At 44.1% G+C, this 57671-nt stretch carries 41 protein-coding genes and 1 riboswitch (1 of these 42 running past the window's edge); of the genes, 35 read left to right on the forward strand and 6 right to left on the reverse strand.

Annotated elements, in window-relative coordinates:
* Positions 1-581 precede the first annotated feature (581 nt).
* From G587_RS0116680 to G587_RS23260, 4 genes are all read left to right on the forward strand, one after another.
* The gene (locus tag G587_RS0116680) at positions 582-1178 is read left to right on the forward strand and encodes a hypothetical protein (protein ID WP_196812602.1); all 597 of its coding nucleotides are present in this window, start codon (positions 582-584) and stop codon (positions 1176-1178) included.
* Positions 1179-1348: 170 nt separating this feature from the next.
* A complete protein-coding gene (locus G587_RS0116685; protein ID WP_026493165.1) occupies positions 1349-2527 on the forward strand; it encodes a MerR family transcriptional regulator in 1179 nt (392 codons plus the stop codon).
* A 678-nt stretch (positions 2528-3205) separates the two neighbouring features.
* Positions 3206-4489, forward strand: a complete 1284-nt coding sequence (gene ltrA / locus G587_RS0116690) for a group II intron reverse transcriptase/maturase (protein WP_026493166.1) — start codon at positions 3206-3208, stop codon at positions 4487-4489.
* Between the two features lie 216 nt (positions 4490-4705).
* A complete protein-coding gene (locus tag G587_RS23260; RefSeq protein ID WP_035787104.1) occupies positions 4706-6130 on the forward strand; it encodes a tyrosine-protein phosphatase in 1425 nt (474 codons plus the stop codon).
* A gap of 160 nt (positions 6131-6290) precedes the next feature.
* Here G587_RS23260 and G587_RS0116700 read toward each other — a convergent pair whose 3' ends face one another.
* Positions 6291-7607, reverse strand: coding sequence for a GGDEF domain-containing response regulator (locus tag G587_RS0116700; RefSeq protein WP_026493167.1), 1317 nt, complete (start codon positions 7605-7607; stop codon positions 6291-6293).
* 153 nt (positions 7608-7760) lie between these two features.
* Between G587_RS0116700 and G587_RS0116705 the strand changes: the two genes are divergently transcribed.
* Entirely contained in the window at positions 7761-8090 is a 330-nt protein-coding gene (locus tag G587_RS0116705; RefSeq protein ID WP_026493168.1) for an Hpt domain-containing protein, read from the forward strand.
* A gap of 33 nt (positions 8091-8123) precedes the next feature.
* Entirely contained in the window at positions 8124-11030 is a 2907-nt protein-coding gene (locus G587_RS24695; RefSeq protein ID WP_051201106.1) for an amino acid permease, read from the forward strand.
* Between the two features lie 219 nt (positions 11031-11249).
* Here G587_RS24695 and G587_RS23275 read toward each other — a convergent pair whose 3' ends face one another.
* Positions 11250-13280 (reverse strand): methyl-accepting chemotaxis protein, encoded by a 2031-nt coding sequence (locus tag G587_RS23275; protein WP_051201107.1) that lies wholly within the window; start codon positions 13278-13280, stop codon positions 11250-11252.
* A 177-nt stretch (positions 13281-13457) separates the two neighbouring features.
* Between G587_RS23275 and G587_RS0116725 the strand changes: the two genes are divergently transcribed.
* Both G587_RS0116725 and G587_RS0116730 read left to right on the forward strand, forming a co-directional pair.
* Positions 13458-14630 (forward strand): iron-containing alcohol dehydrogenase, encoded by a 1173-nt coding sequence (locus tag G587_RS0116725; RefSeq protein ID WP_026493169.1) that lies wholly within the window; start codon positions 13458-13460, stop codon positions 14628-14630.
* 94 nt (positions 14631-14724) lie between these two features.
* Positions 14725-16626, forward strand: a complete 1902-nt coding sequence (locus tag G587_RS0116730; protein WP_026493170.1) for an EAL domain-containing protein — start codon at positions 14725-14727, stop codon at positions 16624-16626.
* Positions 16627-16693: 67 nt separating this feature from the next.
* On the opposite strand, the gene surE is transcribed toward G587_RS0116730, so the two are convergent.
* Positions 16694-17410 carry a 5'/3'-nucleotidase SurE gene (surE, locus tag G587_RS0116735; RefSeq protein WP_026493171.1) on the reverse strand — a complete coding sequence of 239 codons (717 nt, stop codon included), beginning with the start codon at positions 17408-17410 and terminating at the stop codon, positions 16694-16696.
* Positions 17411-17561: 151 nt separating this feature from the next.
* Here surE and G587_RS0116740 point away from each other — a divergent pair, with 151 nt between their 5' ends.
* The 10 genes from G587_RS0116740 (at position 17562) to G587_RS0116785 (ending at position 31231) form a co-directional block, all read left to right on the forward strand.
* A complete protein-coding gene (locus G587_RS0116740) occupies positions 17562-18701 on the forward strand; it encodes a glycosyl hydrolase family 8 (RefSeq protein WP_026493172.1) in 1140 nt (379 codons plus the stop codon).
* A gap of 79 nt (positions 18702-18780) precedes the next feature.
* Positions 18781-19968, forward strand: coding sequence for an acyltransferase family protein (locus tag G587_RS0116745; protein ID WP_026493173.1), 1188 nt, complete (start codon positions 18781-18783; stop codon positions 19966-19968).
* A gap of 159 nt (positions 19969-20127) precedes the next feature.
* The gene (locus G587_RS0116750; protein WP_026493174.1) at positions 20128-20997 is read left to right on the forward strand and encodes a transporter substrate-binding domain-containing protein; all 870 of its coding nucleotides are present in this window, start codon (positions 20128-20130) and stop codon (positions 20995-20997) included.
* A 21-nt stretch (positions 20998-21018) separates the two neighbouring features.
* Complete coding sequence (locus G587_RS23280) at positions 21019-22122, forward strand: BMP family ABC transporter substrate-binding protein (protein ID WP_081679492.1); 1104 nt, start codon at positions 21019-21021, stop codon at positions 22120-22122.
* A gap of 118 nt (positions 22123-22240) precedes the next feature.
* Complete coding sequence (locus G587_RS23285) at positions 22241-24667, forward strand: ATP-binding protein (RefSeq protein ID WP_196812603.1); 2427 nt, start codon at positions 22241-22243, stop codon at positions 24665-24667.
* A gap of 12 nt (positions 24668-24679) precedes the next feature.
* On the forward strand, positions 24680-25996 hold the full coding sequence (locus tag G587_RS24700) for a GGDEF domain-containing response regulator (protein ID WP_051201110.1): 1317 nt from the start codon (positions 24680-24682) through the stop codon (positions 25994-25996).
* 146 nt (positions 25997-26142) lie between these two features.
* Complete coding sequence (locus G587_RS0116770; RefSeq protein WP_026493175.1) at positions 26143-28599, forward strand: ABC transporter substrate-binding protein; 2457 nt, start codon at positions 26143-26145, stop codon at positions 28597-28599.
* A 149-nt stretch (positions 28600-28748) separates the two neighbouring features.
* A complete protein-coding gene (locus G587_RS0116775) occupies positions 28749-29129 on the forward strand; it encodes a diacylglycerol kinase family protein (RefSeq protein ID WP_026493176.1) in 381 nt (126 codons plus the stop codon).
* Between the two features lie 72 nt (positions 29130-29201).
* On the forward strand, positions 29202-29495 hold the full coding sequence (locus G587_RS0116780) for a phasin family protein (RefSeq protein WP_026493177.1): 294 nt from the start codon (positions 29202-29204) through the stop codon (positions 29493-29495).
* A 26-nt stretch (positions 29496-29521) separates the two neighbouring features.
* Positions 29522-31231 carry an ABC1 kinase family protein gene (locus tag G587_RS0116785; RefSeq protein WP_081679507.1) on the forward strand — a complete coding sequence of 570 codons (1710 nt, stop codon included), beginning with the start codon at positions 29522-29524 and terminating at the stop codon, positions 31229-31231.
* A 115-nt stretch (positions 31232-31346) separates the two neighbouring features.
* Here the strand turns inward: G587_RS0116785 and G587_RS23295 are convergent, their stop codons facing one another.
* Complete coding sequence (locus G587_RS23295; RefSeq protein ID WP_051201111.1) at positions 31347-32207, reverse strand: DegV family protein; 861 nt, start codon at positions 32205-32207, stop codon at positions 31347-31349.
* 155 nt (positions 32208-32362) lie between these two features.
* Here G587_RS23295 and G587_RS23300 point away from each other — a divergent pair, with 155 nt between their 5' ends.
* From G587_RS23300 to G587_RS0116820, 6 genes are all read left to right on the forward strand, one after another.
* Positions 32363-33862 carry a glycosyltransferase gene (locus tag G587_RS23300; RefSeq protein ID WP_051201112.1) on the forward strand — a complete coding sequence of 500 codons (1500 nt, stop codon included), beginning with the start codon at positions 32363-32365 and terminating at the stop codon, positions 33860-33862.
* 60 nt (positions 33863-33922) lie between these two features.
* The gene (locus G587_RS23305) at positions 33923-35017 is read left to right on the forward strand and encodes a DUF6688 domain-containing protein (RefSeq protein ID WP_330364522.1); all 1095 of its coding nucleotides are present in this window, start codon (positions 33923-33925) and stop codon (positions 35015-35017) included.
* 6 nt (positions 35018-35023) lie between these two features.
* Positions 35024-36802, forward strand: a complete 1779-nt coding sequence (locus G587_RS23310) for an alpha-glucosidase (protein WP_081679494.1) — start codon at positions 35024-35026, stop codon at positions 36800-36802.
* 69 nt (positions 36803-36871) lie between these two features.
* Positions 36872-37747, forward strand: a complete 876-nt coding sequence (locus tag G587_RS0116810; RefSeq protein ID WP_026493179.1) for a hypothetical protein — start codon at positions 36872-36874, stop codon at positions 37745-37747.
* A gap of 859 nt (positions 37748-38606) precedes the next feature.
* Complete coding sequence (locus G587_RS0116815; RefSeq protein WP_026493180.1) at positions 38607-39488, forward strand: nucleoside hydrolase; 882 nt, start codon at positions 38607-38609, stop codon at positions 39486-39488.
* Between the two features lie 190 nt (positions 39489-39678).
* Positions 39679-40842, forward strand: coding sequence for a leucine-rich repeat protein (locus tag G587_RS0116820; RefSeq protein WP_026493181.1), 1164 nt, complete (start codon positions 39679-39681; stop codon positions 40840-40842).
* 40 nt (positions 40843-40882) lie between these two features.
* Here G587_RS0116820 and G587_RS0116825 read toward each other — a convergent pair whose 3' ends face one another.
* Entirely contained in the window at positions 40883-41866 is a 984-nt protein-coding gene (locus G587_RS0116825; protein WP_026493182.1) for an AEC family transporter, read from the reverse strand.
* Positions 41867-42045: 179 nt separating this feature from the next.
* Between G587_RS0116825 and G587_RS0116830 the strand changes: the two genes are divergently transcribed.
* Positions 42046-43041 (forward strand): hypothetical protein, encoded by a 996-nt coding sequence (locus G587_RS0116830; RefSeq protein WP_026493183.1) that lies wholly within the window; start codon positions 42046-42048, stop codon positions 43039-43041.
* Between the two features lie 62 nt (positions 43042-43103).
* On the opposite strand, the gene G587_RS0116835 is transcribed toward G587_RS0116830, so the two are convergent.
* Positions 43104-45032 carry a M3 family metallopeptidase gene (locus G587_RS0116835; protein ID WP_026493184.1) on the reverse strand — a complete coding sequence of 643 codons (1929 nt, stop codon included), beginning with the start codon at positions 45030-45032 and terminating at the stop codon, positions 43104-43106.
* 255 nt (positions 45033-45287) lie between these two features.
* Here G587_RS0116835 and G587_RS0116840 point away from each other — a divergent pair, with 255 nt between their 5' ends.
* From G587_RS0116840 to G587_RS0116885, 10 genes are all read left to right on the forward strand, one after another.
* On the forward strand, positions 45288-45992 hold the full coding sequence (locus G587_RS0116840) for a response regulator transcription factor (protein WP_026493185.1): 705 nt from the start codon (positions 45288-45290) through the stop codon (positions 45990-45992).
* Between the two features lie 49 nt (positions 45993-46041).
* Positions 46042-47040: a sensor histidine kinase gene (locus tag G587_RS0116845; RefSeq protein WP_026493186.1), complete on the forward strand. Its 999-nt coding sequence runs from the start codon at positions 46042-46044 to the stop codon at positions 47038-47040.
* A gap of 94 nt (positions 47041-47134) precedes the next feature.
* Positions 47135-47830, forward strand: coding sequence for an ABC transporter ATP-binding protein (locus G587_RS0116850; RefSeq protein WP_026493187.1), 696 nt, complete (start codon positions 47135-47137; stop codon positions 47828-47830).
* Positions 47827-50406, forward strand: coding sequence for an ABC transporter permease (locus tag G587_RS0116855; protein ID WP_026493188.1), 2580 nt, complete (start codon positions 47827-47829; stop codon positions 50404-50406). The genes G587_RS0116850 and G587_RS0116855 overlap by 4 nt, the downstream gene beginning before the upstream one ends.
* A 34-nt stretch (positions 50407-50440) precedes the next feature.
* A complete protein-coding gene (locus G587_RS0116860) occupies positions 50441-52063 on the forward strand; it encodes a lysozyme inhibitor LprI family protein (RefSeq protein WP_196812604.1) in 1623 nt (540 codons plus the stop codon).
* Positions 52064-52160: 97 nt separating this feature from the next.
* Positions 52161-52265, forward strand: a riboswitch (TPP riboswitch).
* Between the two features lie 118 nt (positions 52266-52383).
* Positions 52384-52929, forward strand: a complete 546-nt coding sequence (gene thiW, locus G587_RS0116865) for an energy coupling factor transporter S component ThiW (RefSeq protein WP_026493190.1) — start codon at positions 52384-52386, stop codon at positions 52927-52929.
* Positions 52930-53703 carry a hydroxyethylthiazole kinase gene (gene thiM, locus G587_RS23315; RefSeq protein ID WP_051201115.1) on the forward strand — a complete coding sequence of 258 codons (774 nt, stop codon included), beginning with the start codon at positions 52930-52932 and terminating at the stop codon, positions 53701-53703. It begins immediately after the preceding gene.
* Positions 53685-55205 carry a bifunctional hydroxymethylpyrimidine kinase/phosphomethylpyrimidine kinase gene (gene thiD / locus G587_RS26670; RefSeq protein WP_026493191.1) on the forward strand — a complete coding sequence of 507 codons (1521 nt, stop codon included), beginning with the start codon at positions 53685-53687 and terminating at the stop codon, positions 55203-55205. Before thiM ends, thiD begins: the two co-directional genes overlap by 19 nt.
* Before the next feature lie 23 nt (positions 55206-55228).
* Positions 55229-56533 (forward strand): phosphomethylpyrimidine synthase ThiC, encoded by a 1305-nt coding sequence (gene thiC, locus G587_RS0116880; protein ID WP_026493192.1) that lies wholly within the window; start codon positions 55229-55231, stop codon positions 56531-56533.
* A 243-nt stretch (positions 56534-56776) separates the two neighbouring features.
* Positions 56777-57671 carry the 5' portion of a PPC domain-containing protein gene (locus G587_RS0116885; RefSeq protein ID WP_026493193.1) on the forward strand. Its footprint extends 179 nt past the window's final position, so 895 of the gene's 1074 nt are visible here — the first part of the coding sequence; its start codon is at positions 56777-56779; the stop codon falls past the right edge of the window.

Consider the following 57671-nt stretch of genomic DNA (forward strand, 5'->3'; position numbering starts at 1 on the left):
TTGTTATTCTTTTTGAGAATCGCTTGTGAATAGCGGAGAGGGTTCAACCAACTTACCCTATTTTGATGATGTTGGTTTACTTCTTTCTTTGGGGGCCAACCAGTTGGCTTTTCTTGGATATATAGACGTAATTTTGTTTGGAGGTTTTGGGAGGCGTTCAACCAACTTGCTTTGATTTTAATATTCTGGTCTACCACTACGTTTCAAAAGTTGACGTAATAACGTTTGTGGTAGACCAGTTATCATTATTGGTAAGCTATAGACTGAGAAAATCAAGCACAAGGGACATTCTCACAATTCATATCACTCCATGAGCCGCAGAAAATTCAACCAATTTACTTAAACAAGATTATCTTGGCGTAATGGACCTCCAAAAAGCAGTCAGTTAATCGTAAAGCGTTACGCCGGTGAAAGACATATCAGGGATTCCGGTTGAACAGCGTGCGGAATTTCAAGAAATGGGATACTATATTAAAGAAATATAATTGCCAAGAGCTAATCAAGAAGTGTAGCTTCAAAATAGAACTACACTAAAAGGAGTAAACATGAAAAAAGTACTTATCGCAATAATTTTATTAACTATGGGAATTAGCTTAGCAGGCTGCTCAGCAAAGAAGGATAACATAGAGGTGACTGAAGGTGCAGATGGACCGACAGCTTACTTCGAGGCTACAAAAATAGATGAGAACGAAGCAGAAACTACAGAGGACAATCAGGAAACTTCTGAATCTGAGTCAACAGACGATCAAAAGACTCAGGACGAGAATTCCACAGGAGCAGATAAGACCTCCGAAGAAGATAAATCAGAAGAAACAAAAACAACAGAAGACAACTCATCCACAGAAGCTACCACAACAGAAGCTACCACAACAGAAGCTACCACATCCTCCCGGCTTACTGACGACCAGGCGCTTGAAGCAGTCAGAAACTACTGCATCGCAAGCAATCCTGATCTTGAAGGAATGACAGAGTCCGATGATTACACTATCTATTGGGTTATAGATTCAAGTGATGACAACCAGGTAGTGGTTCTGTACAGATCATATACAGCAGCACAGGTTCGCTACTACATTGACAGAGCTACAGGTGAGACTTATGTTACAGAGTTCGTTCCGGGAATAACTGAAGAAGAGGAACGCACTGATGAAACCTTCAATATAAACGACTATGTGAAATAACTTCGGAAAAATCAATAACAAACAACACTAGCCAATAGCTTGCAACAAAACCAACCAAAAGAAATAACAAAAACTTTCCAAAACTTTCCAAACTTTCCAAAAACGTATTGACCTTAACGTAGCGTAAAGGCTTAAACTCAGAAAAAACAAGATAAGAGGAGGCACTACATATGAGGTATACCGCTGGGGAATTGGCCAAGAAGCTTGGGGTTTCTGCACGCACTGTGAGATTTTACGATGAGAAGAAATTACTGCATCCATGCGAATATTCGGAGTCGGGGTACAGGCTCTACGATGAGGACAGCGTGGTACGCTTGCAGAAAATACTTATGCTGAAGTACATGGATTTCTCATTGGAGCAGATCGCGAACATGATGCAAAATGACAGTTCGGATCTGCAGAAATCCTTAAAGGAACAGGAAGAACTTCTCCTTGATAAAAGAGAGCACATCACAAGACTGATTGCTGCCATAAGAAAAACCAAGGATTCCGCGGAAGAGGAATTCTGGCCGAACCTGCGACACGTCATCGAGCTGACAAGGGACAGGGAGGAAGTCATAACTCAGTACAAAAATGATGATAACCTGAACAAGAGAATCTCAATCCACGAGTACAGCACTGCTGAGGTTGAGTGGTTTCATTGGCTTTTGGAAAAGGAGAACATCTCTGAGGGAATGAAGATTCTGGACATAGGCTGCGGTAACGGACTTCTGTGGAAGCGTTTGGCAGGCCTGCTGCCTGATAATCTTGAGATTCACATGGTGGATTATTCAGACGGTATGCTGGCCAGTGCAAGGGAGACGGTGGCTGAGATTCTTGCAAAATATCCGGAGAAGAACTTTAGCTTCGTGATTGATAAAAGAGATGCCACGGACTTTTCATATCCCACAGCGGGCTTCGACCTTATCATGGTTAACCATGTGCTGTTCTACTTAGAGAAGGAGAGCAGAATCAAGCTGTATAAACAGATAAAGAGTCTTCTTGCGAAGAACGGAAGATTCACCTGTACTCTGCTTGGAGAAAAGCACATGCAGGAAATTCATAATCTTGTGACGGACAATTACCCGGGAATGAAATTCCCCTTCCTGAATTTCGATTTCTTCCTGGATAATTGTAAAAACGAATTGCAGAATTACTTCCGGGTTCTGGATGTCGAGGAACATAAAAACGACCTGATGGTTCCGGATGATGAGATGATATTCAACTACATATCTTCCTTCTCGGAGGAGTGCAAGGCAGCAGTCACCAGAGACAGGGAAGAGTTCATGGAAAAAATTCATGAGCAGATGGACTACGAAGGATACATGTATATTCACAAATCTACCGGCGTAGCGATTTGCGCCGCATAAAAAAATGGGTGTCGCTTTAGATGTTTAAATGCATCAAGGCGATGCCCTTTTTCATGATATAGGAAATTTCTCCGAAATTCCTATATCATGAAAAGCGCTCCGCTATGGATGCGCACTCGCGCGATAGGAATATGTTGCCTTCAGCAACCGCGCTCTGCGCGAGAATGTCGCAAGCGACATTCTTTCTTGGTTTGCGCGCCATGGGCGCGCTCTAACGGGTGCAAGTCCCGAACACGCCCAGATAGTGGGAAGTGTATAGCCGAACAGCAAGGGTGTCCATCGTGAGGTGGAATCTGAAGGAAGCTGTAAGCAAATCTCTGGTCCGACGGACAGAAATCACATATAAGGCTAGGCTACGAGAGATAAGTTGGCCAAGAGCAACGAAGTCTAATAACTATCACTTTTGTAGTAGCAGAGTAAATGTGGCGGATATATGGAGAGAAAGAGCGTGCACCTTAAGCGTGGAGGTCTCACAGAGGTTGCATTAGCCTAGTAACAACGAACTGTGAGAAGTCAGCCGAACCCATAGTAGCGAAGAAGTCTCTGTAATGGAGATGGAGTGAAGGGGTGAACAATCAATAAGTTTGAGTATGTCTCGTGTTGCAGAGATGACAACATCTGCCGTAACCAATCGGGATAAAGATGGTCAAATCAAGCGAGGCGGAAAGGAAAGAACGCATGGACACAAGTAGTCTAATGGAGCAGATACTATCTAGTGATAACCTCAATAGAGCATATCTGCAAGTCGTACGAAACAAAGGTGCGGAGGGAGTGGACGGAATGAAGTACACAGAACTCAAAGAACATCTTGAAAAGAACGGCGATGTCATCAAGGAACAGTTGAGGACAAGAAAGTATAAACCTCAGCCAGTACGAAGAGTGGAGATACCAAAGCCTGATGGCGGTGTCAGAAATCTAGGAGTACCAACAGTAACAGACAGATTCATACAACAAGCCATTGCCCAGGTTTTAACACCAATCTATGAGGAACAATTCCATGACCACAGTTACGGATTCAGACCTAATAGATGTGCACAGCAAGCAATCCTAACAGCGCTTGATATGATGAATGACGGTAATGATTGGATTGTAGATATTGACTTGGAAAAGTTCTTTGACACAGTGAACCATGACAAACTCATGACTATCATAGGTAGAACTATAAAAGATGGAGATGTTATTTCTATCGTTAGAAAATACCTAGTCAGTGGAATCATGATTGATGATGAATACGAGGACTCTATTGTGGGAACACCGCAAGGAGGAAACCTCTCGCCATTATTGGCAAACATCATGCTGAATGAACTCGATAAGGAAATGGAAAAGCGAGGGCTTAACTTTGTAAGATACGCAGATGATTGTATCATCATGGTTGGTAGTGAAATGTCTGCTAATAGAGTTATGAGAAATATCTCTCGATTCATTGAGGAGAAATTGGGGCTCAAGGTAAACATAACCAAGAGTAAAGTTGATAAACCACAAGGACTTAAATACCTTGGATTCGGATTTTACTTTGATTCTAGGGCGCATCAGTTTAAGGCAAAACCACATGCGAAATCAGTAGCGAAGTTTAAGAAGAGGATGAAAGAACTTACTTGCCGGAGTTGGGGCGTCAGCAACAGCTATAAAGTGGAGAAACTTAATCAGCTCATCAGAGGATGGATTAACTACTTCAAAATAGGGAGAATGAAAACCCTCTGTACAGAACTTGATAGAAATATCAGGTATCGACTTCGCATGTGCATTTGGAAACACTGGAAAACTCCACAGAACAGAGCGAAGAACTTGGTAAAGCTAGGAATACCCAAATGGGCGGCATATAGAACCGCCTATAACGGAAAAGCGATTGCAAGCGTATGCTCAAAGACAGATGTGCAGAGAGCAATAAGCCCGAAAAGGCTTAAGCAATTTGGACTTATCTCAATGTTAGATTACTACACCGAGAGGTGTGTCACTTGTTAAGTTGATTGAACCGCCGTGTACGGAACCGTACGCACGGTGGTGTGAGAGGTCGAAAATGTCTCTATAATGAGACATTTTCTCCTACTCGATTGACATGCTTTCTGTACATCTGCAAGGATACGATTGTTAAACAAAATTTCATCTTTTTTTAATATCTATGGCAGTCCACTTAACATAGAATATTTTTATAGAGCATCTTACAAAAAGGAGGCAAAAATGAATAAAAAATATTTATCATTCTTGATGGCATTTTTGATTGCCACAACTCTTTTTGTACCCACCAAAATTACTACTCTTGCTGAAACAACTAAAGAAGCAGAAACAGCAAAGGCTGATACCTCTGAGGTCGCAGAACTGTCAGCCACCGCTGAATTAGACAAAATCCAGAAGTATGGAAATGTCGTTCTGTCTATGGAATGCAAAGAAATACTGGATGCAGGGTACGAATATGGTGATGTCGTTAATGTATCCTTCCTGGATCAGACTATGGAATTGCCGTTCTGCAGCAATTTCTCGGATGTAGATTCAGGAGTGCCGGTGATTCTGGCCCGCGAAGAAGATACAAATGTAGTGGTAGCCATAAATATGGGTGATTTTGCAACTACCTATGGACTAGCAATAAAAGAAACAGCCGAAGATAAAACAGTCACCTGGACAGCTGCTGATGGTGTGGAATTCCCGATCACCTTCACAATTTCTATGAATACCCCCAAAGGCTATTATGATGAATACCAGCTTCGCCAGATGTCATATACAACAGAGAGATCTGATTATCCGGATCTGACAGATGAGCAGTTTGCAAACTTCAGGGCTGTCACAACGACCGGAATGGGAGAAGGAAAGCTATACAGATCTGCATCTCCCATAAATACAAGATATAACAGAAATTCTTATGCGGATGCTGCCATAAAAAAAGCAGGCGTAACTGTTATCATGAACATGGCGGATGATGAAGCGACTGCAAAATCCTTCGAAGGATATGATGATACCTATTACTCAAAACAAAAGGTTATTTTCCTTAATATGGGCCTTGATCTTAAAGCACAGGATTTCAAGGATAAGCTTGCCCAGGGTCTGAAGTTTTTTGCTAAAAATCCCGGCGTATATGAAATTCATTGCACAGAAGGAAAAGACCGCGCAGGATATGCATGTGCTCTCCTTGAATGTTTTATGGGAGCAAGCTATGACGAAGTGGTCGAGGACTATGCAACCACTTACTATAACTATTATGGTATTAAAAAAGGTGATGAAAAATATACCTTCATCGTTAATAACGTTACCAAAAACCTTGAGAATGCATTTGGAATAACTGATGTGAAAAATGCAGACCTCGCAGCAGAAGCTGATAAGTTCTTCACAGCTATCGGACTTACAGATGCGGAGAAGGACGCCCTGAGAGCTAATCTTGGCACAGGAGATAGTAGTGCAGCTGAAGAAGTAACTGAAGCTACAGAAGAAACTGAAAAAGCAGATGAATCTCCCGCTGCAACATACATTGTTCAGCCCGGTGATTACCTCATAAAGATTGCAAAAGAGCAGCTTGGTGACGCCAATAAATGGACCGAGATTTACAAGCTTAACAAAGATATCATCAAGGATCCCAGCCTGATCTATGTAGGCCAGGAGCTCAAACTCAAATAATACATGCAGGCCGGGAGCTCAAACTCAAATAATATATGCAGGCCAGGAGCTCAAACTTAAATAATATATGCAGGCCGGGAACTCAAATAATAATTGAATCTGACAACAGAGAAGGGAGCTGACACTCAAAAGCCAGCTCCCTTAATATTTTCCCTTATTATTATCCCTTAAGCTCATCCATCTCCAGCGAAATCTTACAAACATCACTGAAATCCTTGGCTTCCCAGTTCATCTCGATTCTCTCCGTCACGATCTCAATCTCGGAGGGCAGCGTCTCCAGGAGAAGCACCATAACCTGATTATTGCCGTGCCTTGTTATGACATCACTCTGCCTAAGGGACATCTGTACGATGGACATGAACTCGCTCATGGCAGCTTCCATATCCACGCCCTGTCCATTTGGGGTGATCGTATAGATCATCACATGGATGTGCTTGTGGTAGTTGTTGACAACCCTCGCAAGGAACTGATACACAGTCTTGAAGTTGTCAGTGTTTAGTGAAAAGGCGCCGTTTCCGGGGCTTCTTTCAGCCATAAGCATCATGGCAGCCTTAAGAGCGGTTGCCTCACCAGGCTGACTGTCAGATACATTTTTATTTTCATGGAAAATCTTATAGCCGTGCTTTCCATTTTGCTTAACATCATATAAAGCTTTATCAGCCTTTTTGAAAAGTGTGAGGAAATCCTTACCTTCATCAGGAGCAAAGGCGCAGCCAATGGAAGCTCCAAGGGGAATTGTCATATCGGGACCCATGAGCTCCTTTGCGGATAAAACTATCTGCTCATTGATGTAGGCGGCCTTCTCGGCGATAACCTCCTCATCGAGGATATTCTTGCAGAACAGGATAAATTCATCGCCGCCCATACGACCTGCAAGGTCAGTGGAGCGGATTGCAGTGCGCAGAATCTCTGAAAAGCGGATAAGAACATTATCACCCATGGCATGGCCATAGATGTCGTTTACGGGCTTGAAGCTGTCAAGATCTACCATCAGAAGGGCACCGGAGCCTACTTTAGCCAGGGCGTCAATCTCCTCCTGGGAGGAGGTCTTGTTTAGAAGACCTGTCATCGGATCGGTGACGGCAGCCTTTTTAAGACCCTGAATCTGCTCGACGGTCTTTAGAATATTCGAGACTCTCTTTAAGAGAACGTCCGCTCTGAAGGGCTTTCTGATAAAATCGAGGGCACCTATGGAAAAGCCCTTACTCTCGGTTTCATCATTTTTATCTGCGGTCATGAACATGAAGGGAATCTGCTTCCCAAGCTCATCCTGAAGAGTCTTCTGCAACGTGAAGCCATCAATTTCGGGCATCCTAAGATCCGAGAGCACCAGATCAGGTTTCTCGGTTTTATACATCCAAATGGCATCCCTGCCGTTTGTGGCACAGATGGTATCGTACTCACTTGATAAAATATGATCCGTCATCCTGAGGGATATTTTTTCATCATCAACGATCAGAATCTTGTGTTTTGCCATATTTTTCTATGTTCTCCCACAAATAAATCCTAGCAAAAAATAATAAACATATTCTTTAAAAAGTATATATTTTTACTTAATTTACGTTTTGGAAAAGATTATTGTGTATAATTAATATAATTGGCCGGTGATTCATGAAAAGGAGCTTGCGCTATGAACATTGATGGTTTGAGAGAGTTAGGGGCGAATGTGGATGAAGGTCTTGAAAGATGCATGGGCATGGAGGATTTCTACATGGAGATGATAGAGCTCGGCCTCTCTGATGAAAGGTTCGAGACTTTAGGCCAAGCCCTTGAGGCCGGAGACCTTGATAATTCCTTTGAGCATGTGCATGCCTTAAAGGGTGTAATAGGTAATCTTGCGCTGACGCCGTTATATGAGACTATATGTGAGATCACGGAGCACCTCAGGGCAAGAGAGCAGATGGACTACAAGCCGCTATACGAAAAACTTATTTCTCAAAGAAACGCATTCCGCAGTTAAGATTTGTATCGATATTGAACGGAGAGTAACGCCGTGAATACTGATGATAGACATGGAAGAAGCAAACTGGAGCGATATCTTTCGCCTTTGCATGTGTGGGCTCTGTCATTCGGATGTGCCGTTGGATGGGGCGCATTTGTTATGCCCGGCACAACGTTTCTGCCTCTGGCCGGTCCCCTTGGAACCACGCTGGGCCTTATCATCGGCGCTGTCATAATGCTGATCATCGGCGTTAACTACCACTATCTTATAAACAAATTCCCGGATTCAGGTGGAACCCTGACTTATGCTGTAAAAACCTTCGGATATGACCACGGCTTCATGAGCGCCTGGTTTCTTATCCTTGTTTATGTTGCAATCATATGGGCCAACGCCTCTGCGCTGGGCCTTATCAGCAAGTACCTCTTTGATGGAACCTTCCAGTTTGGCTTCCATTACCAGATACTTGGATACGATGTATATCTGGGAGAGGTGCTGATCTCAGTGGCTGCCATATGCCTGGCATCAGGACTTTGCATGAAGGGAAAAAGGATATCTGTCAATCTTCAGGCAATTTTGTGCTTTGTCCTGATTCTGGGAATCATAGTCTGCGCCGTAAATGTTTCCTCTCACAATCATGGAATAATCTTCGTTGCAAAGCCTTACTTCTCACCGAACAAAGGAAATCCGGTAAGTCAGGTTATCTCAATAATCGCGTTATCTCCCTGGGCATACGTCGGATTTGAATCCATATCGAATTCAGCATCGGGCTTTAAGTTTTCATCTGAAAAGAGCCTGCCTATCATGGTGGCAGCACTCATAACATCGGTGGTTTCTTACGTGCTCCTCGCACAGATAGCCTCCGCAGGTGTTCATGAGAATTACTCCGGATGGGTAGAGTACATAGCTGACCTTCCGAATATCGGGGGCATTCTTGGACTTCCGACCTTTCATCTTGCGCAGGATTCCATGGGTAGTACCGGCCTTATAATTCTTGGCTGCGCCGCATTCGCAGGCGTCATGACAGGACTTATCGGTAACTTCATCGCTGCCAGCAGACTCCTCTACATCATGGCGGATGACGGCATTCTGTCCGGCTGGTTTAGAAAGCTGAATGACGAAAATGTTCCGCAAAATGCCATTGCAGCGGTGACTGCAATTTCAGTGTTTATCCCGCTCCTTGGAAGGACAGCCATAGGATGGATAGTCGATGTCACCACCATCGGCGCGATCATAGCCTACGGATATACATCGGCAGCAGCAACAGTCAACGCTAAGGCTGATAACAATAAAAAAATAATGGCCACTGGCATTCTCGGACTTATCGCATCGGTGCTGTTTTTTATGTACTTCATGGTGTGGTCTGCGGGAGCCATGTCAACGGAGAGCTACTTCATCCTTGCAAGCTGGAGTATCATCGGCTTCGTGTATTTCATGTTTGTGTTTGAGCACGACAAGAAAAAGAGATTCGGACATTCCACCATCGCATGGATCACCTTTTTGTGCATGACGTTTTTCGCATCCCTTGTATGGGTGAATAACGCAACCGATGATATCACCAAGGAGGTGGTAAGCAGCATAAGTGCCCACTATGAGCAGCTAAGCGATGAAACGGAATTTGAGGATCCCGAGAAAACAAGCAAATTTATCAACGAAAAGCTTGTGAAGGCAGATAATGATATCAACATAAACAGTATGATTCAGATGACTCTGAACATCATCTCACTACTTATCATGTTCAGGATTTACAGCATAATAACTGTTAGGGAGAAGGAGGCTCAGAAGGAAAAGCTAAAGGCCACCGAAAGGAGTATCGCCAAGACGGTATTTTTATCAAACGTATCCCACGACATCAGAACTCCCATGAATGCCATAATAGGATACATCAACCTCGCCAAGGAGGAAAATGTCACCCATGAGGAGCTGAAGGAATACCTTAAGAAAATCGAGGCCTCCAGCAATCATCTGATGGCCCTTATCAATGACGTCCTTGAGATGAGCAGAATCGAGAGCGGCAGGATAGAGCTTGAAAATGTGCCCGTTAATCTGAGGAAAACCTTCGATGATGTAAAGGATCTGTTTGCTACGCAGATGGCTGAAAAGGGAATTACCTATACGGTAGATACGAAGGGTATAGAGAACGAGCATGTTTACTGCGATAAAAACAGGTTAAACAGAGTGCTTCTAAACCTGCTTAGTAATGCCTACAAATTTACGCCAAAGAACGGTAAAGTGGCCGTGATCGTTAAACAGAAAAAGGCTTATGAGCACATGAAGGCTGTCTATGAGATTCAGGTTAAGGACAGCGGAATCGGTATGTCAGAGGAGTTTACGACCAAGGTGTTTGACGCCTTTGAAAGAGAAAATGATGAGACGGTTAAGGATATCCAGGGCACCGGACTTGGAATGAGCATTGTAAAAAGTCTCGTGGATGTCATGGGTGGCACCATCGAGGTAAGATCAAAAAAGGAGCATGGAACTGAGTTTATCGTAAATCTGACTCTGGGTCTTCAGACCGAGGAGGATATCAGGAAGGCTAAGGATGAAGAACAGGAAACAACCGTTAGCGATGTAGACTTTAGCGGCAAGAGAGTGCTTCTTGTGGATGATATTCAGGTCAACAGAATGATTGCAGCAAAGCTCCTTGAGAAGATGGGACTGATAGTTGAAATGGCAGAGAACGGACAGGAGGCAGTGGATAAGGTAAGCGCTGCAGCTGCAGGCTTTTACGACATTGTGCTTATGGATATTCAGATGCCTGTAATGGATGGTTATGAAGCCGCAAAGACCATCAGGAAGCTTGAGGAAAAGGAGAAGGCCGGGGTACCCATAGTTGCGATGACAGCTAACGCCTTTTCAGAGGATATTAAAAAGGCAGCAGACTCCGGAATGAACGGACATATAGCAAAACCGATAGATATCAGCAAGATGACAGAGACCCTGGTCAAACTAATAAACTAGCATAAAACCAACCAGACAAAACTACTATTACAAAAATATGAGGATGAGCTTCTATCAGGAAACTCATCCTCTTTTTATGATATCATAAAAAGCGCTCCGCTATGGATGCGCACTCGCGCGATAGGAATATGTTGCCTTCAGCAACCGCGCTCGGCGCGAGAATGTCGCAAGCGACATTCTTTCTTGTTTCAGAATATCTCTGATTTTACGAGCGATTCATCAAACCTTAAATGCATTGATCAGATTCTCAATCTCATCTGAGGAGTCTGAAACTGCGGTAGCACTGTTATCAACACCCTTGGAGTTCTCTGCAACGAGCTCTGCGCTGGAGGTCAGGTGAGTGGCTGTAGCACTTACTTCCTGAGTACTTGCTGACTGCTCCTCGGAGATTGCTGCCATGGAGGTTGCGATTTCATCAACGTTACCAACCTTGGCAATCATCTCGCTTACGATATCGCTGGTCTCATCGAGGCTCTTGAAGATCTCTTCGAAGGTAGCGCCTGCTGTATTAACTGCATCCATGTTGTGGTTGATCTCTTCCATGTTGCTCTTGGACTTGTTGGAGAGCTCCTCTATCTGGATGGTGATCTCCTTGATGATGGTTGAGATCTGCTGTGTTGAATCTGCACTGTTCTGTGCCAGCTGTCCGATCTCCTGAGCTACAACTGCAAAGCCCTTGCCGGCTTCACCTGCTCTTGCAGCCTCAATTGAAGCATTGAGGGAGAGGAGGTTGGTCTGACTGGAAATCTCATTGATCATATCTACGATAGAGTTGATCTTCTGAGCTGATTCTCCAACAACGGTTACTACTTCGTTCATGTCATCCATGGCCTTGGCGATGCCGGTCATACCTGTCTGAACAATCTCCATATCACGCTGACCGTCCTTTGCCTTGGTTACAAGGAAATCCATGGTATCTCTTGTATGCTGGCTCTTCTCTGTGAGGTTTGATACCTCCTGAGCCAGGTTTGTTGCCTGATTAGCAAGCTCTGTAACAGCGTCAGCCATGTCATCCATAGCACCCTGGATCTGCTGCATTGCCTTGGACTGCTCATCAGCCTGGGCATTGAGATCACTGGATGCGTGCTTGGAGTTGCTGGATTCGATTGCGAGCTTTCCTGTGACTTCCTTCATCTGAATGAGAGTATCACGCATCTGTGCAACATAGTCTGCCATGTTGTTGTTCATGAGGCCAATCTCGTTTTCTTTGTTTCCCTGACCCTTCTGAATGTCAACGGTGAAGTCACCCTGTGAAATTCTGGTGATGTTGTCAGTGAGCTTACTTACAGGCTTACTGATCATGCTGTTGATGGTCTGTAGCATAACGATTGCCATGAGGATAAGCATGATGACTGAAATAGCTACGCTTATATAAATAAACTTGTAAAGAGGTGCAAGTACGTCGCTTACCTTAACGAAGGAAGCCAGGAACCAGTTGGTGCCCTGAACCGGATCGATTGATACGTAGTAATCTATTCCATCTGTTCCGTGAAGGGTGAAAATGTCATCCCTTCCGCCTGAGGTTGTTATCTTGGAAATCTGCTGAATAAAGTCGTCATTGGGATAATCGGCTACATCCTTACCAATCTGATCCTCGGCAGGTGATGCGATCATTATGGTGCCGCCGAACATCATGGTGGATCCTGTGCCAAGGGGCTTATATGCGCTGGCTGTTTTGGATATTCCTGTGAGAACTATATCTGTGGAAAGGATACCCGTTCTTCCGTCAAGGAGTTTGACCTCTCTTGAACCGCATACAACGGTGTTACCGGTGGACATATCTACTGAGGGCTCACCGAGTGTTATGGATGATTTACCCTGGCCGTTCTTATACCAGCCTCTGGAGGTAGGGTCGTAATCAGCATCCGGAACCCAGCCGCCTCCGTCATAGAAAGCTTCTTTGCCGATTGCAAGATAAACGTCAATAACAACACCGGGATATTCATCCATTCCGGGGAGAAGTGCATTTAGGTATGCATTGTCATCAGCAAAAGAGGACTTTTCAAGGGTATCACCAAGACCGTTATAATATGCAACCATGTTGGACATATCTCCGGCAATTTCGGCAGCATTGGCTTTGGCTTCCATTGCAAGACCGTTTGTGGCTTCTTCCACGATGACATTTTTGGCGCTTATAGCCATGAAAATTGCCACAACAGCGATGGCAAAAATTACCATAGGAATGATAACTGCCAGTAGCTGACCACTGATGTGCTTGCTGAGCGATTTTTCGTTAACTTTACTAGCCATAATGAAAACACCTCCATAGAAGAATTATTATATATAAATTATACTTTGAAAAGGTCAGAATAAAGATTATTAAATTATAAATAGTTTCTAATCTTTTTATAATTTTTGCTATAATATGATATTGAAGTAGTATGTCAAAAAATACGAAATAATGATAACTAATTCAGGAGGCAGTACATGGACAATTTTACTTACTATGCACCTACGGAAGTTGTTTTTGGAAAAGGTGTTGAGAACAATATCGGCTACACAGCCAGCAAATATGGAAAGAAAGCTTTCCTGGTATTCGGAAAGGGAAGCGTTGTAAGAAGCGGTCTCCTTGGAAGAGTTGAGGACTCTCTTGCGGCAGCAGGCGTAGAGTATATGGAGTTTGGAGGAGCAAAGCCCAATCCCACTCTTGAGCATGCAGAGGATGGCGTAAGGGAAGCTGTTCATTTCGGTGCAGATATGATAATAGGTATCGGCGGAGGAAGCGCTATTGATACAGCCAAGGCCATTGCCCACGGCGCAGCCAATCCCGATGAGAAGCTCTGGGATATCTGGGTTAAGAGAGTTCAGCTCACAAAGTCTCTTCCCGTTGGCGCAGTTCTTACAATAGCTGCTGCCGGAAGTGAGATGAGTGATTCCGCTGTTCTTACAAACGAGGAGCTTGGAAAGAAGGCTGGAATAAACACTGAATTTAACAGATGCAGATTCGCTATCGTGAATCCCGAGCTTGGAACAACTTTACCTAAGAACCAGATAGCAGCCGGTGTAACGGATATCATGATGCACACAATGGAGAGATACTTCATCCCGGATTTCCACTGCGATATGACCGACGAGATAGCAGAGGGACTTCTTCGCACAGTGATCAAGAACGGAGCGAAGGTTGTGGAGGATCCTTCGGATTACGATGCAATGAGTGAGGTATTCTGGGCTTCAAGCCTTTCACACAATAACCTCACTGAGTGCGGCCGCGGCAAGGACTTCTCAGTTCATAAGCTTGGACATGCGCTCTCAGCAAAGTATGATGTCACCCATGGCGCATCCCTTGCAGCGGTTTGGGGAGCATGGGCAAAAGATCTTTATAAGGGAGCCCTTCCCAGATTTGCAAGATTCGCCCGCAGCGTATGGGGAGTTACTGAGGAAAATGACGAGGCTGCAGCTCTTGCAGGAATAGAGAAGACTGTGTCATTTTTTAAATCCATAGGAATGCCTGTAAGCGTAAGAGAGCTGGGGGTTGACCCTTCAGATGAAGATATTAAGGAGCTTTCTCTTGATGCAACCATGAAGGATACAGTAAAGCTCTCAAGAATCAGACCCTTAAGTGCGGCAGATGTAGAGAAAATATATAGAGATGCTTTATAAAAATTTAACTAATAGAAGAATTATATAATTATGCCCCTCATTCTCTTTGTTGATACAATATAATTGCAATAAAGAGTAATGAGGGGTTAATTTTATGATCAATTGGAATTTTGATTATGTAATTCCAAGCCTACTTATTCTGATTATAATCATGGGATACTACTTTTCATTGCCGAGACTTCCTGTCAGGCTGAATAAGGTATTCCTGGCTATTATGGTTAATGAAGGCTTCGTCATAATATCGGATATAATCGCCAGCTGGGCATGTAATGAGTACAAGACATTACCGACCTGGATAGTGGTTTTATTAAATACGCTCTATTTTGCAGCCTTCTTTAGCGGGTGTTTTTTGTTCTTTGAAATGGGTGTTACCCTTCTGCGCATTGCTCCATCCAGAAAAAATGTAAGAAAATGGCTTATAAGGATTCCTTTTATATTGTCGGAAATCCTTACTGTTAGTAGTGCCTTTTTCGGATTTATTTTCTATATTGATGAAACAGGGTATCACCGTGGACCACTCCACTTCATGGTTTACGTTACCCTTTATTTCTACATATTCATGAACTATTTTACCCTGTTTACACATTGGAACAGACTGCGAAGAAGGCATGAAAGAAACGGCATTATCGGTTATACCACAATGCTTCTGATTGGATCTGCACTGAGGTATTACCTGCCGCTTTATCTTATTTTTGACACCTTCTGCCTGATGGCAGTTCTTATAATTTACCTGTCCTACGGTAACCCTGAATTTTTCCTTGAAACCAGGAACATGGCCTTCAACAGCAAGGCCCTGAGAATTTTTATAGAGGAAAATGAGGACAGGGGAAGATATAAGATTCTCTCTTTTATTATTCGTGATTACCATGACCTTAGGGATATCTATGGAACTATACAGATGAATCAGGGAATTGCTCTGATATCTGAGTTCCTTAAGAAGAACTATCCTGAGGTTATCCAGTTTTATTATCAAAATGGACGCTTCGTACTTCTTGGCAACAGAGGAATGGACTGGGAGGAGATTCATGAGGAAATAAGACACCGGTTCCTTCTTCCATGGAAATCTGATGATGCTGAGCTCTATCTGGAGGTAGGCTTTGCTCTGGTTGACCTTTCAAAGGGCTATGGAAGCGCAGATGAAGTGCTTAACTCCATCGGACTTTTATTGGAAAGAGCAGACAGACTCGGGGATGACTACAATGTCCTTACCGATGATAATGCTCTTCAGGATTATGCAGACAGAATCTATCTGAAGAAGACCATGGAAAATGCCATTGATCATAAGGCAGTGGAGATATACCTACAGCCCCTTATTGATGCCAATAAGCGCACCCTTGTGGGAGCGGAGGCACTGGCAAGAATCCGTGATGAAAAGGGACATATCGTGCCTCCCGGAGCCTTCATTCCGATAGCCGAGCAGAATGGCCGAATCAATGAGCTGGGAGAGCAGGTATTTGAAAAGGTCTGCCAGTTTATAGCGGATAGCGATGTGGACAGCTTTGGACTCCAGTTTATAAATGTCAATCTGTCACCTATCCAGTTCATGAGAACTGACCTTGGAGACAGGTTCCTCAAGGTTGTGGACAGATATGGCGTTGATCCTTCCAGGATACATCTGGAGATCACAGAGGAAGCCATGATAGACGACCAGCAGATGGAAAAGCAGATACAGGCAATGCAGAGAGATGGCTTCAGATTTGTTTTGGATGATTACGGAAAAGGTTACTCTAACCTTACAAGACTTAAGAAGAGTCCCTTCATAAATGTAAAGCTCGACATGGAAATCGTATGGGATTACTGTAATGCACCTGACCACATACTTCCCATGATGGTAGGAGCCTTTAAAAAGATGCATTTTGGCATAACCGCCGAGGGAATAGAGACAGAGGAAATGGCAAAGAAGATGACAAACATTGGCTGCGATTATCTGCAGGGAATGCTGTTCTCAGCGCCACTTCCGCCGGAAGAGTTCCTTGAACAATATAGAGGTTACTAAAAATATAAAAGGGGCTGTGAAAAAATGAGAAATCATTTTTTCCAGCTCCTTTATTTTTTAGGATGGCTTATCCAATATTATTTACTATTCCGAAGGATATATAGTTGTCTACGATAGCCTTAAAATCCGTGCCTTCCTCGCACTTTTCATTATAAATTCCGTTCACCATCAGGCGGAGTCCGCCACCTTCAAAATGCTCAACAACCTTATAGCGGTCCTTGTAAAATGAGCTTCTGGATACGGTTACGTCTCTGCGGATACCCTTGAATTCAGAAAGGGGACATCCCGGGAAATTGATATTTACTATCTGACCGTAGTCAAGCTTTACCTTAAGAGCCTCCTTTAGCATGTCCTTAAGATATGCGTTTGTGACCTCGTGATCGTCGTCAATGTTCTCTGAGAGTGCAACGGCGTGATAGCCCTGAAAAGCTGCCTCGAAGGCTGCTCCTGCTGTGGCGGAGTACTGGATATCCGTTGCTGCGTTATAGCCAAAATTGATGCCTGAGAGGACCACATGGGGCTTTTTCGGCATGATATTAAGACTTCCCACGCGGACACAGTCGCCGGGAGTTCCGCTGCAGGAAAATGCGTGAACGCCCTCAACCGGGAAATCGTGAGGGAAAACATCTATCGGGTCTCTCAAGGTAATGCTGTGTGAAGCAGCGCTCCTTTGGTGCGCCGGAGCTACAACCCACACCTCACCGAATTCCTTTGCAGCCTCCGCCAGTCTGTGGATACCGCCTGCATCTATTCCGTCATCATTTGTGATTAGTATTCTTCGCATATAAAACCTCTGAAAATGATTTTTTTCTATACTAACATAAATCGCAACAACCAAAAAGAAATAAGCAAGATTATGTAAGACACGGAGCCTGTAATAATGCGAACATAGACTTGATAAACTAACGATATGACTATAGAAAATGAGGATAGCAATGGGTGCTTTTAAGACAGGTAATTACAGGAACCTTTTTAAGGAAATAGGAAAAAGCGACGCCGAGATACAGGCACGTATCGACGAGGCGGTTAAGACATTTTTCTACGATGAAAATGAGAGAATTTATCATGAAGCCGGTGAGGATATGGGTTACCTTACCGACACCGGTAATAACGATGCAAGAACAGAGGGTATGTCCTATGGCATGATGATGTGCGTTCAGCTGGATATGAAGGTGGAATTCGACCGCATCTGGAAGTGGTCCAAGACCTACATGTTCATGACAGAGGGCGACAACGAGGGCTATTTTGCCTGGTCCTGTCAGACAGACGGAACCAAGAATGCCTATGGTCCTGCTCCTGACGGCGAGGAATTCTACGCAATGGCGCTTTTCTTTGCATCACACAGATGGGGCGATGGCGAGGGAATATTTGAGTACAGCAGAGAGGCGAGAGAGCTGCTTAGCGCCTGCATTCACAAGGGGGAAAATGGAAGACCGGGATGTCCCATGTGGAACAGGGAAAACGGACAGATTCTTTTTGTTCCGGGAAGCCCGCACACAGATCCTTCCTATCATCTGCCGCACTTCTATGAGCTTTTTGCGCTGTGGGCAAATGAGGAGGACAGGGAGTTTTTCGCAAATGCAGCAAAGGTCAGCAGAGACTACCTGGTAAAGTGCTGCCACAAGGAGACGGGACTTAGTCCTGAGTATGGTAACTTCGACGGTACACCCATGGACAAGGAACTGCCCTGGGGACAGTTTGGTGATTTCTTCAGTGATGCCTACAGAACTGCAGCAAATATAGGGCTTGATGCAGTATGGTTTGGCGAGGAGAAAAAGCATCTGGGGGCACCGCTTCGCATGATGAAGTTCTTCGGAACAGATCTTGAGGCAGTAAGGTGCGCTTATAAGGTTGACGGAACACCTCTTGAGAGACCTGTTCTTCATCCTCTTGGACTTTTATCAGCGACTGCGCAGGGGGCACTTGCAGCTGCTGATGATGATTTTGAAACCGCAAAAAAATGGGTAGAATGGTTTTGGAATCAGCCGCTCAGGAAGGGCGTTCGCAGGTACTATGACAACTGCCTGTACATGTTCGCGCTTCTGGCACTTTCGGGGAATTACAGAATTTACTGATTCTAAAAAGCATGTATTGGGGTGCTTTTTAAGATAAAGGAATGAAAAATATTTAAACTGGAGGAGGTTTAAAAAAGTTATGGGTAAACAACTAATCTATTCGGTGTATTTTATTATGCCGATACTTCTTTTGTGGGGGGCTAAGCCACAGGGAAAAGGACAGTGGAACGACAGTCTGTCACTGTCACAGACCAAGGCATTTCAGGGATTTTTAACAGTGGCAATTATGTTGCATCACATCGGCCAGAAGACCTGCGCATCCTGGCTCTTTCCCAAGAGCCGCATTATTCCGGGGCTTGAGTTCTTTGTTCCGATAGGTTACATCCTTGTTTCATTTTTTCTTTTCTTCAACGGCTACGGAGCTTACAAGAGCTTCCACACCAAGAAGAACTACCTGAATGGCTTTGTGAAAAAGAGAATACTGCCTGTGGTGTTATCACTCTATTCAACAACACTGATATTCTTCATCGCAAGACTTCTTATAGGTGAGAAGATGGATATGCCCGGCGCACTGCTTTACCTTTCAAGCATCAAGCTTTGCAATCCCAACACCTGGTACGTGATAGTCCTTCCGTTCTTCTATCTGGCATTTTATCTTGCCTTCAGATTCATTAAAAAGGACGGCCTTGCAGTAGCAGCGACAACAGCTTTCGTGGTTGCATACATTCTTGTTGGAACCAGCATCGACCACAACGATTACCTTATAAGGGGTGAGTGGTGGTGGAACTGCGTGCACATGTTCCCTGTGGGAATCCTCTTTGCAAAGTATGAGGACAAGATCATCCCTCATCTCAAAAAGTACTACTGGGTATATGCAATCCTTGCAGTTGCAGCACTCTATCCTTTATATCTCTATTCCGTACATGCGCAGGATTTCTTCTCCTACTACGGCGAGAACTTCGGTGCACCGGACAAGGTTTTGAGAAGACGTATGACACTTCTCAGCCAGGTATTTGTAACCATGGACTTCGTATTTGCATCACTCCTTCTTGGAATGAAGGTTAAGATCGGTAACAGATTCCTGAAATTCATGGGAACGATAACCCTTGAGTTCTACCTGATCCACGGACTTTTCGTAGAGCTCTGTGACCACACCTTTGATGGCGGTGTGAAATCACCCTTCCCGATCAAAAATGTATTCCTCTATGTACTGGTAGTATTCGCTCTGGGTGTTCCCTCCGCAATACTGTTAAAGAAATTACATGGTCTGATTCTTGGAATTGGCAAAAAAGAAAAACAGCCTGTCGAACTTAAGAAGGCATCATAAAATAAGCTGCGGCGCATGTGCAAAAGTGCATATGTGCCGTTTTTTTTATCGTAACTTAATGCGTTGTTTATCAGATTTTTATAGGCATGTTGGATAATAAATTATGGTTATTTTATTATGTCTGGCTATGCTTTTTGGCTAAAAAATGAGGACAATCCTATGGGAAAACGAATTATATCAGCAGTAATAATAATGACACTACTAATCAGTATGACAGCTGCCTGCAGTAAGAAAAACGAAGAGCTTGTGGGCGGGGACGCCGAGGAAGAAAGCAGCGAGCTTGTGGTAATTGATATCAATCTTACTGATGAGGATTACGGAATCGGGGTAAATAAGAATAAGCCCGAGATACTGGAAAAGATAAACGAATTCATAGAGGCCGGATTTGAAAACGGAAAATATGATGAAATAACCGGACACTATTTTGGCGGTACGGGGGATCCTGTTGGCATACCTACAGGGACCCGGGATGATGAAAAGGACCAGCTTGTGGTAGCAACAACCGGAGATTTTGAGCCCTTTGATTATGATGAGGGTGATCTTCATTACGGTATTGATATGGAGCTTATAAAGGCAATCGCTGATTACATGGGTAAAGAGCTGGTGCTTGTAAATGTCAATTTCGATATCATGTTCCAGACGGTTGCACAGGGAAAATGTGATGCCTGCATAGCCGGAATAACAATAAAGGATGAAAGAAAAGAGTTTGTGGATTTTTCAGTCCCATATTTCAATGCAGGACAATGCCTTGTGGCCAATAAAGCAGATAATGATTTCAAGGATGCAAAGACAAGGGAAGAAGCAGAGGAGATACTGAAAAATCTTGATGAATCAGTAGTTATTGCTGTTGAGGCAGAGACTACCGGAGAGAGCTACCTTCAGGGGGGAGCCGGTGATTTTCCGGGGGTAAAATGTAAGATCATGAAATGCTCAACCCTCGCGGACTGTATCATAGCTCTTCATAACGGAAATGCAGATTATGTCATTGGAGATAACGCTACACTTAAATATCTGGTAGCTAATCAGTAATTTATGTGATCGGGGCTCTATATGAAAAAGTTAAAGGGATACACCTGGATATTGATATTAGTAGTACTATTGTTGATCTTGGCAGGCCTTATTATAGGTCTGTTTAGAATGTCCATTCAGAACGACGAAGAAAAGACAATAGTCGGTGGTGTTTTCCTTGATGATATTGATGACGGAGGCTGGAGCGAAAATCATTACAACGGACTCAAGACAGCATGCGATGCTCTTGGATTAAAGCTTGAGGTAGTAACCAATGTCGAAGAGAAGGCTGCCAGTGAAGAAGCTGCTGTGGAAGAACTGGTGAGCAAGGGGTGCAATGTCATATTCCTCACCAGTGAAGGCTATGGAATGGATTTGTACCCTGTGATGTCTAAATACAATAATGTTGAGTTCTACACAGTATCTCCCAACTCTGATTTGTCAAATGTAACGACATATTTCTGCAGACTTTATGAGATGCGATACCTTGCAGGAATGATCGCGGGCAGAATGACCCAAAGTAATATCCTTGGATATGTTGCAGGCGGAAGAAATCCGCAGGTAACAAGGGGAATCAATGCGTTTACCCTGGGGGCCAGATCAGTTAATCAGGATGTGACAGTCAAGGTGAGATATCTGGATAACTGGACGGATCCGGAAGATGAATATTTACAGGCAAAAAAGCTGATAACAGAGGATGGTGCTGACCTCATAACCTATCATGCCAGCCTCAATACTGCTATTGATGCTGCAGAAGAACTGGGGGCTTATTCAGTCGGTTATGGCAGGGATATGGAAGGATATTCTGACAAATATCTGACCAGTGTTATATATCACTGGGATGTGGTATACCGGAAAATTCTTGAGGATTTTTTGAAGGGTGCAATTACCGACAACCATTATTACTTCCTTGGAATGAGAGAGGGAGCGGTTTCCTTTACGGATGTTACGAATATTGTGCCCCCGGATGTAAAGCTCTTTGTAGATGCAAAGAGGAAGGAGTTTGCCAAAGGCTCATTCGTTTTTGAAGGAGAGATAATCAGTAATACCGGAAAAGTCATGTGCAGGAAGGGTGAAAGAATAAGCGATGATGCGCTCTTAAGGCGCATGAACTGGTTTGTGGAAGGAGTGGAAGTCTATGAATAGTAAGCTCCGATACATGCCTGGTCGAATTTTTATACTCCTCCTTACAGTCTTTCTCATTTTTACAACATTGGGAATTATTTTTTATAACAGTTTGGATAATCGTATCAACATAATTATCATGAAGAACATAGAAAATGAGGCAAGGGCAGCTGCGATTTATTATCGTGAAAACCTAAGAACCGAGATGTTGGCCCTTGAGCACATAGCGTGGATACTTGGGAATGATAATATCGGGGAAGGCGAAGGTCTTGAGCAGGCCAAAATGGTCATCCGGAATGTGTTTGACTCAGAACCCAGTATTCTTCTTGGAATTATGGATGGAGAGAGAAACCCTGTATATGAAGGTGCGATTGATCCTACTGAATATGAGGGACTTCTTGAGTCATTTCGTGGTAACAGTGGCGTATCCTACATGAAAACCGGTGCACTGATGTTTTCTTATGCTGTCATTAAAGGGGATAATGTCCGGTACGTTTTGTATTCAATATGCTCATCAGTCTATATCAGAAGAAAGCATGGGCTTGATAATATTACGAATCTGGGCAGTGTTGCACTTATGACCAGAGATGATGAAATAGTGATTCCGTTCACTAATATGAAAAAAGAAGATGCTGCATTTTTCGACAGTGCATCCGTAAGAAATGTTTTTAAGAGATTAGGCAGAGGGCATAATGTTGATTCAGTTGCGATAGAAAAGGTAAAGACTACAAAGGGCGAGATGTATTTCTATTCCGCAGAGCTTGAGAACTCCCCCTTTGTAATTGTCGGAGCTCTTGAAAAAGAGGAGGCTCTGGCTAATTATGCTAACGTTACGAATAAGATTATCATTACGTATGCACTATTTGTAATATTTGTAATGATCATACTGATTTTCTTCCTGCAGGCATCCATTAAGGCGAGAGAAAGTGAAGAGCTTAGGAAAGCAAAACAGATTGCTGAGGAAGCATCAAAAGCAAAGGGACTTTTCCTTGCAAATATGTCCCATGAAATAAGGACCCCTATAAATGCCATTATCGGAATGGATGAAATGATCCTGAGGCAGGGGCATGACAGTAAGATACAGCAGTATGCTTACAGCATTAAGAGCTCTGCCACATCACTCCTTAGTCTTGTAAATGATGTGCTTGATTTTTCAAGACTTGAGGCAGGAAAGCTAAAGCTTATGGATGAGGACTACAATCTTTCAACCCTCCTTACGGATATCTCTATCATGATAAAGACCAGGGCTGAAGATAAGGGGCTCGATTTCCATATTGATATAGACAGGAATATTCCGGATCATCTTATAGGTGATGGCACAAGACTTAAGCAGGTAATAATAAACCTTGTTACAAACGGAGTAAAGTACACCAACGAAGGCTTTGTACATCTCATCGTCGACTATGAAAAGCTAAGTGAGGATGAGATAAATCTGATGATCACAGTAAAGGATTCCGGAATCGGCATGAAGCAGGAGAGCATTGATAAACTTTTCCTTGCCTTTGAGAGATTTGATGAAAATAAAAACAAGACCATTGAGGGTACCGGTCTTGGTATGAGCATAGTCAAGCAGATACTTGATGCCATGGAAACTACCATAGATGTTAAGAGCGTCTATGGTGAGGGAAGTGAGTTTTCATTTGAAGTAAAGCAGAAGGTTAAGAATTGGGAGAGCATTGGTAACTATGAGGAGGCAGCAGAGAAAGTAGCCCTTAGTCAGGAAAGCTATCAGCCTGCTTTTTATGCCCCTGAAGTACGAATACTTTCCGTGGATGACATGGAGATCAACCTTAAGGTTGTAGCGGGACTCTTAGAGCCCACCGGAGTTGTCATTGATTCCGTTCTTAGCGGCGCAGCGGCTCTTGAGATGATAGAGAAAAATCACTACGACATAATGCTCATTGACCATAGAATGCCCGGAATGGATGGCGTTGAGCTTTTGCAGAGAATAAGGAGCCTGCCTGAAAACGAAAACAGAAACGGCGTATGCATTGCGCTTACAGCTAATGTTTCCGAGGAAGGAAGGAATGCGTATATCAAGGAAGGCTTCAACGATTATCTGGCTAAGCCTATTAACGTTAAGACCATGGAGGAGACTATCCTGAGGTACATTCCCAAGGAGAAGCTTGGAGAGCAGCCGGATAAAAAAGATACATCTCCGGGAAGTGGAACGGGTGAGGAGCAAAAGACTACCCCCAGTATCTCACAGGCAAGAGATGAGATTAAGAGACTGGAGTCTGAGGGCCTTATCGATACGACCCATGTTCTTGAATATTCAGGAACTGAGGAGATGTTCATAGACACTTTGAGGTTCTTCAGAGATTCGATAGGCAAAAAGTCCGACGAAATTGAAAAGCTCTATTACGATGAGAACATAGAGGATTATACGACCAAGGTTCATGCACTTAAGAGCGCTGCCAGAATGGTGGGCCTGACTGAACTTTCGAATATGGCTAAGCGTCTTGAGGAGGCAGGTAAAAAAGAGGATATCGACTATATCAGAGATAATACATGGGATACATTATCAAAATATCGCACGTATAAGGACATTCTTGCGAAGGTATAGAGGGGACAATCTATGGGTAATAAGAAAATACTGGTGGTGGATGACGATGATCTGATGCGTGCGGTCACTGTCAAAATGCTCCAGTCTAAATATGACATCATTACGGCAGGCTCCGGGCAGGAGGGAATTGATACCTATGAAAGTGAAAAGCCCGATCTTATCCTGTCGGATCTTATGATGCCTGAGATGGACGGCTTCGAAATGATGGAGCGACTTAGGGAAAAGCATAATTTCGTTATTCCTGTCATGTTTATGACCGCCTATTCCAGTGATGATGCCGAAAGAAAAGGGTTTGAAATCGGTGCGGTGGATTACATCAGAAAGCCCTTTAAGGCTGAGGTCCTTTTGCACAGGATTGATAATATCCTTCAAAATGTCGAGAGGATAAGAAACTTAAAGGAAGCTGCTGAAATAGAGCCTATGACAGGGCTTCTTAACAAGGTTACAACTGTCAGACAGGTCGATGAGATTGTCGGCAAGGGCGGCGGAATCCTCATGATGGTGGACCTTGACAGCTTTAAGCTTGTAAACGATATCTATGGTCACGAAGCAGGCGATAAGGTTCTTATCTGGTTCGCTGAGCTCCTTAGAAGTATTATGCGCTCCAACGACATAGTCGGAAGAGTGGGCGGTGATGAATTTGTTGCCTTCTGTCAGAATGTCAGAACTGAGAGGATGGTTGCGGAGAGGACCCAATTCATGAACCGCAAGCTTCTTACGTATGCAAAGGAGCTTTTCGGCGAGGATATGAATATTCCTCTTGGCGTCTCTGTAGGCGCGGCAATCTGCCCAGATGAGGGAACGGATTATCAGACACTATATAAAAAGGCTGACCAGGCGCTCTATAACGTCAAGATGGCAGGTAAGCACAACTTCGCATTTTTCAAAACCGAAGAGGAGAAAAACAGGGAGAAATCGGCTGAGGGTCTTGATGAGATAGATATGCTCCTTAAGGAGAGGGATGTAAAGAAGGGCTCCCAGATTCTTACGCTGGATAACTTCAAGCTGATATACAGGTTTATGATGCGTTTCCAGAGGAATTATGCGTGGGATGTGCATCTTCTGGTATTCAGGGTCGAATCCAAGACGGAAAATGATGATGACCTATCCAGAATGACGGACTATTTTTTGAATGTGGCAGCAGGGTGTCTTAGGGGAAGCGACAGCTTTACAAGGCTTGGAAATAATACCGTGCTTGCGATTTTCCTAAAGGCCACGGAGGCTGAGGTGAAAATCCCAATCCTCCGAATAAGGGAGAGGTGGGAGTCAGATCCCGAAACCGCAGGCTACACCTTCAGTTATGAGATGCAGTACATGATGCCGGATTGACGTTGATTTGTTACATAATATTACATTATATTAATGCCCAAATTGCTAGGATATTAGAGGGCTATATGTTATGATTTACTAATCAGTTTTACTAGTTATATGTTGCTTGAAGAGGATGAGGGGGATCATCTTTAGGAGGCGATAGTATGAGAAAAGGCAGACTTGCGAAGATTATGGCCATAGGCATGGTATGCTCTATGGCTTTTTTGAGTGCCTGCGGAAAAAAGGATACTGTTATCACAGAGGGTGGTGACAGACCTGCAAAGGAAATAGATAAAGACCACATATACAGCTTTGAAAATGTAGATATTCCGGTAAGTGGCAATTGCAGCATATCAAGAGTATGCGAAGGAGAGGACAGTCTCTATGCCATAGCGTATGTTTACAGCGAGGATTCTATGGGCTCCACCAAGCTTTTCAGAATGCCCTTCGACACAGGTATGGTGGAGGAGGTGCCCCTTGGTGACGGCACCAAAAACGTCAGCGCTGATAATCTTACCTGCGATGATGACGGCAATGTATATGTCGTGAAGTATGAGTATGATATGGCCGATTCAGAGGATGCCGTGCTTTATGAGGCGGATGCTGAGGCATCTTCAGATGTAGGTGAGACTGTATCGGAGAGCGGATATGTGGATGCGGCAGCCACGACATCTGATGAAGATGTTGAAAATGCATCAGCGGGTGAAGCTGTTGCTGAGGATGAGGCAACAGGCTATGATGCTGAGGATGTATCTCTGGATGACATTACCAAGCTGGCTAAGTATTCCTCTGATGGAACAACTATATGGGAGACTTCCCTTACGGAGACGGATGCTGATTCCTACATCAGCTCCATTACCTATGCCAAAGGTCTTGGAGTGCTCACCTGCAGTGAATTGGGAATATCTCTTTATGATGAGGCAACAGGAGAAGCTAAGACTATCCGCACGAGAGAAAGAAATGAAGACGGATATTACAGCGGATATCTTTTCAGAATGAGAAATGATGATATCTATCTCTTTGAAGAGGATGAAGGTTCCGGATCGGTCGTAAGTAAGCTTAATGCAGGTAACATGACCTTCGAGGATGCCGGCTTTGAGCTTCCTGAGGGAATATATGGCGCTTATGAGCTTTATCCCGGAAAGACTTATGACTTTTATTGTGAACAGGACAGTGGAATCAGTGCCTTTAATATGGGCGATACCAAGACCACAAGAATCTGCGATTTTACAGCATCCAACGAAGTGGTCAATATGATCAACTTCATAGGCGAGCTTGAGGACGGCAAAATTGTTATGGCCAATTCCTCAGGAGATGAGTGCATACTCAGCACCCTTACCAAGGTTGATCCTTCAGCTATTCAGGATAAGGAAATCATCACTCTTGGTACTGTTTACATCGAGGATTCAATAAGAAAACAGATCGTTAAGTTCAATAAGAAGAGCGATAAGTACAAAATCAATGTAATAGATTACGCACAGCTTGCAGGTGAGGATACCAGCGACGATGACACCACAGACGAGTACATGACAGGTATCAACAAGCTAAGCCTTGATATCACACAGGGTAAGGCACCTGACATCATCGTATTTGAAAATGATATGCCCTTTGAGAGCTATGCCAACAAGGGAGCACTTGAACCTCTTGATCCTTACTTCGAAGCTGACAGCGATATTGAGGCAGCAGACTATTTATCAAATATACTTGATGCTACCAAGGTTAAGGGCAGTATGTATGCCATCATCCCCAGCTTCAACATCCAGACCTGCGTGGTTGCAAGCGACAATGCAGGCGGCGAGGTTATAACTCTTGATAACTACAAGGATGTCTGCGCAAGATGCGGAATTGATCCAGAGATCGGAATGGGTATGGTTACAAGAGACGATGCCCGCGAGCTCTATCAGACAATCGGCAGCGCCTATGTCAATTATGAGGAAGGCACCTGTAGCTTCGATTCAGAGAGCTTCGTGAAATTCCTTGAGTTCATAAAGGAGCTTCCTGAGTACAGCGAGGATATGGACTATGAAGAATATGAGTCCTACTATCGCGAGAACAAATCCCTTCTTAAGGGCTACTGGCTTGGCTCCTTTGAGGATTATCAGGTTCTGAAAAAGGGCTATTTTGGTAAGGATATCGAGTTCAACGGATATCCCACAACCAAGGATGGTAAATCCTACATCTACCCCAGTGTTCAGATCGGAATGAGCAGTGACTGCAAGAACAAGCAGGCTGTATGGGAATTCATGAAGTCATTCCTTACGGATGAGTATCAGAGTAACATTTCCTGGAACTTCCCCATCGAGAAGAAGGCCTTGGATGCTCTTGCTGCCAAGGCTCAGGAAAAGCCCTACTACCTTGATGCTAATGGCAAAAAGGTGGAGCACTCATCTATATGGTCAATCGGCGGAACCGACGTTGAAATCGCCGAGCTTTCAAAGGAAGAGACCCAGACTGTAGTAGATTTCATCGAATCAGTAACAGACACTGAGAGTACCGATGATAATGTTATCAATATCATTGCTGAGGAGGCAGCGGCCTTTTACGAGGGTCAGAAGACTGCCGAGGAGGTTGCAGATATAATCCAGAGCAGGGTTTCAATTTACCTCAGTGAGCAGATGTAATATTTGAAAACAGTATATGCTGAACTTAGAGCTTCCCATGCCCAGAGTGGTGTGGGAAGTTTTTTGTACACTTGATGCAATTTGTTTAGATTTTTTTTAGAGGTCAAAAGTATAGAATAATCGGTAATTTGGCTATATACTATTAGTATATGGATAATAAAACACCCAGAAAAAACAAACTTTATAAGAGCTTCGGATATGCTTTTGAAGGTATTTTCAATACCATATTCTATGAGCGCAACATGCAGATTCATTCGCTGGTCACTGTGCTCGTTGTGATATTCGGAATCATCCTTAAGATATCCATGATTGAGTGGTTTATCTGCATGCTGCTTTTTGCAATTGTTTTAAGCCTTGAGCTTGTGAATACAGCTATTGAGGCGGTGGTGGATCTCGTCACTGAGGAGAAAAAGCCCCTTGCGAAAAAGGCAAAGGATGCGGCAGCAGGAGCAGTGCTTATCAGTGCTATTTTTGCTGCAATCATGGGTGGTATCATTTTCTTCCCCAAATTGTGGGCATTTTTATTCTGATATCAGGCAGAGCCGGTTCCTGTTATAAGGCGGCTCTGAAGGTATAAAAAGGTTTTTTAGGAGGGCAATATCATGGATAATATCAATCTTACAGACGGACTCAAAAAGATTCTGCTTGCAGGCGTAGGAGCTGTGGCACTGACAGCTGAGAAGGCCGGAGAAATCCTTGAAGAGATGGTTGAAAAGGGTGAGATCACGGTTGAGCAGGGCAAGGCTCTTAATCAGGAATTAAAGCGCACTGTTAAGGAGAATGCAGGCAAGAAGGACGACGGAGAAAAGGATCTGTCTAAGGTTGTTGATGGTCTTTCATCCGAGGAGCTGGCAAAGCTCAAGGAACTCATTGCGGCTGCTGAGAACAAAGAATGACGGATTTATCTAACCTTGTCGGTAAAATGAGAAAAATAGCCGACGCGCAGGCTGATAAGGCTGAAGCTGAGAAGGCGGCAGCCGAGGGACAGCCTGTTTATGATGGCAAAATAAGGAATTCTGAGGATAATGCCAGGTTCAAGGAGATACGAGCCGTTCTTGCAAAGAACAATATCACCAGAGGTATTTCCCCTGAGAAACTCAGAATTATTTTAGAGGAGCTTGGACCAACCTACATCAAGCTTGGGCAGTTAATGTCTATGCATTCGGATATACTGCCGAAGCGTTATTGTGATGAATTGGCCAAGCTTAATTATGATGCTCCGCCCATGCCCTTTTCAGAGGTGAAGGAGATTATCGAGGAATCCTATGGATGCCCCGCCTCCGAGGTGTTTGAGTGGATCGATGAAAAGACTCTTGGCTCAGCATCAATTGCTCAGGTACACAGGGCAAAGCTAAAGAAGAAGGACGAGGACGGGAATTACCTGGAGGTTATCATCAAAGTCCAGCGAAGGGGCGTATACGAGATAATGTCCAGGGACATAAGCCTGCTCCATCGTCTTGTTAAGCTTATGCCTCCGGTTGGTGATATCAAGAACATCGTAGATTTGGACATGGTCCTTGATGAGATGTGGGATGTTGCCAGAGAGGAGATGGACTTCTTAAACGAAGCCCACAACATTGCAGAGTTTAAGAGAATCAACAAGGACATAAAATATGTGGATTGCCCGGACATGTACATCGAGTACTCAACGGACAAGGTTCTCGTGATGGAATATGTGGGCGGCTGCTCCATTGATGATGTGGAGTACCTCACCGCTAATGGCTATGATCTTAATGAGATAGGCGAAAAGTTTGTTAACAGCTTTATCAAGCAGGTTATGGATGACGGCTTTTTCCACGCTGATCCCCATCCCGGCAATGTAAAGATCTGTGAAGGCAAGATTGTCTGGATCGACATGGGCATGATGGGAAGATTATCGGACAGAGACAGAAGGCTTATGGTGCGCGGCGTCAGAAGTATCGCCATGCATGATATTCAGGCCACAGTCAATGCAGTCCTTGATCTTGGAGATATTCAGGGAACACCTGACAGGGACAAGCTGTATGTTGAGATCAAAAACTTTTTGGACCAGTACGGCTCAATAGCCTTCGGAAGTCTTGATATCGCCGCAGCTCTTCAGTGTCTCATGGACATCATGAAGGAAAACGGCATAGCGCTTCCTCACGGTATGACAATGCTTTGCAGAGGTCTTGCACATGTTCAGGGCGTTCTTGCTATCATCAGCCCTGATATCAACATGATGCAGATCGCCACCAACAGAATTACGGATGACTTCATTCAGAACCTGGATATAAGAGAGGAGTTTAATAAGTACGGAAGGGCATTTTACCGTGCCATGGACAGAGGAATAGAGATTCCTGCTCTCACCTCACAGGTTATGAAGGAGTACCTTGCAGGTCAGAGTAAGGTTACGATAAACCTCAATCCCTCCAAGGAATTCGACGAGCTCATCTATTCTTCCATAAGAAACATGGTCATCGGACTTGGCGTGGCAGCGCTTCTTATCGCCTCCAGTGTCATGTGTACCACGTCAATGGAGCCGAGAATATTCGGAATTCCCGTGCTTGGTGCTGTTGGATTTTCATTCGCCATGATAGTGAGTGGATTTTTGATATTGAGAAATATCGGACTTAAGATTCTTGCCCGTCGAAGAAGACGGAGAAAGTCATAATGAAAAGTTGTTATGGCTTTGAAAATGTAGATAATTATTAAAGCTGTGAAATCGTGATGTTCTCTGATTTCACAGCTTTCTTATTTAGTGTTATATAAAAATGGTTTTAGGAATATTATCTTTCTTTGCCCCAGAAGAATAGTCCTAACATTCCGGGACCTACGTGGGCTCCGGAGAAGGGCTCGTGCTGACTTATTGTGATGTCGGCATTGGGGTTGATCTCTTTTACAAGCTCAGCCATCTTATTGGCATCATCTATGCAGTCTCCGTGGGAGATGCAGACTGTATCATCGCCCTCCATTCTCTTCTCGGAATACTTCTGAATGATGGCGTTAATGGCGTTCTTGCGGCCCCTCACTTTTCCGCATGAGATGATATGACCTGTGTTGTCACCAAAAAGGATAGGCTTGATATTAAGAATGGTTCCAATCTGGGCTGTAACGCCGCTTACACGGCCTGTATTCTTAAGGAAGTTAAGGTCATCAACAGTGAAGTACTGGCAGGCATGAGGAACTGCTTCATCGAGAAGCTTAGCAGCTTCTTTTGTATCAACGCCGTCCTTATTGAGCTTAGCAGCTCTAAGTGCCAGGATACCGTTACCAAAGCCGCAGCCGTGGGAATCAACGATATGAATGAAGCTGTCAGGATATTCCTCCATAAGCTCATTAGCTGCAACGATTGCTGCATTGTAGGTTCCGCTGATACCGGAACTCATGGCGATATATATGATGTCACCACCCTTTTTGGCGATGGGGGTGAAATACTCTAAAAACAAAGCTGTGTTAAGAAGACTGGTCTTAACCTTATCCCCGTTTTTCAGGCCTTCGTAATATGCGTGTCCATCAAAGTCATCGATATCTCCGGTGTAGGTCACGGATTCATCGTTTACAAGATAGTCACAGGGTAAGAGACTGATGCCATCCAAAAGCTTCTTGGGCAGGTTGGCACAGCCGTCTGCGAACACGGTAAAACTCACTATTCATTCCTCCACAAAAGTTATATGATAATATTACTGATGACAGATTTTTCAGTCTCAGCACACGTAGTACATTATACCATATTTTGGGGATTGAAATACCCTAATATCACCATATAACGGGTTTTTATAAAGGAAAAGAGGAGATGTAAAACATGAATATTTGCTTGCTAAATGATTCGTTTCCGCCGGTTATAGACGGAGTCGCTAATGTAGTACTTAACTATGGAAAAATTCTCTCGGAACGACTTGATTCAAAAGTTGTAGTGGGAACACCGAGATACCCTGATGCTGATTATGAGGGTTATCCTTACAAGGTTTTTGCATATCCGAGTCTTGATACAACGGAGCTGGTGCACGGTTACCGCGCAGGTAATCCGCTGGCAATGCGTGAGATCATGCAGATGGCTGAGTTTGGCCCTGACATTATCCACACACACTGCCCGGCATCCTCAGCCATTATGGCGAGAGTCCTGCAGAATGAGACCGGCGCACCTATCGTTTTCACATATCACACCAAGTTTGACGTTGATATAGCAAGGGCCGTAGGCGACGGCTTTTTGAAAAAAGAGACCATTAAGCAGATGGTCAAAAATATATCTGCCATGGATGAAGTCTGGGTAGTATCCGAAGGCGCTGGCGATAACCTTCGCTCCCTTGGCTACGAGGGTGAGTACCTCGTTATGAATAACGGCGTGGATTTCCCCAAGGGCAGGATTTCTGCTGATAAGGTTGCAGAGGTTACCAGGGACGTGGATCTTCCCGAGGGCGTTCCGGTATTCCTTTTCGTGGGAAGAATGATGAAGTACAAGGGACTTCCAATCATAATCGATGCAATGAAGATTTTGTCCGAGCAGGGCGTTAATTACCGCATGCTTTTCATAGGCGGTGGTAAAGACAGTGAGGAGATGCAGGCAAAGGTTAAGGAATACGGTATCGATGATAAGGTGCTGTTCCTTGGACCGATACATGACAGAGAGGTTCTCAGAGCATGGAACACCAGAGCTGATCTGTTCCTGTTCCCTTCAGTTTATGACACAAACGGAATCGTTGTCCGTGAGGCAGCAGCCTGTGGTCTTGCCAGCGTCCTGATAAAGGGCTCCTGCGCAGCTGAGGGAATAACTCATGGAAGAAATGGATATCTTGTGGATGAGACACCGGAATCAATGGCTGCTCTTTTGAAGGAGTTGTCCGATAAACATGACACCATGAAGGATGTGGGACAGCATGCGATGGATGAAATCTACATCTCCTGGGAGGATGCAGTCCGCGCAGCTTATGACAGATACGCTGTAATCAGAGAGAAGGTTAAGGATGGATCGCTTGTTCACAAAAAGAAGCAGAGCTCAGACTATCTGCTTGAGTCAGCTTCAATGATACTTAAAGGTACTGAGCATATCTTCGATATTTCCCGCAATATCTACGGCGGAATGAAGGAGAACTATGAGGACTTCGTTGAGAACGTGAAGGAGGAGATCGAGGGCTTCAAGGATAGCCTGCCCGATGGGGTTAAGGAGTTTTCAGAGAATGCCAAGGAGTTCACCGAGAATGCCAAGAAGAACGTGAAGGATAATGTCAAAAAGGGCATGGAGTTTGCAGAGAAGAGTGTCCGTGAGGGAATTGACATCAGCATCAATGGCATGAAGATGGATTAAAAAAAAATATATAGAGGGAACGTGTGAAAAATGGATTTTATTACTGATATTTTGGGGTGGATGCCAATTATACTGTTAGCGGCAGCTTTGTTTGTGTTACCTGGTTTATTAACGATTTATAACATTGTTGGATTTTTCAGTTATAAGCGGGTAAAAAAGATATTTAAAAGAGTGGTCTGGTTTGTGACCATAGTTTTGGGATCTGTGTACAGCCACATGTATATAAATGCGATGCTTAACATGGATGCCCTATGGAGTGACCAGCTCTATAACGATGATCTGCATCAGGCACTGTGGGAGGGCGGTGTGCCTTCGTTCATTGTTCTGGTTTGTGTCGGAATTATTGGACTGTTCATTTTATGTATTCGAAAGACCAGTCAGCTATCTCCGGTAGTAATCGTGCTGTGCATTTCAGCGATGTACATAACAGCGATTGAGCTGATAGTGTACTGCATTCAGCTTGCGAAGGAGCCTATATGCCTTCCGCTTATGCTGGCTCCTGCTAACTACTTGATTATAGTTATGACCATAATCCGCGAGAAGATAATGGAGTGGAATGAAAATCCCGAGCATCAGAGTGAGGTCTATAACAAGGAAGGAGCCCTTGGAGAAATAAACAGGCTTCTGATCAAGGCAGAGACCTGGCCAGTATTTGCACTTGTTTTCATGATTCCTCTTCTGGGGATTTTACTTGGTGTTATGAGTCTGTTTGGGCAGACTCCTGACAAGGTCATAAGGACATGGACAGAGACTGCGGACTGGACCTTCTCTACCAAGATCCCGCCGCAGAATTTAACAATGGATGAGCACTATCTCTGCACAGTTGCAGCAGGAGGACATCCTGAGGTTGTAAAGCCTGTAAGAATGGGAGAAAGACACGGACACAGGGTTGTGGTGAACAGGCAGCTCATGATCGCCAACGCCTTCGAAAATGTACTTGAGGAGAAGACTCCCAGGTTCCACAGGGCAGTCAGGAATTTTTATGACAAATATGGATTCCCTGTTGCGGACTACATCAGACCTCACAAGGCTGCCTGCGACATAACATATTTTGTGATGAAGCCCCTTGAGTGGCTGTTTTTACTGGTGCTGTATACTGTGGATGCCAATCCTGAGAACAGGATAGCAGTGCAGTATCTGCCAAAAAGGAAGTGATTTCTTATGAGTAATTGGGAAGTTGAACATGACTGGTATAGGAGAATGGCCTTTTATCAGATATGGGTGAGGAGCTTCGCAGATGGAAATGGCGACGGCATAGGTGATCTCTACGGCGTCTATGACAAGCTTGAGTATGTGAAGTCTCTTGGCGTTGACGGAATCTGGTTCTCACCGCTTTACCCGTCACCTAACGCTGACTTTGGCTACGATATTTCAGATTATAAGGATATTCATCCTGAGTATGGAACCCTGGAGCAGTTTAAGAAGGTGCTGGATAAAGCCCATAAGCTGGGTCTGAAGATCATCATGGACCTTGTGGTGAACCACACCTCTGATGAGCATCGCTGGTTTCAGGAGAGCAGGAAGGGGAAGGATAACCCCTACAGCGACTACTATATCTGGCGTGATAAGCCAAACAACTGGGACTCTCTTTTCGAAGGCAAGGCCTGGGAATATGACGAAATGAGAGGCCAGTATTATCTTCATATTTTCGCGAAAAAACAGCCTGACCTCAACATGGACAATCCAAAGGTCCGTGAGGAGGTTAAGTCCATCATGCGCTTCTGGCTTGATATGGGAGTTGATGGATTCAGAGAGGATGTTATCAATTTTATTTCCAAGAAGGAGGGGCTTCCTGACGGCCTGCCGTTTTTGCCGGCTGTAAACGGAATGCCCTATTACAAGGACGGCCCGCACATCCATGAGTATCTGGCTGAGTTCAGAAGGGTGTGTAAGGAATACGACTGTTTTCAGATAGGTGAGGGCCCTATGACTACGGTGAAGACTGCCCTTCAATATCTGACCGGTGAGAATAAGTCTCTGGATATGATGATTTCCTTTGATCACATGATGGCGGACTGCATTTATACCGAGTACATTCACAGGCCATTTTCACTTAGGAAATTTAAGAAGGCGCTGACCAAGTGGCAGCTGGCTCTTGCAGGAAAAGCCTGGAACAGTCTGTATCTTGAAAACCACGATCATCCAAGAATCATCAGCCGCTACGGAAGTGAGCACTATCACAGAGAGAGCGGAACCATGCTTGCGGCCTGCTATCTTTTCCTTCAGGGGACGCCCTTCATATATCAGGGGCAGGAGATCGGCATGACCAACATCAGACTGAATTCCATTGATAAGTACGTGGATGTGTCCAGTAAGACCAACTACCACACCTATCATCTGAAGGACAGCAAGGAGCGAAGACTTGAGCGTATTCACTTATCCAGCCGAGATTCCGCAAGGACTCCCGTGCAGTGGGATGATTCCGAGAATGCAGGCTTTTCAACGGCTAAGCCCTGGTTCTATGTGAATCCGAATTACACTAAGATCAACGTGAAGGCCCAGGAGAAGGATGAGTTTAGTATCCTTAATTTCTACAGAAAGTGCCTGGCACTAAGGAAGAGCTCCCTGGCACTTTTGTATGGCGAGTACAAGGAGTATAATGCAAAGGATGCCAATGTCTATATGTATGAGAGGACACTTGGTAAGACCACTTATCTGATAATCTGCTCTTTTTCAAAGCTGCCGGTGAAGGTTATCATTCCGGACAAGTTCATTGGAAAAAGAGGACAGCTCATGCTGTGTAATTATCCTGACAGAAAGCAGATGGCGAAGCGCCCTAAGATCGGTACTTACTTAAAGAACGTGTCAAAGAATGTGTTCTCGGATGGCCCTGTCGAAGCCAGTGAGGAGCTTGTGAGACAGGAGCTTTGCACCATCGCGGTTCAGCACGGCATGTACAGACCCTACGAGGCGAGGGTGTATAGGTTTAGGAATAAGTGATAATATTTAAAAAATTTTGGGGTAATGAAAATAAAAAAGAATTTTTGTGAGTAAGGAGATGTTGTTTAAATGACTATCGATGCATACTTGAATCCTGATTTTACCTGGATGCAGAAGCTTTTGTTTTTTGCTGTAGGCCTTTTAGGGCTGCTTGTTTGTGACTTTATAATGCTTGGGGGAGCCGAGATTTCGTGCTCCGTACTTCCCAGAAGTGAGAGGAAATATGCGGTTCCCGTTAAGTTTCACAAATACATTCACCTTTTCTATGAGATGATAATTTCCGGAACCTCGGTTATGTCCTTTGCCTGCTCTTACGTTGTGCTTAACCATGTGTACTCACTTATGCAGAGCGGTGCAGGCCATTCCGGTCCCATATCCGGAACCTTCTTTTATATCTGGAGTGAGGGTAAGGACTTCGCCCTGCTTCTTCTTATCTGTTTGTCCTGTGTTCTCAACACACTTCTTGATACAGTGATCATTCCTCTTGGCAGGCTCGCCAAGGAGGAGAAGGCCTCCGTCAGAATGCTTGGAATGTTTTATGCGATCATCATCCTGGTATTCCTGAACCTTATAGGTGATGAGAGTGAGTACAGCCCGGTTATGATGTATTACCTTGGCCTTATGGTTGGTCGATTCGTGTACTTCGACGCATCCTTCATGGACTTCCTAGTAGCAATCAAGAATGCATTTATGAAGCTTCCTATGCTTCTCCTCTGCGTTGCCCTCTGCGGCGGCATGTGCTTCTTTGGCTTTGCAATGAAGTATCTTCTTGAGAGGAACTACTACATTGTCGGAATCTTCTACACCCATATCTTCCTGCTGGCCGCAGTGTTTGTGGTTCACCACAGCAGAATCATGAAGCTTCTTGTTAAGGAGCAGAAGCTCCCTGAGCCCGTGGAGGAGGAAGAGTATGATGAGTACGACGAGTACGAGGATGAGAGATAAGAGTTAAGAGTTGAATAGAGTGGGGATTGTGGCGCGCCAGATTGATCTGGCGCGTTTTTGTTGCGTTTTTTGTTGGCTTGCGGGGGATGATTGGTGGGGGCGGTTACGTCTATTCGCGAACAAATTTAGATACTGGTTGCTGGGATATCTGTCCCTCTCGGGAAGCGTTCGACCGGGAGGAGTGATTTCTTGTGGATAGGCGTAACGGAGTTTCTTTTTTTCAGGAGGCGTTAGCCCAACGTGGTTGAAATTTCCAGCATAGGCGTAACGGAACTTCTTCTTTTTACTGGGACGTTAGCCCAGTTAGACGATTATCTCTGTCATAGGCGTAACGCGAACGCCATGTTTTTTGGTGCCGTGCAACCAGTGAATTAATTTGTTCGCGGATAGACGTAACGGAGGCCAAGAGGTTGCTCCCGCAGGGTAACCGGAAAGCGGTAATCGGACACAATAGACTTAACGACTTCCGTAAGGTCACTCCCACAGATGGACCATAATAAAGGATTCAGCCCCTATAGACGGAATGGCTTTTGCGATGGGGGCTCAGTCATGCAACCGGCAGAAGAACTTGTTCGCGGATAGACGTAATGGCTTCCGAAAAGTCACTCCCGCAGGGTAACCAAAAAGCGGTAATCGGACACAATAGACGTAATGGCTTCCGAAAAGTCACTCCCGCAGGGTAACCGGAAAGCGGTAATCGGACACGATTCTGAGAACGAACCCAATACAGGAGAGCCCACAGAAGATCGTTGATGACAGCTCCATTATCTGGACTGATGATCAGGACCACATTGCGGATGACGTAACCCTGACCAGATGATATTATTAATGAAAATATCATACCGGAGGGTGACTGAATATGGGCTTAGATTTTACCACACCTGAGTACAAGAGACTCAGGGTTATTGTAGACACTGATGCTGCCTGTGAGGCTGATGATCCGTTTGCTATCGTGCATGCGCTTCTTAGTCCTAAGCTTTGCGTGATGGGTATTCTGGCTGAGCACTTCAAGGTAGAGGGCTCCATGCAGAGAAGCTATGACGAGATTAAGACTATCCTTGATGCCATGGGAATGTCGGTTCCTGTTTTCCATGGACAGAATGGACTATTAAGCGAAGATGAGAGCATTTCTGAGGCTGCCAAATTCATAATCGATGAGGCACTTAAGGACGACGAAAGACCGCTTTTCATACTGTGTCAGGGTGCAATAACCAATGTGGCAAAGGCTCTGGAGTTCTGCCCCGAGATAAGATATAAGATTACTGTTATCTGGATCGGAACTCACGGAGAAGCTCCATGTAAAGCACCTTTCACGGAGTTCAATGCTGTTAATGACATTCCGGCTGCTAACCTGGTTTTGCAGAGCGGAGTCGATTTGTGGCTCGTTCCGTCACACGTTTATATCACGATCAATATAGGAATTGCGGAGATTCAGCGCAGGATCAGACCTTGTGGGAAAATCGGCGAGCATCTTTTTAAGAACCTCGTAGACTACAACATGTCTGAGGGCGCAGGCTGGACCCAGGGCGAGAGCTGGTCTCTTGGCGATTCACCGGCCATAGCCATTGCGATAAATCCCGGCTGCGGTCACTATCACACCGCGAAGGCACCGCTTGTGCTTGAGGATACGTCCTCTGCAGTAAAAGAGGATAACCCCGACATCAGAATCTATACGGATGTTGATTCCAGATATATTTTAGAGGATCTGATAGCAAAACTGGAATTGTGTTACGGCAATTGAAAAGTGTTACGGCAATTGAAAACCGGTTTTAACTTAATATAATATTCCTGAACACGCATTTTGTAATAATCAAGATGCGTGTTTTACTTTTTTAATAAGGATTTCTCTGTTATAATATAGCCTCGTGGGGACACTGTCTGTGTTATGTCAATGTAACGCAGGCAAAAATAAATTTAAAGGGGAAATGAATATGAAAAAAGTTTTACAAAAGTCAGCAATGACTGTTGCATTAGTGCTTAGCATTCTTGTAACATCCGGACCTTCGTCCATCGTAGCAAAAGCAGCTGAGGGATTCCAGGTTGCATCAAGTATTGGATTCAAGGGAGAGTTTGAGTATGCATCATTTAGATATACGACAGGCTCCCAGGGATATTACAAGCTGCATGCAAGCTGTACTGAAAATGGCAAGACCAGGGCTCTTGGAACTACAGAGAACATGACCTATAAGGCAAATACAAGCTATTCTCGTACAGATAACACCATTACCTACAACTACGATTACCTTGGAAAGTACACACTTTATGTAATCGGTTCAGAGAAAAAGATAAATGACAGTTACAAAACTGTGGCAGCTTTTGAGAAGGATTCATCATGTCATATCGCTTCAGCATCTGTAGATGTTAAGAGCAGAATGCCTGCACCTAAGAATGTTCAGGTTAAGACGATCATGAAGAATGACAGAAAGTACTACAGAGTAAGTTGGGACAAGGATGGCTATTGCCATGGAGTTGAAGCTTCAACATTACCTAAAAACATTTATCTTCCTGCAGCAGCAAGTGTTGATATTATTGCTCCTGATGGAACATGTACTATCAAAGTAAAGACAATCACTGATGACCACTCAGTTCACGCTAACTCAGTAGCAACAACCTTAACTGCTGTAAACAATGACAAGAAAACTGAGACTGTTGAAGTTGAGAAGAAGGTTACAGAGACTAAGCTTCCTGAGACAATCACTGTTAACGGTATCACATATAAGCTTGGCGCTGACAACACAGCTTCTGTAACAGCTATCACAGGCATTAAGAGCGCTACAATCGATCAGATCACTCTTGATGGCGTAACATACCGCGTAACTTCAATCGCACCCAGTGCTTGCGAAGGCAACAGAAAGATCAAGACTCTTTCAATCGCATCAAGCGTTGAGAATATCGATGCAAAGGCATTTTACAATTGTAAGAAGCTTAAGGATATCAAGATCAAGGCTAACAAGTCCCTTACAATTGGCGATTCTGCTTTCAAGAAGATCAACAAAAAAGCAACCATCAAGGTTAGCGGAGTAAAGGGTAAAGCAAAGAAAGCTCTTCTTAAAGAGATCAAGAAGCAGTCAAGCGGATCTAAAAACAAGAAATAAATAGATGTACAAAAGCCAGGCGTATACAGCCTGGCTTTTTTTAGATAACGCCTAATGTTTTTAATATAAATAACCAGAAGGTCAGTGTGAAGGAACACCCAAAGGTCGTGACCATTACAATACTGCTGCTCAGCGTTCCTTCATGTCCCATGTTCTTAGCCATGATGTAGCAGCTGACTGTTGAAGCGGAGCCCAGCATAACGAGGATCGCTACTATCTGTTCACCTGCAAACCCAAGCTTTATAGCAAAGGGCATGAATATTGCAACCAGTAAAAACAGTTTGATGAAGCTTGCAACCAGGGCAGGCTTTACATTTGCCAGCGCCTTTTTGTAGTCGAAGGTTGCACCCATGGACATAAGACCAAGGGGAGTTGAGAGGCTTCCTACATCATCAACAACGGTGTTCATTATCTTCGGCATAGGGAGCTTAAGTAATGACCAGAGGAGTCCTGCGAAAATTCCGAGGATGATAGGATTCTTGGCGATGCCCTTTATTGTCTTTAAAAGGAGCTCCCTGTTCTCAGAGCTGTCACTTGAATCATCGTCTTCATCATCTTCACTTTTAGGAGCAGTGAGCGTAAGGATTATAACTGCGAAAATGTTATAAAGCGGTACGCTTCCAAGGATCATCAGCGGCGCCATTCCACTGCTGGACTCGCCGTAGATACTGTGAATAAAGGCTATTCCAAGAAGTGCTGCGCTGCTTCTGTAGGACCCCTGCAAAAATTCTCCGCGCCTCGACTTCGTCTTCACACAGATCATAGCAAGTATCCAGATAAGGAATATGCTGGTAAAGGTGGCTACAAAGCAGAAGAACACAAATTTTGGATTCCATGTTCCCACAAAGTCCTGCTGCGCCAGATCTCCAAACAGCAGCGCCGGAAGCCCTATCTTGAACACGAATTTGTTCATGAAGCCCGCGGCCTTATTGTCTATGATTCCGATTTTATTAAAGATATATCCAAGGACCATCAGCAGGAAAATCGGAAGAGTTGCATTTAAACTAAAGATTAAATTCTCCATAACGGCTTCATTGTAGCTTCATGGGAAATCGTTATCAATATTCAATGTGCTCAAAGATATTGGAGAAATATTTGCATTTATTGGAAGAATCTAAATCATTTGCTGTATAATGAATATTGTTTTTCTGCATCTGACGTCCGGTGATGCAGGAGGGAATATATGAAAAGAGGAGAATTGGGATGAGTAATAAAGAAGAATGGAACAGAATTCTGCAGATAGTAGGTACTGAAGAATACGCTGCAGATACAGATTTTGAAAAACACTGTGTAAAAGGATTCAATACTACGAGAACACTCTTTTACATTGTCATACTTTTCGGAGCATTTTATTTAATACAGGAGGGAAGGATTATTCCCAGAAACCAGCTGGTGTATCTGGCAATCACAATAGCAATGCCTCTGGGTATTTTTGTTTATATGAAGCAAAAAGCCAAGCTTCACAGGGAGCTTAACAGATATGCATTCAGAGAATGTTATCCGGATAAAGGACTTTCCAGATACATGAGTTTTGTTCCAACCGCTATAAAGAAGCAGATGATCTGGAGTATAACGCAGTACAATTTTGGCTACATTTTATTTAGACTTGGTAAGATTGATAAGGCTACTGAGTGCCTTAAGCTTATGCAGGATTCTTCTGAAACAGCCAACAATATGCTGATGGCTGAGCATTTAAAGCAGCTCATTGCTCTGTATTATCACGATTTTGATACTGTAATAAACTGTGCAAGCGAAGGAGCAATGCTCTATTCCAAGGCGAGTCACACACCATGGAACAACAAAATAAGCTATGACCTTCAGATGTATGGTGCCTATGCCGGAAGCTGCAAAAATAACGATTATTTTCAGGCGTATTCGGCCCTTGCGACTCCGCAGGAAAGACCTCTGGATGAAGTTGCAAGACAGTATTATCTGTACCTGGCAGCAAAAGCGCAAAGTGATTATGAAAACGCTGAGAAATTCAGAAGATATGTAATGGAGAATGCAGGAACTACATGGTATGGAAATGCTGTAAGAGAGGATTTCGTGCCGCAAAGAAAGCCTGATAACTACCCGGGATATATTCTGAATATAGAGAAACTGAATAATCCAAGCAAAGTAGACAGGAGCAGACTTAAATATGCTCTTATCGGGGTTTTGATAGTGATGCTGTTTTATCTTGTACCAAGACTGTTCTAAAGTGGATTTTAATGAAAATAGCCGGAAAGGATCATCTCCTTTCCGGCTTACTTATTTATAGATCATTTCTTTATCTTCGCATTTACCAGCTCTTCATATTCATCCACCAGACTCTTATAGGTCTTAAGCATTTCATCGTAGGTTGACTTGGAGAGAGGATCAACGCCTGTCTTTTTTAGAAGATCTGCTGGTGATGCACTTGAGCCACTCTTAAGGAATTCCATGTACTCATCTACGGCACCCTTCTCACCGGAATTGATTCTTCCGGCAATATAGTTTGCATAGGTAATATCAGCAGCATACTGATATACATAGTAAACATAGTAGAAGTGCGGAATAGTTGTCCAACGATATTTACTATCCGGGAAAGATATTATTTTATCGCCTCTAAATGTTTTGAAAATCTCTGCCCATTTGTCTGAAGCTGCTTCAGCATCGATAGATGAGCCGGATTCCACTGTCTTATACAGATAGTCCTCGAATTCGGAGTACATCATTTGATAAAAGAATGTATTGCTATATAGGGTTATTAATTCCTCAAGATAGTAAAGCTTTTCTTCGTTATCCTTAGAATGCTCAATCATGTAATTATAATGAATAATCTCGTTTGTTATTGAAGCTACCTCATGTGTAAAGATGGAAGGTTCATTGAATTCAGCAGGTTGATTTTCAGTTGAGAATTCACCGTAGCATGCATGTCCCATTTCATGAGCGATGGCGCTTATACTGTCTGGGTGACCATTATAGTTAAGGAATACCCAGGGAAGCTCATTTTTGTATTCCTGCGACATAAATTGGATGGAACTCTTGGTAGACGTAGGATAAACATCTACCTGATCGCTGGTAATAATCTTTTTGAAAAGATCCGTATAATCTGTACCCAATACACTGAGGGAATCTATGACTTCATCAACTGCGTCATCGTATTCTTTTTTGCCGGGGTCAAAATCCGAAACAGGTGTGGCCATGTTGTAAGCGTATTGCTTTTCAAGACCAAGCCCCTTTTTATGAAGCTCTAAATATCTCTGAAAATCGCTGCAGCCCTCATGGGCAGCATCGACAAGCATATAGAAGACATCGGTACTTATATCTGTATCATAAAATGCCTTATCTATAGTGGAGTCAAAGCCCTCAAGCTGGGCCATTGCATACGCCTGCTTGCATTTTTCCTCCAGAAGAGCAGCATAAGTATTAATATATCCTTTTTCCCTGGTCAGTAAGATTTTGTTTGCCTGCTCCTTTAAGGAATCATCATAATCCTTGCTATGGACAATATCTTCATATAACTGGGTTGTAAGTTCCTGCTCAGTTCCATCCGGCATGGTTATCATAGGATTGGGATTTTCTATATTATAAAAAATGTTGTAGATATTTAGAGCGTAATCCTGCCCAATGGAAAGGGTGGCGACAACCTTTTTTTCATCTTCGGTAAGGCACTTGAAATTAGGATCGGTGTACTTTCTGTACCGGTATTCCTTCCCTTTGAAAATGGGATCAGAGAAGATTTTCTTTCTGTCCGCAAGGGACATTGAACAAATTTCTGGATCTGCAAATGCTGTGGCCTTATTTTTTTCAGCGTCCAACGTGATTATTTTTGCGCACATTTCCTGGAACTTGCTGTCAGATGGATTGAGATACGTACCCATATCCGCATATACTTCCATTTTTGAGGTCAACTCTTTGAACTCTGAAAATTCTACAAATTGAAAATACTCATTGATATTTTCGGCAGTATTTAGTGTGCCTTTGAAATCCTCTATCTGTGCAAGAAGACTCTTAGCTTTCTCATAGTCTTCATTAAACTCTTTTTCACTCTTGTAAAGAATTGTCAGATCCCATGCTGTAGGATATTTGCCCTCTTTTTTTGCTGTACTTGTAGAAGCGGCAGCCTGTCCTGTAATAATAAAATCTGATGAATTAGAAACACAGCCGGTTAAGGCTATCAGGGTCGCAAGACCCAGTGCGATAAATCTGCTTGCTCTATTTCCCATAAGTTCACCTCATAAAAAATGCATTTTTACATTAACCACATATATTTTTGCATATCTGGAATGAATAAATTGGGAAATAAGTATGATATTAAAATTATAAAAGCATAAACTTGAAGGCTTATGGCGAAGAGACTCGTTATATATGAAGAAGTGAAAAATGATACATAATAAGTGCAACACGATATATAAATGTTGTAATATGGCATGATAAAAAACGAACTAACACTACAGAGGGTAACGGTATAAGGGGACAAAATGAAATTATTTTTACTTGAAGATGATGATGCAATAGGGATGGGCCTTAAGTATTCTCTTGAGAAAGAGGGCTATGAAGTAAACCATGGGAAATCCAAGGCTGAGGCCATGACTATTTTGAAGAGTGATGCCTTTGACCTGTGCATTCTTGATATAAACCTTCCTGACGGCAACGGCTATGATGTCTGCAAGGCCGTTAAGGAAAAGGACGATACACCCGTGATATTCCTCACAGCCAGCGACGCAGAGGTGAACGTGATAATGGGGCTTGAGATGGGTGCGGATGATTATATCTGTAAGCCCTTCAGGATCGGTGAACTCCTGGCCAGGATCAAGACTGTCCTAAGGCGAAGCGGAAAAGGCAAGGATGGTTCAGCCAGGGATGAGGGAGTAATCGAGATTCAGAATCTCCGAATCAATACCAATGAGGCCAGAGTGGCGATCGTGGATGATGCTGGAAAAGAGAATCCGGTTGAACTCACAGCGCTTGAATACAGACTGCTACTTACCTTTTGCGGCAACAGAGGAAATGTACTTTCACGCAGCCAGCTCTTAGAGGATATGTGGGATGTAAGCGGCGACTTCGTTAACGACAACACCCTCACTGTTTATATAAAAAGGCTGAGGGATAAGATCGAGAAGGATCCCACGGATCCCAAAATCATCAAGACCGTTCGTGGCCTGGGATACATAGTAGAAAAGTGATCTCGTAGAGAAAAAATGTGGATAAGTACCACGCATTTGGGGAATAAATATGTTAAAAAACAAAGACTTTAAATCTATGGTAATGGCAGCAGCTGTTCTTACAGTTGCTGCTTCTGTATGCTCTCTCATACTAAGCGGAATTACCGTATCTATCGTAACGCTCATTCTTGGAGTGACAATCATCACGATTTTCATAGTATTTACAAAAAGAAGATATAGAGACATAGATGAGCTTAACTCATATCTTGTGAGGGTTCTTGCAGGAGGTGAAGCACCGAATATCCTGGATCAGGAGGAGGGGGAGCTGTCGCTCTTAAAGACCAACATCTACAAGGCGACCACAACCCTTAACTATCAAAAGGAGCTTCTCACAAAGGACAAGGTTGCTCTGGCAAATGCCATCGCTGACATAAGTCATCAGCTGAAAACTCCCCTCACCTCAATGATGGTGATGAATGATCTTTTAAAGACAGAGGATGACAGGGAAAAGGCCCTTGTATTTTTGCAGACCCAGTCCAATCAGCTTGACCGAATGAGCTGGCTTATTCAGACACTTCTTAAGCTGTCAAAGATCGATGCGGGAACAATAACAATGAAGCCTGAGGAGATTTCTGCAGAGACTCTGATCAAAGAAGTCATGAAACCCTTTGTGGTTCAGATGGAGGTCCAGGAGATAAACTACACGCATGCTCCGGCGGATACGATGATCAGGTGTGATATAAATTGGACAATAGAAGCTGTGCAGAATATCGTCAAGAACTGCATCGAGCACATGACAAAGGGCGGTGAGCTCACAGTGAATGTCGATGAGACCAGCATTTATACTGCAATAGAAATTAAGGACACAGGCTGCGGAATTGATAAGGAGGATATTCCTCACATCTTCGAGCGTTTCTATAAAGGAAGAAATGCAGGGAAGGACAGCGTGGGAATAGGACTGGCTCTTGCAAAGACGATCATCACCGGGCAGCACGGCGACATAATAGTAGAGAGCACAGAGGGCGTCGGAACAACCTTCTCTGTGAGGTTTTATAAGACAATTATCTAAAGTGACAAAACTGTAATAAAAAAGTCACCGTATTGTAATCCTGAAATAATACCCTAGTCTCAAGAGCAAATGAGATAAGAAGGGAGTAAACGAAATGAAAATATTGGAAATAAAAAATCTTTGTAAAGTATATGGAAAAGGCGAGACAAGAGTCGACGCTTTAAAGGATGTGAATTTTGAAGTGGAGCAGGGCGAGTTCGTTGCGATAGTCGGACCCTCCGGCTCAGGTAAATCTACACTCCTTCACATTCTTGGCGGAGTAGATGTTCCCACATCTGGCATAGTGAATATCGCAGGCACCGACATCGGGAAGCTTGATGAGACAAGACTTGCAATTTTCAGAAGAAGAAACATCGGTCTCATCTATCAGTTTTACAATCTGATTCCGATCCTGAATGTTGAGGAGAATCTCACACTACCGATTCTCCTTGATGGGAAAAAGCCGGATAAGAAGCTCCTTAAAGACCTTGTTGAAAAGCTTGGCCTGACTAAGAGATTAAAGCATCTTCCCAACCAGCTTTCAGGCGGACAGCAGCAGAGAGTATCAATCGGAAGAGCCCTGATGAACCATCCTGCGCTACTTCTTGCGGACGAGCCCACAGGTAACCTTGACTCTGAAAACAGCAAGGAAATTATTTCTCTTTTAAGGAAGTTCAATAAGGAAAATAATCAGACAGTCATCATCATCACCCATGATGAGAGAATCGCACTTTCAGCAGACAGAGTCATAACAATCGAGGATGGCAGGATCACCAGAGACTCCAGGAAGGAAGGAGTGATGGCATCATGAATATCATATCGAGGCTTACGCTAAGGCACCTTCTCGGAAACAAGAAAAGGTCCATAGTTACGATTTTGGGAATAGCAATATCAACAGCGCTTATAAGTGCGATTTTGCTGGGCGTATTTTCATTCTTCAAGTTCTTCGGATACATAGCGATTCAGACCACGGGAAATGCCCACGCTGCCTTTGAAGAGGTAACCAGTGAGCAGTTTAACGCACTTTGTGAAGATGCGAGCATCGAAAAAGTGGGACTGCGGGAGCTTGATGAAAAGCGGTCGGGAGTTCGACTTCTTAATGATAAGGAAAACCGCTTTAAGATAGGTAATGTTGACCACGGCGATGCAAACTATATTTCAATGAGGGTTGTGTCAGATTATGACGGAACACTTCCTACTAACTCATCTGAGATAGCAGTAGAAGAGCAGTTCCTTATAGATAACGGCTTATCACTCCAGGTAGGTGACACCCTCACCTTTGAGCAGGGTTACAGATATATAGATGATGAGCTTGAAGGCTTTATGTATCTTGGAGGAGCCTATCGCTCTGAAGAACAGTTTAAGCCCTTATCCACAGATACCTGCATAGTTACCGCGATTCTTCACGGCAACAGAGCAACCAGGGACTGGGACATACTGAGGTGCCTGGATGATGGATATTATCCTGCTGATAATAAGGATGTAGAGACACTTATCGCTTTGAAAAATTGCGACCACACAGCAATCAAACAGCTTAACGCTATCGTACAAAAATACGGATTTGAGAAGTATAAATACAACACAGAATATCTGCTCAGTAAGTTCGCAATTGAAGGAAGTGTCGGAAGCTATAAGAGCTTCTTCGTGATGATGGCAGTTGCTCTGGCAATAGTAATCGCAACCTCGGTAATACTCATTTTCAACTCCATAGGAATGTCTCTTACAGAGAGAATGAGATACCTTGGAATGCTGGCAAGCGTAGGCGCAACCGCAAAGCAGAAGCGCTTTTCAATCTATTACGAGGGAATGATCCTTGGAATCATCGGAATCCCTCTTGGACTTATCATGGGATACATCGGAACCTGGGTGACTCTGCAGTACCTTGGAAGTAAGATCCTTGCAGCGGATATCCTTGCAGGAGCTGAGGGAATGAGAGGTGGCATTCCGATAGCGTGCGAGCCCATCGTCATTTTTGCAGTCGTGTTCTTTGCAGCACTTACGATTCTGATATCAACCTTTGTACCTGCTATCAAGGCATCAAGGATCATGCCTGTCGATGCCTTAAGGCAGAGCAGTACTATAAAAATGAAGGCCAGAAGCCTTCGCGTTAATCCTTTTGTCCGCAAGATTTTTGGTTATGAAGGAGAGCTTGCCTACAAGAATATTAAGAGAAACGGTTTAAAGGGAACAGTCATAACAGTGACAATCGCAGTGTCAGTTATTCTTTTCCTTACAGTGAACTTCTTCTGCAAGTCTGTGAACAGACTTAATCAGTTTGACTTTGATATACCTTATCAGGTGATGGCATCCTGTTCACTTTCAGAGGGAGATAAGCTCAGAAGTGCCATCAGCAGCATGGACGAGGTGGACAGTGTTTACAGCAGCGGTATGATACAGTTCCTGTTTTGCAAAACACCTGAAATGGATGTAGAGCTCGCTAACACAGAGATTGCGAACCCCGCATTTTTGACACCGGATTTTTCAGGCATGACAGTTGATGCCATGGCGGTTGTAATACTCGATGATTCCGAATTTGAAAAGCTGCTCTCTGACAATGGCTTAGAGAAGGATAAGTACTTTTCAGATACCTTAAGAGGAGTTCTGCTTAATGACTATTTCCGTGAAAAGACAAGCTCCGAGGTGTTTAATTCAAGGATCCTTGGACAGAAGCTCTGCTACGATGAGGTCCAGAATAACCCTCCTGCAATAGAGGTTTCAGACTTTGTAAAATACGATGATGAAAACAAAATGTTAGACCTTACTCCCAAGGGAACACTTACAGTGTTTGTGCCCTTCTCCATGTACTATGAGCATGCAAAGGAGGTGCTTCCCGAGGATAGATTAACCTGCGAATTTGGTGTGGAAACAGAGTATCATGAGGCGGTTCACGACAAGATATACGCACTCATGGAGACAGAAGGATATCATTACTATTCCTGCAAAGACATGGCAGATTCACTGGTGGTATATGATACGGTTTCCATCATGCTTCAGACAGCAATGTATGGCTTTACGATCCTGCTCACACTTATAGCCATTGCTAACATGGTCAACACTATTTCCACGGGAGTTCTCCTTAGACGAAAAGAGTTCGCTATGTACAAATCCATCGGTATGGCAAGCGGCGGCTTTAAGAAGATGATCAGACTTGAGACTCTTCTCTATGGAATAAAAGCGCTTATGTACGGCATTCCGGTTTCACTTTTACTGAGCTACCTGATGTTTAAGTCATTCACCGATAAGCTCTACAGCTTTGATCCGGACCTTGTTATGTACGCAGCTGTTATCGCCGCAGTTTTCGTGGTGATCGGACTTAGCATGTTCCTTAGTATCAGCAAGATTAAGGACGACAACATCATTGAAGCTATCAAGGAAGATGCGGTATAATATCTTCCATGCTATGAAATGGAGGATATGGAAGGTGAAAAAAGTTAATGCATTACTAATGAGCCTTGGACTTTGTACTCTCATCGCAGGATGCACTCCTACAGTTCAGAATGGTTCAGAAGATCTTTTTAGCAATCGTAAGGATACATCAGCTGAGGGAGATAACTTCGCTGATAATATAGAGCAGGATACAGCTAACAGCGAAGAGGCAGACTGGGGCGCAGATGCTTCGCAGGATGAATCTACAGGAGAGGCATCTGATGCAGGAAAAGAAGAGGCACAGTCATCAGAAGCTGCCACAGGAAGCGAAGCTCTTCAGAAGGTTATCGAGGGAGAGGGCAAGATCAGCTTTAGCTACTATAAGGAAAACATCCTTGGTAAGGCCAGGGAAACAAGCTATATTGAGGACTTTTTGACAAATATTCCTGCTGATAAGGAGTTCACATTATCTGAGCTGAGGGATGAGCTTATGGCACTAAATGATGTGGATCCCAGCGGCTTAAATGATGATAACGATGTAAGCCTTATGGAGTATGCATACCTTGACTGCGGCGCTGATGGTGTGCCGGAGCTGTCACTTCGGATAAAGAAGCCCTTTGTGGAAGCAGAGAGCACCGGGAATTTTATATTAAAAGAAATCGATGGCAAGGTTCAGGTAGTATATGTGTTTGCGAGCTGGTCAAGAAGTGATACCAGTATAAACGAGTACGGATTTATCTCCGGAAGCGGCAGCAACAGCGCAGCTAACCATGGCTTTGAGCAAGCATATATTGATTCTGACGGCAAATACAACTACGGATATTACGAGGAGCAGGAGCTGTACTTTGACGGATTTGCTGAATTCAAGGAGCACGATAAGTTCGATACTTCAGGCCTTGAGGGAGATATCTGTGTTTATACCTTAAGACTGCAGCAGTATTACGATGATTACAACGGTAACGAGATATACTCCTACGAGGTTGTTGATAGCGAGACCTATCAGACTATAGATGTTCCGAACCTTTACACAGACAGTGAGTACAAAAAGATCATGGACTGCTTCCACGACCTTAAGATAGTACCTCTTGATGAGCTGAAGAAGGCAGAGGAGGAAAAGCTTACCTCCATCGGTGCTACTGATGAAATACGTGCAGGCAAAGCCCTTGAGTATACTGAGATAGATCCTGCCATCTATGGTGGTGATGGTAATTCAGCAGATAGTGCTTCATCAGAGAATAATGATGTTATAGATTATGATACGATCAAAGACGATGGAACAATCCAGAGCGAGCTTGCTATGGTTGAGCAGAGCTATCAGGAATATGTAAACATGGATTGGAGCATCATGACACAGTCAGAGATGAGCATCACCGCTGAGGAGATATTTAATCTCTGGGATACAGAGCTTAACTCTCTGTGGAGCAGACTCACCAAGACCGTATCTCCCGAGAAGAAGGAAGAGCTTCTTGCAGACCAGCGCTCCTGGATAAAGGAGAAGGAAGCAGCAATTAAAAAAGCCGGTGATGCAGCTGATGGTGGCAGCATAAGACCTATGCTTGAAAACGAAGTGGCCTATGACTACACAAGACAGCGCGTTTACTATCTCGCAGGTGTTCTGGCCAAGGCGCGTGGTGAAAGCTTCGAGATTCCTGCAATAGTTCAGGAAAGCTTTGACTGACGTTAATTATCTGTTTGGTAAAATTTTTAAAAAGTTGTAAGAAAAGATATTGCGCAGAACTAATAATTGATGTATAAAATGTAAGTAAATTAAATATATCAACAGACGGGAGCTTGTATAACAGGCTGAGAGGAAGGTGCGACCTTCGACCGATAACCTGATTTGGATAATGCCAACGTAGGGATGCCTGAGTTAGATAGTTTATACGAGGATGAATTTCGCGGAAGCAACAAAACAGGTTGCTTCCGCTTTTTGCGTATAGGGGATTTTTAGCATAGTGGAGCATGCATGCCTTTCCGTCTGAGACAGGAGAAAAAAGGATGAAAAAAAGTAACTATCTGCTAAGGCTGGTGACTCTGGCCATGTTCGTGGCTCTGGGCGTTGTGATATCGCCTATACTGCGCGTTGAGGGTATGTGTCCAATGGCACATCTTATCAACATTACCTGTGCGGTCTTCATGGGACCTGCATACGCGCTTCTGTGCGCACTTCTTATAGGAATCATCAGAATGATGATCATGGGGATTCCGCCCCTTGCTCTTACGGGAGCGGTTTTCGGAGCAACTCTTTCCGGAGTTTTCTACAAATTATCCAAAGGAAAAATAATAGCGGCTGTACTTGGCGAGATCATTGGAACAGGACTCATAGGTTCCATAGTGTCCTACCCGGTAATGACATATCTCTGGGGAAAGGAGGGACTGACCTGGTTCTTCTATGTGCCCTCATTCCTCATGGGAACACTTATAGGTGGAAGCATAGCATTTTTGCTTTTATTAAAGCTTCAGGCATCAGGGGCGCTTGTGAAAATACAGTCCAGTTTAAGGGACATTGATTCTTCAAAAACTGACAAGGAGCAGACAGCATAAATGGCAGAGCTGATTCATTGCATTACAAATCCTATATCCATGACCCAGTGCGCAAACACTGTACTGGGCCTTGGGGCAAAGCCCATCATGGCAGAGCATCCGATGGAGGTAAGGGAGATAACTGAGGTGGCAGCAGCACTTCTTATTAACACCGGAAATATCTCTGACAGCAGGATGGAGGCCATGAAAATCTCTTTTGATACAGCACTTGAAAAGGAGATACCCATAGTGGTTGATGCTGTGGGAGTTGCGTGCTCGAAGCTTAGAAGGAAATTCGTATTAGAGCTGATCAGCAAAAAGCAGGGGACCTTCCTTCTCATAAAGGGCAACTACTCAGAGATTAAGGCCCTTGCAGAGGAGACCTACAGAGGGAAGGGCGTCGATGCTGACGATAGCCTGCCTCCTAATGAGATAAGGGATATCGCAAAGGAGCTATCCATCACTTTCAATGCGGTAATTCTTGCAACAGGCGCAAAGGACATAATCGCCGACGGTGAGCAGACATTTTATGTAAGTGATGGCAATCCCATGTTGGGACAGATCACGGGAACGGGCTGCATGCTCGGTGTGGTCTGTGCCACTTTCCTTTCAAGAAAGCCCATGACAGAGTCTGTGATTAAGGCCTGCGGATTCTTTGGAAGAGCAGGAGAGGTGGCCTTTAAGAAGGTGCAGGGCAGGGAAGGAAAGGTTGGAGGCGGAAGCTTTCTGATGGAGCTCTTAAATGCAATATATCTCATGGATGACAAGGAGGAAAAGTGGATAGAGAAAAACTGAAGCTATACCTGGTTACAAACAGTGATGGCATGACGGAGGAGGATTTTTTATACAGGATCGAGGAGGCCATAAAGGGAGGCGTCACCATAGTTCAGATCCGTGAAAAGGACAAGAGCACAAGGGAGTACATAGAGCTCGCCGAGAAGGTCCATGAGGTTACAAAGAAGTATGATGTGCCTCTCATCGTGGATGACAGAATCGATGTGGCAATGGCGATAGGCGCTGAGGGCGTGCATCTGGGGCAGAGCGATATGCCTGTGAAAATGGCAAGAAAGATGCTTGGAGATGACATCATAATCGGCGCGACCACCAAGACTGTGGAGCAGGCGAAGGAGGCCTACGAGAGCGGAGCGGACTATCTGGGAGTCGGAGCAATATATCCCACCACCACAAAGGTGAAGACAGTGCTGACATCAGTTGACACCTTAAGGGATATATGCGAGGCGGTACCCATTCCGGCCAATGCGATAGGTGGTCTGAACGCAGATAATATACAGATACTCAGCGGAGTACCCATAGCAGGAATATGCGTGGTGTCAGCAATCATGAAGGCTGAGGATACCAGGAAGGCAGCGGAGAAGCTTCGCTGCGCTTTTGCATGTCTGGGGATAGATGCCGGAGCTGCCAAAAATGTGGAAAATTATTCAGAGGATACATCTCAGAAAAGAGAAAATAGCTCGGATGGTGTTACTCGAAAAACGGTTCTCTCCATCGCCGGCAGTGACCCCTCAGGTGGCGCAGGTATTCAGGCTGACATCAAGACCATAGAGGCCAACGGCGCTTATGGCATGAGCGTTATCACAGCTCTTACAGCCCAGAATACCCTGGGCGTAACAGGAATTCTTCCTATAGAGGAGGAGTTCATTACTAAGGAGCTGGATGCGGTGTGCTCTGACATCAGGCCAGATGCCGTAAAGATTGGAATGCTCTCTGATACAGGCGCTATGCGGGCTGTGGCAGAGGTGGTAGATAAATATGAGCTTAAAAATGTGGTGCTCGATCCTGTTTTGGGATCAACCTCGGGAACTGATTTTTCAGGAAAAGAGGCTGTGGAATACATGAAGGGTAACCTCTTTTCACGGAGCACTATCATAACGCCGAACATTCCGGAGACTGAGATACTAAGCGGTATGACGATTGCATCAAGGGATGACATGATAAAGGCCGCAAGGCTTCTGCATAAGAAATACGGCTGCAGCGTTCTTGTAAAGGGAGGACACTGCACCTTCGATAATGCCGATACGGTGGCTGACCTTTTGTATTGTAGCGGCGGGGAAATGGATGAAGACTTCCTCTGGCTTGCCGGAGAACGCATAGATAATCCAAATACCCACGGCACGGGATGCACACTTTCAAGCGCAATCGCGGCTAACCTTGCGAAGGGGATGGAGCTTAAGGAAGCGGTTATTGAAGCAAAGACATATATAGGCAAATGCATTGCGGCAGGACTTGACCTTGGTCATGGAAGAGGGCCGCTTTGTCACGTAATAAATCACAAATAATGAAAAAGAAAAGGGGAAATAAAATGAAGAACTACACAACACAGATGGATGCAGCAAGACAGGGAATCATCACTCCCGAGATGGAGAAGGTTGCAAAGGACGAGTACAGAACCCCGGAGGAGATAAGAGCTCTTGTTGCAAAGGGACAGGCCGCTATCTGTGCCAACAAAAATCATAAATGCCTTGAGCCCAAGGGCGTTGGCTCCATGCTTAAGACCAAGATAAACGTTAACCTTGGCGTATCAAGGGACTGCAAGGATTACAACATAGAGATGGAGAAGGTTATGGCAGCCGTAAACATGGGAGCTGATGCGATCATGGATCTGTCCTCCCACGGAAACACTCAGCCCTTCAGAAAAAAGCTGGTGGAGGAGTGCCCCGTAATGCTTGGAACAGTACCTGTTTATGACAGTGTTATCCACTATCAGAGAGACCTTTCAGAGCTCACTGCCAAGGACTTCATTGATGTTATAAGACTTCACGCAGAGGATGGCGTTGACTTCGTGACACTTCACTGCGGAATTACAAGGAAGACCATCGATCAGATCAAAAAGCACAAGAGAAAGATGAACATCGTATCCCGCGGCGGCTCCCTTGTTTTTGCATGGATGAGCATGACCGGAGAGGAGAATCCTTTCTATGAATACTATGATGAAATATTGGACATCTGCCGTGAATACGACGTGACAATATCTCTTGGTGATGCCTGCAGACCGGGATGTCTTGCGGATGCCAGTGACGTGTGCCAGATAGAGGAGCTTGTAAGACTTGGCGAGCTCACAAAGAGAGCATGGGCAAAGGATGTTCAGGTTATGGTTGAAGGCCCCGGACACATGCCCATGGATCAGATCGAGGCCAACATGAAGATCCAACAGACCATCTGTATGGGAGCACCCTTTTATGTACTTGGCCCCCTTGTAACAGACATCGCTCCCGGCTATGACCACATCACCTCTGCCATCGGCGGCGCTATCGCAGGAGCAGCAGGAGCAGCTTTCCTGTGCTACGTAACTCCCGCTGAGCACCTTGCTCTTCCTAACGTTGATGATGTTAAGCAGGGAATCATCGCTTCAAGAATTGCAGCCCACGCAGCAGACATAGCCAAGAAGATTCCTCACGCTATGGACATTGACAATGAGATGGCTGACGCACGAAAGGAGTTCGACTGGGAGAAGCAGTGGGAGTGCGCAATCGACCCTGAAACTGCAAAGTCCATTCGCGCTGACAGAGCACCCGAATTCGACGACACCTGTTCAATGTGCGGTAAATTCTGTGCAGTAAGAAGTATGAATAAGGCTCTTGCAGGTGAACATATTGATATTCTTTAATCGGGGAAATCGTTGAGGCTTTTTCGGGCATATATTATGCTTAAATTAGTTTTGATTAAAGGAGGAATCTATATGCGTGAAAGAAGAAAGTAAAAAAGGTGGAGCGAAAAAAATTTAAATACAGATACCAGTACAGATGGAAAAAGCTTAAGTAATGTTATAGAATAATTAAGTGGATTTATTTCAAAATCCACATGGGGATTTTTCTTGAGGGGAACTATAAGCAAGGAGAATAGGGGAAGTATGAAGAAAGTAACAAAAATAGTTTCACTAATGGCGGCTGTTGTTCTGACGGCCACATCTTTTCACGCATCAGATTATTCAGTTGGAAGCGCCAAGGCCCAGGGAGAGAATTACCTTGATCCGGTTAAGCTTTCATATAATGTAGGTTATCAGACCTTCGATAATTCAAATGGTAGAAACGTTTGGTATGAATTTGATTTACCTCAGGACGGAGATCTTAAGATTACTGTTCTGGGTAATGGCCTGCAGATTGAAAAGCTGTATGGCGGAATTGAAAATGTTAATACATTTTCATGGATAAGTGCTTATGAAAATGTATCTGCGAGCAGTCCGTATGTTGCGCATTTCACTGCCTCAGCCGGCAGATATTTCATGTATGTGACAAATGGAAATGCGGAGAATTATAGGATCAACCTTGAATTTTCTGGATATGGTATAAAGGATCAGTTTGAAGATTCTTATGCAAATCCCAAGACCTATGTTCCCGGAACAGCGGTAACAGATGTTGTTTCTTACACAGATACTTATGACTGGTACAAGTTTGAGGTTCCTGAGAATGGTAAATACAAGATAAGCTATACAGATCATACCGGTTGCTTTGTATTTGATATTCTTAATGCGGATTTGAAAAATTATTGGAATGACTCATGCGTTAATGAAAATCAGCTCCATACAACCTATCAGTATTTCGCTCAGGGAACATACTACATCAGAATAAAGGGCTGGGCTTTTTCAAAGTATGATTTCAATATTGAACGACAGGGTATCAATCCTACAACTATCAAGAAGATCAAGTCAAAGAAAAAGGGACAGGCAGAAGTTAAGTTCAAGTGTGTGAACAATGTGAACGGCTATCAGCTTCGCTACTCAACCAAGAAGGATTTCACAGGTAAGG

The sequence above is a fragment of the Butyrivibrio sp. XPD2002 genome, from assembly GCF_000423945.1.
In the GTDB taxonomy this organism is placed as follows: Bacteria; Bacillota; Clostridia; order Lachnospirales; family Lachnospiraceae; genus Butyrivibrio.

What these genes read in the sequence shown, in the direction of transcription:
- thiW (WP_026493190.1), top strand. Translation starts at nt 52,384, where the DNA reads ATGAAAAAAAGTAACTATCTGCTAAGGCTGGTGACTCTGGCCATGTTC.
- G587_RS0116780 (WP_026493177.1), top strand. Translation starts at nt 29,202, where the DNA reads ATGGATAATATCAATCTTACAGACGGACTCAAAAAGATTCTGCTTGCA.
- G587_RS0116680 (WP_196812602.1), top strand. Translation starts at nt 582, where the DNA reads ATGGGAATTAGCTTAGCAGGCTGCTCAGCAAAGAAGGATAACATAGAG.
- ltrA (WP_026493166.1), top strand. Translation starts at nt 3,206, where the DNA reads ATGGACACAAGTAGTCTAATGGAGCAGATACTATCTAGTGATAACCTC.
- G587_RS0116845 (WP_026493186.1), top strand. Translation starts at nt 46,042, where the DNA reads ATGTTAAAAAACAAAGACTTTAAATCTATGGTAATGGCAGCAGCTGTT.
- G587_RS23260 (WP_035787104.1), top strand. Translation starts at nt 4,706, where the DNA reads ATGAATAAAAAATATTTATCATTCTTGATGGCATTTTTGATTGCCACA.
- thiM (WP_051201115.1), top strand. Translation starts at nt 52,930, where the DNA reads ATGGCAGAGCTGATTCATTGCATTACAAATCCTATATCCATGACCCAG.
- G587_RS23310 (WP_081679494.1), top strand. Translation starts at nt 35,024, where the DNA reads ATGAGTAATTGGGAAGTTGAACATGACTGGTATAGGAGAATGGCCTTT.
- G587_RS0116840 (WP_026493185.1), top strand. Translation starts at nt 45,288, where the DNA reads ATGAAATTATTTTTACTTGAAGATGATGATGCAATAGGGATGGGCCTT.
- G587_RS0116825 (WP_026493182.1), bottom strand. Translation starts at nt 41,866, where the DNA reads ATGGAGAATTTAATCTTTAGTTTAAATGCAACTCTTCCGATTTTCCTG.
- G587_RS0116770 (WP_026493175.1), top strand. Translation starts at nt 26,143, where the DNA reads ATGAGAAAAGGCAGACTTGCGAAGATTATGGCCATAGGCATGGTATGC.
- surE (WP_026493171.1), bottom strand. Translation starts at nt 17,410, where the DNA reads ATGCGAAGAATACTAATCACAAATGATGACGGAATAGATGCAGGCGGT.
- G587_RS0116830 (WP_026493183.1), top strand. Translation starts at nt 42,046, where the DNA reads ATGAGTAATAAAGAAGAATGGAACAGAATTCTGCAGATAGTAGGTACT.
- G587_RS23300 (WP_051201112.1), top strand. Translation starts at nt 32,363, where the DNA reads ATGAATATTTGCTTGCTAAATGATTCGTTTCCGCCGGTTATAGACGGA.
- G587_RS0116835 (WP_026493184.1), bottom strand. Translation starts at nt 45,032, where the DNA reads ATGGGAAATAGAGCAAGCAGATTTATCGCACTGGGTCTTGCGACCCTG.
- G587_RS0116855 (WP_026493188.1), top strand. Translation starts at nt 47,827, where the DNA reads ATGAATATCATATCGAGGCTTACGCTAAGGCACCTTCTCGGAAACAAG.
- G587_RS23280 (WP_081679492.1), top strand. Translation starts at nt 21,019, where the DNA reads ATGAAAAAGTTAAAGGGATACACCTGGATATTGATATTAGTAGTACTA.
- G587_RS0116775 (WP_026493176.1), top strand. Translation starts at nt 28,749, where the DNA reads ATGGATAATAAAACACCCAGAAAAAACAAACTTTATAAGAGCTTCGGA.
- G587_RS0116785 (WP_081679507.1), top strand. Translation starts at nt 29,522, where the DNA reads ATGAGAAAAATAGCCGACGCGCAGGCTGATAAGGCTGAAGCTGAGAAG.
- G587_RS0116730 (WP_026493170.1), top strand. Translation starts at nt 14,725, where the DNA reads ATGATCAATTGGAATTTTGATTATGTAATTCCAAGCCTACTTATTCTG.
- G587_RS0116810 (WP_026493179.1), top strand. Translation starts at nt 36,872, where the DNA reads ATGACTATCGATGCATACTTGAATCCTGATTTTACCTGGATGCAGAAG.
- G587_RS0116745 (WP_026493173.1), top strand. Translation starts at nt 18,781, where the DNA reads ATGGGTAAACAACTAATCTATTCGGTGTATTTTATTATGCCGATACTT.
- G587_RS24700 (WP_051201110.1), top strand. Translation starts at nt 24,680, where the DNA reads ATGGGTAATAAGAAAATACTGGTGGTGGATGACGATGATCTGATGCGT.
- G587_RS0116820 (WP_026493181.1), top strand. Translation starts at nt 39,679, where the DNA reads ATGAAAAAAGTTTTACAAAAGTCAGCAATGACTGTTGCATTAGTGCTT.
- G587_RS0116750 (WP_026493174.1), top strand. Translation starts at nt 20,128, where the DNA reads ATGGGAAAACGAATTATATCAGCAGTAATAATAATGACACTACTAATC.
- G587_RS0116725 (WP_026493169.1), top strand. Translation starts at nt 13,458, where the DNA reads ATGGACAATTTTACTTACTATGCACCTACGGAAGTTGTTTTTGGAAAA.
- G587_RS0116850 (WP_026493187.1), top strand. Translation starts at nt 47,135, where the DNA reads ATGAAAATATTGGAAATAAAAAATCTTTGTAAAGTATATGGAAAAGGC.
- G587_RS23305 (WP_330364522.1), top strand. Translation starts at nt 33,923, where the DNA reads ATGCCAATTATACTGTTAGCGGCAGCTTTGTTTGTGTTACCTGGTTTA.
- thiC (WP_026493192.1), top strand. Translation starts at nt 55,229, where the DNA reads ATGAAGAACTACACAACACAGATGGATGCAGCAAGACAGGGAATCATC.
- G587_RS0116815 (WP_026493180.1), top strand. Translation starts at nt 38,607, where the DNA reads ATGGGCTTAGATTTTACCACACCTGAGTACAAGAGACTCAGGGTTATT.
- G587_RS23275 (WP_051201107.1), bottom strand. Translation starts at nt 13,280, where the DNA reads ATGGCTAGTAAAGTTAACGAAAAATCGCTCAGCAAGCACATCAGTGGT.
- G587_RS0116700 (WP_026493167.1), bottom strand. Translation starts at nt 7,607, where the DNA reads ATGGCAAAACACAAGATTCTGATCGTTGATGATGAAAAAATATCCCTC.
- G587_RS23285 (WP_196812603.1), top strand. Translation starts at nt 22,241, where the DNA reads ATGAAGAACATAGAAAATGAGGCAAGGGCAGCTGCGATTTATTATCGT.
- G587_RS0116740 (WP_026493172.1), top strand. Translation starts at nt 17,562, where the DNA reads ATGGGTGCTTTTAAGACAGGTAATTACAGGAACCTTTTTAAGGAAATA.
- G587_RS0116685 (WP_026493165.1), top strand. Translation starts at nt 1,349, where the DNA reads ATGAGGTATACCGCTGGGGAATTGGCCAAGAAGCTTGGGGTTTCTGCA.
- G587_RS0116705 (WP_026493168.1), top strand. Translation starts at nt 7,761, where the DNA reads ATGAACATTGATGGTTTGAGAGAGTTAGGGGCGAATGTGGATGAAGGT.